Below are 56,911 nucleotides of genomic sequence, written 5' to 3'. Positions count from 1 at the left end.
GACGTAGTGAATTTAAATGGAGTATATATGAGCATGAGACAATTGGCAGAAGCCATAAAACCATATATTATAGAACAACGGCGTTTCTTACATGCCAATCCTGAATTAAGTAAAATGGAAGTAGAAACGACGAAACATATTGTTGAAGAGTTACAATCCCTTGGTGTAGAGGTTCAGACTTTTTCAGACATTACTGGTTGCGTAGGGACTATAAAAGGGGCTAGTGAAGGACCTACTATTATGCTACGCGCTGATATTGATGCATTGCCGATTCAAGAGAGTAATGAAGTAGCATACGCCTCAAAAAATGCGGGTGTTATGCATGCTTGTGGGCATGATTGTCATACGGCGATGTTGTTGGGGGCCGCTAATTTATTGATGGCACAAAAAGATAAAATAGCAGGTACTGTTAAACTATTATTTCAGATGGGAGAAGAAGTGGGGACTGAATCTCGTCGCTATGTAGAACGCGGTGTGTTGCAGGATGTAAATGCTATCTTTGGTATGCATATTTGGAGTTTGTTAGAGGCAGGTACTGTAAATATTGATGATGGCGAACGAATGGCTTGCAGTGATCGTTTCACTATTAAAGTAAAGAGCACATCTGCTGATATAGCATTGCCTGAACAGGGTGCAGATGGCATTCTAGCCGCGTCAGCTATTGTTGTGGCCTTACAGAGTTTAGTTACTCGGTATAAAACCGTAGAGGATACCTTAGTGGTTAGTGTGTGTCAAATGAATGGTGGTAACGCCGTTGATTCACTAGCAGATACAGTTGAATTAGTGGGGACAACGCGGGCTTTTAATCGAGAACTGCGTGAAAAACTTCCTACTTTAATAGAAAATATAGCGACACAGGCTGCTAGCATTTATGGCTGTGAAGTAGCTTGTGAGTATGTGTTTGGTCCGGCACCGCTTATTAATGAACATATACCGCTAAATGATTTAGCTCGCAAGGCCGCGGCTGCAGTTATGGGCGAAGAGGCTTTAGTTCCTATGATAAAGGAAATGGGCGCAGAAGACTTTTCCGTATATTTAGAACATGTACCAGGTGTATTTGCTTTCCTAGGGGCACGCAATAAAGAGAAAGGCATATGTTGTGTGCACCATGCATCAAATTTTGATGTAGATGAAGATGTATTGCCTAGTGGCAGTGCTTTATATGCCGAATTTGCATTACAATATTTGAAACAATAATATTCATCAAACACTGATTTATCTACAAAAAGAGCTGTAACAAAAGATGGCGTTTATCCGCCGCTTTGTTACAGCTCTTTTATATTTTTTTATCCAATTAACAGACCTACACTTACTAATACGTGATATATGGTTACGCTAATGGAGGTAAATTTCATGGCTTCATTCATTTTTACTACATCGGCGTAGCGCGCTAAGATAACCGAGCTTTTAAAAGCGGGGATCAAAGCAAGGGCGCCTAATAATGTAGCATAAGGCAGTTTGTCTAAAAGGGCCCATAGCAGTAGCCAAATAACACAGAATACAAACAAAGCTCGCAGTAGGCGAATGCCTTCATCTTTGCCGAGGAGAATGACTAAGGTACGACGTCCATGGGCTTTATCATTACTGAAATCTCGTAAATTATTAGTCATCATGATGTTCCCAATTAAAATAGTGGAAGGTATGGCAGGAATTAAGAAATCCCAAAACAAAGTGCCTGTCCAGGTATAGGCTGTGATATAGACAATAGCAAAGCCCATGGCAACACCAGAAGCTAATTCACCGTATGGTGTTCGAGAGATAGGTTTAGGTCCGCCTGAATAAAAGAGACTAATTAAGATACAGACAGTACCAGCGGGAATAAGCCACCAAGATACTTGGGCGGCTAATATGATGCCTAAGATAATGGGGGTGATGGTAAAAATATAGCCTAAGCGTTTAACTTGAAGCGGTGAAATGCCTTCTCGTACTATGGTTCCACTATTGCCAGCCGCTTGATTTAGATCAAGGCCTGATTTGAAATCAAAATATTCATTCCAAATATTAGCGGCGATTTGGGCACTCATGACACAAATTAAAATTAAAAGCGTATAGAATATACTCAAAGCCGTACTTTGTGCTTGGGGATGCATTGTGCTAGCAAAGGTAGCGCCCAAAATGACGGGGCTAAAAGCAGCCGTTAAGGTACGAGGTCGAGCTAGTCGATACAATTGTGAAAATGTCATCAATACTTACTCCTTTCGACGACAAAGGGGACCAATATGTAAAGAAGGGGGACAAGGGAGTTGTGCTAATAAGACACCTGTACACATAGCAATAAGTCCCCATATTTCTTGATAATTAAGGCGTTCACCTAAAATAAAATAGCCCATAACACCAGCAAATACGATTTCAAGGCTCATAATGAGGGAGGCTTGGGTTGCTGGTAATTGGCGTTGTCCTAAGAGTTGGCCTGTAAAGCCTAGACCAGCGGATAGAATGCCGCCCCAAGCAATAAAGAGCCACGAATTTTCAATAATTGTCCAAGAAAATGGCTCAGATAAAAGGGCGGCGATGCCTGAAAATAAAGCGCACCCAAAAAATTGCCCCATAGCTAGTTTAAAGGGATTATACTGTTTGGTGACTTTACTTAATACGACAATATGTAAGGCCCAGAAGAGGGTAGAGATTAAAATTATACCATCTCCATAGGAGGGGATAAAACTTTCTTTTAAACTTAATAAGGCGGCCCCAATGACTGAGCATAGTACGCCGGCTAAGGCGAGCAAGCTAATTTGTTGCCCTATAAAAAGGCCGATGGTAGGTACAATTACAATATAAAGCGCCGTAAGAAAGGCTGCTTTAGAGGCCGTAGTATAGGCGATAGCATATTGTTGTAAACTGGCGCCTAAGAATAGTAAAAAGCCCAATAATAAAGAAATCCATATAATAGAAACCTTAGCTTTTTGTGGCGGTGCACTTTGTTTCATAAAAATTAGTAAGGGACTAACAGTTAATACACCTAACAAAAAGCGTGTTGCATTATATGTATGTGGACCTACTAAATCAGAAGCTAAGCGCTGGGCTACAAATGTGGAGCCCCAAACAAAGGCAGTCAGTAATAAACATAAGCGAGCCTGTAACATAAAAAGAGGATTCCTTTCTATAAACATAGAATTATATAAGGATAGGCACTAACAATTGTAGCTTAAATAGTAGTGCTTGTAAATTATTACTATATTAGATTATGCAGAGATGAGGAATTTATCGTGATTAGTAAAGCGTTACTGACAGATTTATATCAATTCACCATGATGCAAGGCTTATTTAAAGAAAATTTACATCGTACACCTTGCGTATTTGACCGTTTTTATCGTAAAAATCCATTTAATGGTGCGTATACGGTAGTCGCTGGGTTAGAGCATGTCATTGATTATTTAAAACATCTATCGTTCAATGAAGAAGATATTGCGTATTTACGAAAAACAGGTTTGTTTGAAGACGATTTTTTAGAATATTTAAAAGAGTTTCGTTTTACTGGTACAGTATATGCTGCACCAGAAGGATCTATTGTATTTCCTGGAGAAGTGTTAGTTCGCATTGAAGCCCCTAAAGATGAAGCTATGCTTATCGAGACACCGCTATCCATGTATTTGAATCATGAGTCTTTAATTGCCACCAAAGCGCGCCGTATTCGTAGTGTTGCTGGTAATGATAGCTTAGCTGAATTTGGTATGCGTCGCGCGCAAGGCACAAATGCAGCCGTATATGGTGCGCGTGCCTCTATTATTGGTGGTTTTAATGGTACGAGTAATGTGTATTCGGCCGCTCAATATGGCATTAAGCCTGTAGGTACCATGGCTCATAGTTGGATTATGAGTTTTCCTGATGAATTGACGGCCTTTCGTTCGTATGCGGCTCAATACGAAAATATGTTAGTTTTATTAGTGGATACGTATGATACCTTACAACAAGGGGTACCTAATGCAATTCAAGTATTTAAAGAGGTTAAAGAACGCCGTGGCGGTACAATGCCTAAGGGGTATGGTATTCGCTTAGATAGTGGTGATTTATCATATCTATCCCAAGAAGCTTTTCAAATGTTAAAAGACGCAGGTTTTGAAGATGCCACTATTTTTGCGTCTAATGACTTAGATGAACATCGCATTGCTGATTTGAAAAGTCAACATAGTGCCATTACCTCGTGGGGCGTAGGGACAAAACTCATTACCGCTGATGGTACCTCTGCTTTAGGCGGTGTGTATAAATTGGCTGGGCAGTGGAATGAAGATGGTCAATTTATGCCAACTATGAAGTTTTCCGATAATATCGAAAAAGTGACCAATCCTGGTTGTAAAAAGGTATTACGTCTTATTAATCGGCGTAATCGCAAATTGATTGGCGATTTGATTTGTTTGATTGATGAAACGATAGATACAACGAAGCCATATACTTTTGAAAATCCTATGTATCCATGGAAATGTACTCATTTAGAAGCGAATAGTTTTGATGTAGTCGATTTATTAGTGCCGATTTTTGAAAAGGGCGAATTGGTTTATGATTTGCCAAGTTTACCTGATATTGTAAGTTATGCGAATGAGCAGATTAAATTATTATGGCCTGAATACTTGCGTTTAAATCGTCCGCCAGTAGTGAAAGTGAATATTAGCCATAAACTTCATGAGTTAAAACAAGAATTATTATTGCAAAAAGTAAAACGTAATCATCATGAGTAAATTACGTTTCAGGGAAAGTATGAAAATTTAAGTATTTATATAATTCATGAAAATTATACGTTTTAGTTATATACTAATTATATAGCAAATTTTAATTAGCCGCAAAGGAGTGTGTGAGATGCAACGAAAACATATATATGGGTTAGTAATGGCCGCTCTCTTAGGAAGTAGTATTGGCACGGTTGTGCAAGGGGCCGAAGTAAATACGGCTACGCTAGGAATGGTATATGCCGTAAGTGAAGCCTCACAAGCCTCGAAAGAGAAGGTTGATAAAACGATAGAACCAGCTAGTGAAACCGCTACAAATCAGGCTACGGCCTTGTCTATGAATAGTGGGATTCAGCCTGTATTGGTAAGTCCTGTATTTACTACTGTAGATAATAAGAGATTGAATACACCTCAGGGCGTGACTGTATTTGATTTAAAACGTATGATAACACCTCAAGGCATGATAGATGGAACGGCTTTTCTTTCAGCTAAGGAATTTAACGATGAATATGTAAATGATATTCGTGAATTAGCCAAAACTAAAGAAGTTAATGTGCCAGAATTAAAAAACTTCCAAGGTGAGATTTTCCGAGATTGGAATGCGTATCAATTACGTGGGGAAGATGAAAAAGGTGTTCATACGGCATATGTAGTTGATCTAGCTTTAGGTAAAGACTATATTCAAGGGGAACGAGCTGAATTACGATTAACGAAAGCTTTATGGGAGTTCCTTGAAAAAGAAGTCGATGGGTCGATGACTTCGAGTACAGCTGTACGTGGCAGTGGTGTTAACTTATTAGATTCTTTGCAATCTGCACAGCAAGCTACGGGTTTTGTTGGTGATGTATCTGATATTGCTACATTTGGCTCATCCAGTGATACTGACAAAATGCCTCATACCTGGCAGTTCATGAAAGAATTTAATAAGTCCGTATTGGCAGAAAACGAAGCGTGGTTAGCACCGTATCCAACTACGTATGAACCAAATAGTTTCCGCAAAGCAACTATTGAGGGCTATCAAGCAGTAAAAACTTCGCAAGATCCAGTGGCGTTTAATGCATTTTTCAATTTATATAAAAATAAATTCGTTAACGCTATGGTAGCCGATTTAGCAAATCATGAAAAAGAATTAGCTAAAGAGGCGCAGAGCAATGAACGAGCTAAAGAAAAATTAATCATGAGTGGTAAGATTCGGGAAGGTTTACAGAAATTCTTCGCCACCTCAGGCATCCATGCCGATACATTGGGCGATATAAAAACTGTTAATTCTCATATAGGAACGATGTTATATTCAGATAGTCGTATGGCCCTTACCTTTGATAGTTATGAAATCCCTGTAGGGAATATTAATTTGATTCGCTATGAAAAAGAAGGCCCTATATTTACCTTCTTAGTTACGAATGATGGGGATTTTAATTATTGGGAAAAACAATTAAAAGCAACCTATGGAATTCAATAAGGAGGATATAGTTATGAATTTTTGGAAACGAAGTGCACTAGTGGCCACGTTATTAGTAGCTAGCATACCTTTTTATGGACAAGCAGCTAGCCAAAATACAATGAGTACAACCTCACAAGCTGTAACAACCAGTTATATTAGTGATGGAGCTGTTGAAGTGCTAGGCCATAAAGGGGCTATTACAGTACCTAGAGATGTAACAATTCGCCGATTGTCAGATACCGTTCTTGTACCAGTTTTTGCTGAATTCATTGAAAAAGGATTACAAGAAGACATTGCTAGAGGGCCACAGTTACGAAGTTGGGAAGATAATAAGTTATTAATCGGTGAAGAGCGGGAAGCTAGTTTAAAAGCTTACGAACGGCAACAAAAACAATTACGTTATATGAATGACTATCGGCTTGGTGAAAAAGCTGATGTATATCAATGGCAATTAAAAGATAGTGATGGTCGTAAGACGGCTACCGTATTTGGATTAGTATTGACGCCAGAAACGACAAAGGGCTTATCTAATTTAGCACATAAGGAATTTATTGATAGTCAATTACCTGCTTTAAATGCACAATGGCTACAAAGTGATGGTAAATTATATAAAAAAGTGCAAGAATTAGCCATGAATAGTGGTGCATCTGCATTTGCTTATACTAAAGCAGAGTTGAAAGATCAAACTCCATGGGCTCGATTACCGCATAGTACCCATCCAGCCTACATGGCAAGCACTCGTTTCTTTGCTGGTGCTAATGGGCTAGAATTGCCATATTACTTGCAAGGTGCTGTCGTATTGACGGAACCAAATCCAGTGGCTTATGTATTAGTTACATCGGATGTAGAAAAGGAGGTCTTTGCACCTCGTTTTGTACAGTTCATTCAAGAGTTATAAGAGGGAGAATTTATGAAATTAAAAAATAAACGGCAATTCCTATTAGCACTTGCTATTGGTGTGGGAGTTTTGGCGAATACTAGTGCCGCTGCTTCTGCTGATACAACTGTTATTAATGGGCAGTCTCAAAATAAGCCAGTCTTAACTGGCAACTTTGAAACCATAAATGCTAGCTCGTTGGCGCCAGTTACAGCTATAGATACGAGAAGCCATGTTTGGCAGACTACGGATGGTAAGCAAATCGCTTTAGGAAATACGGTTAAAGTATTTGACTTAAAGAAAACGGTGGAAGCTAATATGGCAGATCCATCCTTGTATGGTAAAATTATAGATTTGTATAATGTTCAGTACGCACAGGTTATACGTAGCTTGGCGCAAAAGGATAATTTAGATGTGCCTATCTTGACTGAATATAATAAAAATACAATTAAAAATCTTAATCTGTATCAGTTTCAAGCACAGGATGCTGAGGCTCATCATGTGGCCTATGGAATTGAAGTTCAGTTAGAGCCTGATTCCATTGTGTATAGCGAAGAAGGCTATCAGTTGAGTCGTAAGGTGATTTTGCAGATGATAGAGGCTGCTGAAAAAGATAATAATAAGGAAGCTGTGCAAACTTTACAGGCTGAATTAAAACAATATGATGATTTTTACCAAAATAAACGAGTAGGTTATCATCCAAATGAATTATATCGTTGGTCTGAGATTCAAAATCGTGAAAAGATTGCCAATGGTAAAAATTTAGGTAGTTCAGATATCTATGCAATGCAGATAATGCAACAGTTTTCTCAAAGTTTTGCGAACCAACAAGCTGTGGGTGGTCTTGATATGCAAGGGGTAAAACCTGAACAAAAAGAGTTTATGACTCAAGTTCAAGCTTTACAAGAAGCCACTTTGAAAACTATGAAAATAGAAAACTTATCTGCTAATGCGGTGCCGCAAATTAAGGAAAATACGGCGTTAGGTAAACTTGTATTTAATCATCAGCGTTCTAATATAATCTATGATGGCTATCAAGTGCCAACAGCAGGCTTTTCTATGATTCGTTATGAAGCAACTGGGCCGATTATTACAATTGTAATGGCTAATGATGCGGATGGCGAATTTTGGCAACAACAATTTGAAAGAATCTTACAATTAAAATAGGGGGCTTATTAATGAAACAATGGAAAAAATGGGCACTAACAGCTACTTGCTTAGTTGGGGTAGTTAGTACGGTGCCAGCTGTTAATGCAGCTAGTTTGTCAGCGAATACTAATAGCAAAGTGGTAGCACAGAAAGTAATTGGAGGTACCGCTAATTTACCAAGTAATGTAACAGTAAGCCGCTTATCAAATAGTATTTTTATCCCAGGTTATATTGATTTAATAGAAAAAACAGCAACTAAAGAAACTGGGAAAGCAATTCAAAATAAGGATTTTAAATTAGGTGAAGCGGTTGATGCTTATCAGTGGCAGTTGAAAGATAAAAAATCTTTAAAAACGGCTAATGTATTTACTATGGAGTTAACACAAGAAAATACAAAGGGCTTTTCTGCTCTATTAAATCCAGCTTTCGTAAAAGAACAGTTGCCAATGATTAATACTATGTGGCTTCAAAGTGAACAACAGGTCAATAAGTTTTTACAAGGGACTTTGCAAAATGGCGCTGTTAATTCGCCAAGTATGAATATAACCGTTGATATGGAAAATCAAACACCTTGGACAGAATTAAAAGGTACACAGTATCCTACATATACAGCAGGTACCCGTTTATTCGTAAATGCGCAAGGCGTTGAGTTGCCATTTTATGTACAAGGGGCTATGATTTTAAAAGAGCCTAATCCAGTAGCCTATATAATGGTGACTTCTGATGTAGAACGTAAGGCATTTACGCCAGTGTTTGAGAACTATATTAAGAGCTTTAAATAGGTTAGACGGAAACTAGTTTTCTCGTATAAAGCCTTGTATTTACTGGGTTGAAAGATTATATTGCAAGCGTTATAAATCAAACCTGAATGAACAGTTATAAATCAAATTTAAGACGGTAATTAGACGGAAAAAGTTGAAAACTATGGCTAATTTCTAATGATTTGACAAAAAGAAAAACCTCTTATGATACTAGATGTTACCTAGTATTGTAAGAGGTTTGATTATTATTGGAATTAATCGAAAAATACGGTACATAGATGGCGGAGAAGGAGGGATTTGAACCCCCGCGCCGGTTTTGCCGACCTACCGCATTTCGAGTGCGGACCCTTCAGCCTCTTGGGTACTTCTCCGTTTTTTACGACGCTCTTTGAAAAAATCTTTCATTATTTGACTGCATTCATCAGCTAATACACCACTTAAAATATCTGGCTCATGATTTAATCCAGGATGTGTGAGTACATTAAATAAAGATTCTACAGCGCCTCCTTTGTAATCACTACTGCCATAGACAACACGGTCAATTCGACTGTTAATAATGGCACCAGCGCACATCGGACATGGCTCTATAGTAACATAAAGAGTGCAACCGGTCAACCGCCAACGATCAAGTATTTCACAGGCCTTACGAATGACTAAAATTTCAGCATGAGCCGTGGCATCATGATCTAATTCTCGGCGATTATGGTGTCGTGAAATAATTGTATCATCTTTTACAATGATGGCTCCTATAGGAATTTCGCCTAATTCATAGGCTTTACGGGCTTCAACAAGGGCCTCTTGCATATAGTCTTGATCTGTCATGATTACCTCCTTGCACTTACTGTATATACTATATAATAAAATCTCTCTTTTTGACTATATTAATTTTTTATTTATAGGTTGTGATTTTATATACACATGGATAGTTATTTATAGTGATTAAAAGTTATTTATAGGATTGAACATTACTTATAGGACTGAATATCACTTATAGTGACTTATTGTTATTTATAGTTAATATTTTAAGTTCATGAATTATAGATGAGTATTCATGAGAAAACTTCACATAACTCTCACGGTTTTCACATGTGGAGTTCATGTTATCCCTGTATTCTATACACATAGCAAGAAACTCTTACAAGAAATTGAGTTTTCACCTCGTATCGAAGCTCATCGTAAGAGATTGCTATAGAATTTCCCTTTTTTTATAGTATAGCAAAGGAGTCTTAGTATGAAAGAACCATCTCAAAGTTTACTGAGAAAGGTTGCTGTACTAGGTGTACTCGGTGGCATGCTTTGGGGCACATCACTGGCTGCTGAGCCGTCAGCGGTACAACCAGCAACCACACATCCTCAGGCAGTAGAAACAAGTGTTTCTATGAAAGGTCCACATGAAATGGGCTTAGACCGTAGGCCGTATACTATGCCGACCGCCTATGATGATATGGTACGGGCACGTTCGATGGCACATAATCAGGTAGAAGCTAATGCAGCTATTTTCTTGATGCCGCAGACTATGTATGGAGCATCTCGTAGCAATGCAGGTCATATGCCAGTTGATTATGACCGTAGAGCGCATCATAGCAAAGAGCGTCAGTATCAACCAGATAGGAGTCCACAAGAAGAGGGACATTCGCAGAAACCTTCCCATGCTTCTATTCCAGAAGCAACCTTTTAAGCTTCATTAGCTTTAAAGACTCTCTCTAAAACACACACTAAACACAAACGCACAAAAAAACACACACAAACACAAAAAAACACACACAAACACAAAAAACACACAAACACACAAACACAACACACAAACGAAGAAGCCTGTGAATTGATACTTTACAGGCTTTTTTGTTTTATGAAAGGAATTCGTTATGAAACGAAAATCAAGTGCTATATGGCAAAGGGCGGCTTTAATGACCATTGTAGGGACTACTGTATATGGAACTTCTTTTGCTCAGGAAGCAGTACTTCCTAAAGCTGCAATACCTCGCCTAGCATTACCAACCCAAGAAAGCCGGCTTGAAAGTGAAGTCGCTCATAAAGCAGTGGCAGATTCTATTCAGCTTACTTCAAAGCAGGCGATTAATCCTAATGCGGTATATGCAGATAAACGACTTGTTAATCCCTATACCCCTTATATGTGGCGTGAAGATAGTAAAGACGGAGCTAGATTACCTGTTAATTTTAGAACTACTCATGATCATTATAAATTAGGTATTGAGGATGTATCACCATCCAGAAAGGGCTTAGCATATACTCAAATGTCGGGTAGTGGGCAGCCTACAGAAGCTCAATTCAAGCAGTTAGCCAGCACTTTACGAACAAAAACAGATGGTCCTATTTATGTAGTTGATTTACGACAGGAAACACATGTATTCGTCAATGGAATTCCCATAAGCCATTATGGGAAGCGTAATTGGGGCAATGTAGGAGAAAAGCAGATTACTATTTTAGATAAGGAAAAAGAGTTGCTGGCTACTTTACCGCAGACAACCTTACAGCTAGCTACCTTAAATAAAGAAAAAGAAGCAATTAATGAACAGTCTATCATGGTAGAGTCTGTTAAGACTGAAGCGATGGTAGCTAAAGAGCAAGGGCTACATTATCTGCGGCTAGCTACTACAGATCATATTTGGCCTGATGAAATGAGTATTGATAAATTTATTGCGTTTTATAAGACCTTGCCTAAGAATAGTTGGCTTCATTTTCATTGTGAAGCTGGTAAAGGGCGAACGACTATTTTTATGGCTATGTATGATATTATGAAAAATCCGAATGTACCTTTAGAAGATATTTTAAGTCGTCAGCAGGTATTAGGTGGTAATAATGTAGCATATACCACTGATGAGGATACTTGGAAAGCTCCTTATTATGAAGAAAAAGCGTTGATGATTCGTAAGTTTTATCGTTATGTACAACAAAATCATCATACTAATTTTCAATTGACTTGGAGTGAGTGGTTGCATCCGACTGCCATTATATAGCGGTGTATAGGGTAAAACAAAAAAGCACTTCCTTTGGGAACTAATCATAGTTAGTTTTGGGGAAGTGCTTTTTATTAGTTTGAGCAATAGAAATCTATTATTCAGCGATAGCGATAACTTCTACTTCTACAGAAAAGTTAGCTGGTAATTCTTTAACAGATACACAGCTACGAGCTGGTTTGCTAGTAAAATAGTCTGCATAAATTGCATTGAATTTAGCAAAGTCATTAATGTCGGCTAAGAAACAAGTTGTTTTTATTACTTTGGAGAAGTCTGTGCCAGCTTCTTTTAAAATAGCCTCAATATTTTTCATAGCTTGTAATGTTTCCGCTTCTACGCCACCTTCAACTAATTTGCCTGTTGCAGGATTGATGCCACCTTGGCCAGAAATAAATACAAAGCCATTGGCTTTAATAGCTTGAGAGTAAGGGCCTAGTGCTTTAGGGGCGTTTTCAGTGAAAACTGGTTTCATAATAAAACTCCTTTCATAGACAAGTACGAACTTAAATTAGTATAATTTATTTATAAGACTATTATAAAATAAGTTGTCTCATAAGTACACCTATAAATGGACAAAATATAGTAAAATGTACAATTCCAATGTAAAGGAGATTCCTATGGCTGATATTTTATATTCACAAACGAAAGATTTTTCTGAAGTAGGCTCTATTACACTCTATAGTGATGGGACGTATTTAGTGGGTCTTACTATGCCATCACAACAATATACATTGCCAGCAGATACTTTGAAAATAGAAGAGGCATCCTTGCCTATTTTCGATGAAACTTTTGCTTGGTTAAGTGCGTATTTTAAAGGGCATATTCCAAAGGAATTGCCACCGATTCGTTTTATTGGTACTGACTTTCGTCGGTCTGTTTGGCAAGCATTGTGCCAGATTCCAGCAGGCTCTCTTATTACATATGGAGATTTAGCTAAAAAATTATATCCGCAAGATAATAATATGGGAATTAGAGCGCGCGCAATTGGTGGCGCAGTAGGGCATAATCCAATCCCAATTATTGTGCCTTGTCACCGTGTGATTGGTAGTAATCGCAATTTAACAGGCTATACTGGTGGTTTGGCAGTTAAAGTAAAACTTCTTGAATTAGAAGGGATTGATGTGAGTCAATTAAAGTGGCCAAAGCGGACGACAAAAAATACAGTATAAGTTGTGAAACGTTTTCTGGTACTATATGGTCTGGAAAGCGTTTTTTATTAATTCATTGAAATTTTAAGGGATATAAAAGAGGTATTTTTTATATCTGTATCGAATAATATAAATAAGCCTAAAACAATGGTGAAAGGAGGAGAGGCATGATCACATATTTGGTCATTGGTGGCGTAGTTCTACTTGGTATTGAATCAGTAGTACCAGGTATTGGTATATTTGGTTTATTAGGTGTTATTGCTTTATTGGGGGCCCTCTATTTATATCTAGGTGCTGGCATGCTCGCGGCTATGGTAGTCGCTGTAGTAGCAGTTATTGCCTTGATTGTAGGTGTTTGGCTTATAAAAAAAGCGCCTAATAGTCGCCTTGGTAAAGCGTTAACCTTGACATTAGAATCTACGAAAGAACGGGGCTATAGCGGTAATGAGGAACGCACCGATTTGCTTGGTAAAACGGGTATAGCTCAATCAGTATTACGTCCTGCAGGGCGGGTTTTATTTGATGATAAACCAGTTGATGTGGTGACGGATGGTGAATTTTATGAACCTGGTACAGAGGTAGTAGTTGTCGAAGTAACAGGTGGTCGTATTGTAGTTAGAAAAGTGTAATGAGGAGGAATTATGGAAGATTTATTGAGCTTTAGCTTTATTTTTGTTATTTTTGCTGCTGTTGTGGTAATCTCTTTATTTTTCCACTTTGTCCCTTTAGGGCTGTGGATTTCTGCGTTAGCCGCTGGGGTAAATGTTGGTATTTTTACTCTCATTGGGATGCGTTTACGTCGGGTATCGCCATCGAAAATTGTGCTACCATTAGTAAAGGCGAATAAGGCAGGCTTAACTGTCAATGTAAACCAGTTAGAAGCCCATTATTTAGCGGGTGGTGATGTTGACCGGGTAGTTGATGCTTTAATTGCTGCTGAACGAGCATCTATTCCGTTGACTTTTGAACGAGCTGCCGCCATTGACTTAGCTGGCCGTGATGTATTAGAAGCGGTACAGATGAGTGTAAATCCTAAAGTGATTGAAACGCCAACCATTTCAGCAGTTGCTAAAAATGGTATTGAGCTTAAAGTGCGTGCTCGCGTAACGGTACGTGCCAACATTGACCGTTTAGTGGGTGGTGCTGGTGAAGCCACTATTATCGCCCGTGTTGGTGAAGGTATCGTAACAACAGTAGGTTCTTCCGAAGAGCATACAGATGTATTGGAAAATCCAGATCATATTTCTCGAACTGTATTGAATAAAGGTCTTGATGCAGGGTCAGCGTTTGAAATCTTGTCCATTGATATTGCGGACGTAGATGTGGGACGTAATATTGGTGCTCAACTTATGACAGATCAAGCTGAAGCAGATAAAAATATTGCTCAGGCGAAGGCTGAAGAACGCCGTGCTATGGCGGTAGCTAAGGAACAAGAAATGAGAGCGTATACCCAAGAAATGCAGGCAAAGGTTGTGGAAGCTCAAGCAGAAGTACCACAAGCTTTATCACAGGCTTTGCGCGATGGTCATATGGGTGTTATGGATTACTATAATATGAATAATATTATGGCTGATACTAAGATGCGTGAAACCATTGCTGATGGTGAAACAGCAGAATTATCAACACAGCAAGATGGGCGTAAGAAGTAAGTAGCGGAGGCTAATTTATGGATTCATTAGGCTTTCTCTTGTTTTTATTAATATTAGGTTTTGGGATTTTTAATAATCGGAAGAAGCGACAAAAGCATCAACAAGATAATCAAAGTGAGTCTGATTCAGTAGATATGAATTCTACAGAACGAGAGCCTTATGATTGGTCGGAGCCGGGGCAACAGTCTCGGCCAGGACCAAAGGCTAAGCCGAAGACAGCATCTAAAGGAGAACTATCTTGGGAAGCTATGGAAGAGTACTATGGCATAAAGATGGAACGCAAGGATGAGACGCCGGCCGCTAATAATCAAAAAACAGTGTTAGAGACGAAACCGTCCTCCAACCAGGAGCGTCGTTCGGTAGATCGAAAATCTACAGTTGATGAATTGCGCGATATATTAATAACAACATCACAGGAAACAAAAAATCAAGAAAGTAAAGCACGTGAAAGGAATACTCGTGATACAAGCTTAGATAAAGTAATCACGGCAATTTCACAAGTTTCACAAGCTAAAACAGTACAATCGATGCCCCAGGGGACAGTCTGGGAACCAACGCAGTTAACAGGAACACGTAAACGTTCACAGGCATTACCACCAGGAGGTTTAAAAGCGGGGATTAAGTGGTCCCTGATTTTACAGGCGCCAAAGGCTAAGCAACAAGGTGCCTATCGACGTTAAATACACTGCAAGTTGGAAAGGAGTTTTCTCCTATGGCAGTACGAATTACCGAAATTTTAGAGTGTCGTCACCTTGGTCGCTCTATGAGAACGTATACATTAGCCATCCCAGACGGAATGACTTGGGCTGGTGGGGCTAATATGAAAATTGGGCTATTTGAGGGCTTGGACCCTACTATGGGTTCCCGTATTAAAGGTTGTGATTTAGCGACCCGACAAAAGGAGTCTACCACATTTACTACGGCATCATTTGACCCTAAATATACACGTATTGTGTCTATTTCGACACGACCACAGGATGGGGTAGTGGTATTTTCTACGCGCATTCCAGATAATCCATCTATTTTTAAAGCCGATTTGGCTACCTATGAAGTGGGCGATAGTTTATTTATATTAGAAGTCAATAATCATTTAGCAGTTCCGCCAGAAGGGCCTTTAGTTTTATTAACACAAGGTGTTGGCTTATCGAGTATGCATGCTTTTATACGAGATGTACTAGAAGCTGGCGGCGAAGGCCCCATTATTTGTGTCAATGTAGTTGAACCGACTGAAGAGCTGCGAGACCTCATGGTAGACGATGGGCGAGTATCTTATATTTTTAAGAGTAATCGCTATGCGTTTGAGCAAACAGTACGTAATATTCTAGATGAGACACAGTTATTTACTAATGGACGCTTTGTTGTGCTTGGCGGGCATGGTTTTATGAAACAATGGATTCATGAATTACGAATTTCTGGCATTGAAGATGAACGGATTTTTATTGATCGTTTAGATGTGCAACGCAGTATTTATTTTCCAGAGTTAAAAGCAGATTGATTGCATACATATATAAAACAACTAACTATATATAAGAATACTAAGTCCCCTGTACTGCATTCAGTATTGACGCAGTACAGGGGACGTGTTACGATTGGATTAGTTTTATGTCATCTTGATATAAGTATGTCAGTATAAAGATTGAGAGGGATACAGTATGGCATTTTTAACCGAAGAGGTGAAGGCACGCCTCATCAAAGATTTACCAACCTTTGCTAAAACTAGTGAACAATTTTTCAACAAAGAAATTTCTGTTAATGACTATAAGGGCTTATCCGGTCCTTTTGGAACTTATGCAGAACGTGGTGCTAATACAGCTATGTATCGGTTGCGTTTACCAGGGGGACGTATTACGCAACAACAATTAGCTTTTTTAGCAGATATGTTTACTCGCTTTGAATTACCACATCTTCATTTCACAACAGGCCAATCGATTCAAATTCATGGCTTGCAAGGACCACAAGTGATTGAAATGTTTAAAGAGTGTCATGCGCATGGCATTTATTCTCGTGGCGGTGGTGGTGACCATCCACGAAATATTGCAGCTAGCCCATTGCGTGGTGTTGTAGATGGTGAACCTTTTGACATAACACCATATGTACAGGTAGCAAGTGAGTATATTCTTACGCTAGTTCCTGATTTTAAAATGCCTCGTAAACTTAAAATCGCCTTTACTAATGGTCTTGAAAATACAACTCATGTTACCTTTAAGGATCTTGGGTTCTGGGCGCAGCCAGATGGTACGTTTACCGTATATGCTGGTGGTGGCTTAGGTGGCAATCCGCGTAAAGGTATTTTATTGGCAGAAAAAGTAGCTCCAGCCGATATTTTATACTATATTAAAGCTATGGTGCGCACCTTTATTGAAAATGCGGATTATAAAACGCGCAGTAAGAACCGCACTCGTTACATGGTAGCAGATATGGGTGAGGATAAATTCCGTGATGCTTTTAATAAGTTCTTAACTTTTGTTAAACGTACTGAGGATTTAAGTTTCACTTTACCAAATACAGCGATTACTAAAACAGGGACGGAGCGACTTACAGCTGAAGAACTTTCAGCTGCGAAAGGCCTCATTGGTGAACAAGTACAAGATGGCTTGTATTATGTATATTATCATCCCGTAGGAGGCCATGCACAGCCTGCAGTGGCTCGTGATGTATTCCAATATGTCGGTTCTTTAGAAGGTGCTGAAGCCCGCATGACTAGTGAAGAAGGGACATATTTTATTAATTTAACCGCTTCAGAAGCACGCAAAGTATATGATTTAATTAAGGATGATAGCTCTACGTCTGCTTTTGCTGCTAGTGTATGCTGTGTAGGGGCGGCTCGTTGCCAAGTTGGTTTCCAAAATTCCCAATCTGCGTATAAAGATATTCTAGCGCATTTAGCAGCAGAAGGAATTGATGATAGCCTATTGCCTAAAATTCATATTTCAGGTTGTCCATCTTCCTGTGGTACGCATCAAATTGGTACGCTTGGTCTTCATGGCTTTGTGAAACAAGTAGATGGCAAACCACAGCCAGCCTTTAATCTCTTTAAGGGGGGCAGTGATGAATTAGGTTTTGTTACCTTTGGTGAGCCTTTAGGGGCTATCACTATTGCTGATTTGCCAGCCTTCTTTGCAGAGTTAGCAACAGTATTAAATCAAGCAGGTCAACCTTACGATATTTGGATTAAAGATCATGCTGCTGAATTTGAAACATTGGCTAAGAAATATATATAATTAAGTTTATAAAATAAAAAAAGTAGGTACTAGTAATATTGCTAGTGCCTACTTTTTTAGTTATTATTTATTGTTTTATTTCTACTAAGAATTCTTTAATGCGTTTTAAAGCTTCTTTAATATTGGCTAAGGAATTGGCGTAAGCAACGCGGACGAAGCCCTCACCACAATCACCAAAGGCGTTACCTGGAACAATGGCAACATGTTTAGCATAAAGCAGTTTTTCACAGAATGTCTCTGAGTCAAAGCCTGTAGAGCGAATATCAGGGAATACGTAGAAGGCCCCTTCTGGCTCAAAGCAAGTTAAACCAAGTTCATTAAAGGTATTTACTAATAAGCGGCGACGAATATCGTATTGATCACGCATATATTCAATGTCTTTATCGCCATATTTAAGGGCCTCAATGGCTGCATATTGGGCGATTGAAGGGGCACTCATGATGCCGTATTGATGAAGTTTGGTCATTTGAGCAATAATTTCTTTTGGCCCTACCGCAATACCAAGGCGCCAACCTGTCATGGCGAAGGCTTTAGAGAAGCCATTGATTACAATTGTGCGCTCTTTCATACCAGGAATAGCCGCAATTGTTACATGAGGATTAGTACCATAGGTTAATTCGCTATAAAGCTCATCAGAAATGACAAATAAATTATGTTTTTCAATAACCTTAGCAATTTCCTCTAAATGCTCACGGCGCATAACGGCGCCAGTAGGGTTATTAGGGAATGGTAGCACTAGGATTTTAGTTCTTGGTGTTATATGTGCCTCTATGTCCTCAGCGGTCAGGCGGAAATTATTTTCAGCCTTTGTTTCTACTTGGATTGCTACGCCTTTAGCCACTTCTGTGAGTGGTGTGTAACATACAAAACTAGGCACAGGGATGAGCACTTCGTCGCCAGGATTGATTAAGCTGCGAAGGGCTAAATCAATTGCTTCTGAGCCACCAACACTGACTAAAATATCCGTAGCGGGCTCATAAGTAACGCCATATTTACGAGAGAACCAATGGCTGATTTCTTCGCGTAAATCGGCAAAACCACGATTTGGTGAATACCAAGTTTTGCCTTTTTCTAGGGACGCAATCCCCGCTTCACGAATATGCCAAGGGGTAGAAAAGTCGGGTTCCCCAATACTGAGTGATATAACATTATCAATTTCGTTAGCAATGTCAAAAAAACGGCGAATACCAGATGGTTTTACATTAGCTAGCTCATGATTTAAAAACTCATCATAATTAATCATAGAATACATTGCTCCTTATTTCTTTTTGTACCTCATCATGGTAGATTACATTGCGATCTTTGTAACGACTTAGAATGAAGTGAGTGCCTGTGCCACGCACCCCTTCAAGGGTGGAAAGACGACGGGCCACAAAAAGGGCAATATCACGCATGCTTTTGCCTTGGATAACTACGGTTAAATCATAACCACCAGACATGAGATAGACCCCTTCCACTTCTTCAAATTGCATAATGCGGTGAGCCAATTTATCAAAGCCTTGGTCAGGTTCTGGTGTTACTTGTAATTGGATGAGGGCTGTTGCTTTATTGGCATCAATAGCCTCCCAATCAACAACCGCTTGATAGCCCTTAATGATACCTTGGGCTTCTAAGGCGGCAATACGTTCAGATACCTCGGCTTCGGCTACACCTAGCATGGCGGCTAATTGGCCATGCGTTATACTTGCGTCCGCGGCCAAAAGGTCGAGTAGCTTTTTGTCAGTAGCAGTTACATTAGAATTACTCATAATTGATGTCTCCTTTCATCTATCGGAAGGGCGAAGCCATCCGAGGCAGGTCGGTTAAATCCGACAATTAATATACTGTCTATTTTACCACTCTTTGAAAACGAATAAAATAGTCTATTTGTTGATTGATGTGATTTGAGTATGAATTTCATGCTAATTTTGCATGAATGTTGAATTTATATTGTCGTTTATTTTATATTTCGTATGATTTGGTATTTTTATAGTTCAAAACGTAGGGTAACTACCGTTGTGAAAATAAATAAAATAGTTAAAGTAGCTGAAGCAGTTAAAGTGGCAAAGGTAGTTAAGGTAGATAAAATTAGTTAAAAGAAAAGCTCTCCGCTGGATACACCGTAGTGTAGCCAATAGAGAGCTTTTAATAGTTTCTATGTAAGTTTCTATCAATCGATTGTTCAAGGAATTACTATTTAGTGATTACTTTTAATTCTACAGGAATTTTGCTGTCTACTTGTTCACCTTTGATAACTTTAGAAGCAGTGTCAACGGCAATTTTACCCATTAATTCAGGTTGTTGTGCTACAGTAGCTGCTAAAGTACCATCTTCTACAGCTTTTTGAGCATCTTCCGTGCCATCAAAGCCTACGATGAAGATTTGTTTACCAGCTGATTTTGCCGCTTGAATAGCGCCTAGAGCCATTTCATCATTGTGGGCGAAAATAGCTTTTACATCAGGGTTAGCTTGAAGAATATTTGTAGAAACGTTTAAGCCTTTTGTGCGGTCAAAGTCAGCACTTTGTTTAGCTACTACGTCTAAAGATTTGTCAGCTACGTTGTGGAAGCCTTGGCCACGTTCACGAGTAGCAGAAGCACCAGGAATACCTTCGATTTCAGCTACTTTAGCGCCATTACCTAATTTATCAACGATTAACTGAGCAGCCATTTCGCCACCTTTAACATTATCAGAGGCAATATGAGCCACAACTTTACCTTTATCAGTAGAGCGGTCAACAGTAATTACAGGAATGTTTTTACCGTTAGCAGCTTCTACAGAAGTAGCAATAGCGGCAGAGTCTACTGGATTAACAATTAAAATGGATACGCCACTTTCTAATAAGTCAGCTACATCATTAGCCTGTTTAGCTGGATCGTTTTGTGCGTCTACAATTTTAACTTTAAGACCTAATTCTTTAGCCTGTTTTTCAACGCCATCTTTTAAAGAAACGAAGAATGGGTTGTTTAAGGTAGACACAGAGAAACCGATTGTACCTTGTTTTTTGTCGCCACCGCCACTATTAGAGCTAGAGCCACAACCAGCGATTAAGCCGATTACGAGAACCATAGCAACGATGATTGTTAATAATTTTTTCATTCTAACCTCCTACGCTTTTTTGCGGTCCCCAAGGACAGCAAGTAAGATTACAATACCTTTTACAATTTGTTGATAGAAACTGGAAACGTCGAGAATATTTAAGCCATTATTTAAAGTACCGATGATGAGGGCACCAATTAATGTGCCTACGATGTGTCCACGGCCACCAGCTAGGCTTGTGCCACCAAGTACTACGGCTGCGATAGCATCAAGTTCATAGCCCATACCAGCAGTTGGTTGCGCTGAATTAAGACGTGAGGTAATAATAGCGCCCGCAATAGCACTTAACATACCAGTTAAGGCATAGGCAAAGATTTTTACACGATTAATTTTAATCCCTGCAATATAACTAACTTTTTCACTACCACCTACAGCATAGGTTTGTCGACCTAAGGAAGTCTTTTGTAAAACAAACCATAGAATGAGGAAGGAAAGAAACATCGTGATAGCTGGAATTGGTAAACCTGCAATATCGCCTTGACCAAAAGCGTGGAACATAGGGTCTGTTGTAAGACCACTAATTGGATTACCATCGGTAAAAACAAGGGTAGCCCCACGGTAAATAGTCATGGTTGCTAAGGTGGCAATAAAAGGTGCTACTTTTCCATAGGCAATGACGATCCCGTTAATACCGCCTAAGATAATGCCGACCCCAGCAGCCGCTAAAATGGCTACTTCAGGATTCATACCGCCTACAATAAAGTTAGCCATAATAGCACTGGATAAGGCTAAGATGGAGCCTACCGATAAATCAATGCCCGCTGTTAGAATAACAAAGGTCATACCAAAGGCGATAATGGCATTGATTGAGACTTGACGCAATAAGTTACGTAAATTAGAAAAATCTAAAAAGCTGTCATTAAGACTAGCGATAATAATAAATAAGGCAATTAGGCCAATGAGGGGGCCTAATTTCTTAATAGTGTCTGTCATAGTTCGATTCATTATTGTCCTCCTGTAGCTAGGTTCATGATAGATTCTGGGGTAGCGTTAGTGCGGTCTAAAATGCCCGCTACAGCGCCTTCGTGAATAACCATGACCCGATCGCTCATACCTAATACTTCTGGTAGCTCTGAGGACACCATAATGATGGAGACCCCTTGGCTAGTTAATTCATTCATTAAGTCATAAATGTCGCGTTTGGCCCCAATGTCGATACCACGAGTTGGTTCATCCATGATGATAATCGATGGTGCTAGGCCAATCCATTTGGCAATAACGACTTTTTGCTGATTCCCACCAGAAAGGGAAGAGGCTGGTAAATGAACCGATTGTGTTTTAACGCCTAATTTTTTTGATAAGGTATCCGCAAACTCAAAGAGTTTACTCTTGTTTAATACATGCGTAGGGCAGACTTGTTTTAGATTTGGCAAGGTAATATTTGAACCAATGGAAAAATCTAAAATCAAACCTTCCCCTTTGCGGTCTTCTGTAATAAAGGCAATCCCTGCTTTAATAGCATCTTCTGGCTTTTTAAAATGAAGGGGTTTGCCATTCAAGATAATTTCGCCACCATCGTAGGAGTCAATACCAAAAATAGCCCGCATGATTTCTGTACGGCCAGCTCCCATGAGACCAGCTACACCTAGAATTTCGCCTTTATGTAAATCGAAGGAAATCGTGTGGCTAAAATCTTTAGGCTGTAGGCCATTGACGGTAAGGATGACTTCCTCTGGCATAGTGCTGCGGTCAGGATAGAATTCATCAATGGAGCGACCTACCATGTCGCGAACCACTTCATCTACATTCGTATCGGTAACCGCCTTTGTACTAATGGTGTGTCCATCACGCATAACGGTAATTACATCACATTCACTAAATACTTCTTCCATGCGGTGAGAAATGTAGACAATAGCAACACCCTGTTCTTTTAATTGACGCATCATACGGAAGAGGGTAGCTGTTTCACGCTCTGTTAAGGCTGCTGAAGGTTCGTCCATGATAACAACCTTAGCATTCAGCATTAATACTCGTAAAATTTCAGCCATTTGCTGTTGACCTACTGAACAAAGGCCTGCTTCTTTGGTAAGGGGCAATTCAATTTTCATTTCTTCGCATTTAGCTTTGGCTTCTTGGAGCATGGCTTGTTTATTAAGCATGCCCAGACCATTTGTTTTAGGCTGCATTAAATATAGATTTTCTAATAAGCTTAAATTAGGCCAAATGTTAAGTTCTTGATGGATAAAGGCAATGCCATGTTTTTCGGCTTCACGAGGACTCGTATAGGTAGTATTTACACCATCTATTGTGATTGTCCCTGCATCGGCTTTATGAAGGCCTGTGAGTATGTTCATCAGGGTGGATTTACCAGCCCCATTTTCACCCATGAGGGCATGAACTTCGCCGGCTTTTAAGGTAATGTTAACGTCTTTAAGCACTTGGTTAGTACCGAACGCTTTGGCAATGCCGGTCATTTTAATTTCCATTATAATCTCCTGCTGAATTGGTTTTCTACATACAATACATCTTGGTTAGCCGTATTGTTTGTAGGGATACTTATTTTTCTTCGTTAAAGATACAATCGGCTTGTAAAATTACATTGGCATAAGGTGTAGTTTCACCAGTGCGAATAATGCATTTACATTGTTTCGTTGCTATTTTAAAGTCTTCATGACTGGTTAGTTTCCAAGTATAGCGGTCTTCAGGGTATAATTCTTGAAGGACTGCATAATTTTTAGGATTTTGTGTTTTAATTGGCTCTGCCACATGAATAGCTTCTGCTTGCATATGCTCCTTTAATAGTCGCACAACTTGTTCAAAACTAGGTGTACCAAAGGCAAGGGCTAAGTCGATTTTTTGAACGCCCTCTGGAATAGGGAGACCGCAATCACCAATACAAATGGTATCGGTATGACCAAGATCAGCCAATACTTTGGCAATGTGACTATTTAAAATACCACCTTTTTGCATATTAGCCCCTTTCAGCCATAAAGGCTGCTACTTCATCAGCTGTAGGCATGCCTTCTTGGGCACCTAATTTAAGAATAGAGAGGGCGGCCGCAGCATTGCCATAATGAACTGCTTCTTCAATCGTTTTATTGTTGACAATAGCGGTAGCAAAGGCACCATTAAAGGTATCGCCAGCACCAGTAGTATCTACTGGTGTTACTTTGAAACTTCGCATACGACGAAGTTCACCATCTTGGGCATAGGCAACGCCTTCACTGCCAAGGGTAACGATGATTTTTCCTTCATTTGCAAGGATTACGTCCTCTGTATTGTTCGCGGGATAAAGGGAAGCTAATTCGTGTTCATTTGGTGTAATGTAAGTGGCATCAGTTAGCCACTGTGCTTCTAAATCAGCCGCTGGGGCTGGATTGAGAAGTACCTTAATCCCGTTTTTAGCGCATTTTTCGGTAATATAGCCGATTGTAGGTAAAGGGATTTCATTTTGAATCATTACTAAATCAGCTTTTTTTATAGCGTCCCACGCAGTGTCGACGACTTTTTTGGAAACCTGAGCATTGGCACCGGAGAGTACAATAATACTATTGTCACCTTCTGCTAATGTAATATGAGCTGTACCGCTATTTTCATTATCTAGAGTTATTAAATAGTCGGTATTAATCTTATAACGCTGTAAGTTATCCTTAATCATTTGGCCGTATGCATCATTGCCGACACAGCCAACCATAGTGACATTCGCACCGAGTTTAGCTGCAGCTACAGCTTGATTGGCTCCTTTGCCGCCTGGTGAAATGTTTAAGCCTGTCCCTAAAATTGTTTCGCCCGCAGCGGGACGTTTTGAGGCCAAAACGGTTATATCTATGTTACAGCTTCCGATAACTACGATATTATTCATGGAAACCTCCCTAATGTTTAATGTGCATTTCTTTAGTATACACCAGATTTCTTTAATTTAATAGATAGTTTAATTCTTAATTTAGTATATACTAATTATTAGTACTTGCCTACTGGCAAAACACAAATAGAGTTAAATTAGGCTAAAATAGAATAAAAACTGTTTTTTCGTTTTAAAATATGTAGAATTTTTGGTAAAATAAAGGATATATATTAAAATAATCGTTTTTAAAAGGAGGATTTGAATGGCAACGTTACCTAATTGTCCAAAATGTAGTGAAGCATATACGTATGAAGATGGTCACATGTATGTGTGCCCTATGTGTGCTCATGAATGGACGGCAGCTGATAGTGATGAGGATGCTACCGCTTTTGTTGTGCGTGATGCAAATGGCAATGTGCTACAAGATGGCGATTCCGTGACTATTATTAAAGATTTAAAAGTAAAAGGTGCTTCTGTGCTAAAACAGGGGACGCGAGTAAAGAATATACGCCTTGTAGACGGTGATCATAATATTGATTGTAAGATTGATGGTTTTGGAGCGATGGCTTTAAAATCTGAATTTGTTAAAAAGCTTTAATATAGTGCTTTAATATAATCTTATGAAAATAAAATACATATAAAATATAATAGTTTTATATGTAAGAAAAGCCTTACCAGTAGTTTTTATAATAACTGGTAAGGCTTTTTTGCATAGTCTTGGATATTTTATATACAGTATTATATAAAATACACAGTATATTTTATAGTAAACAAAAGTTTTATAAGTAAATCAGATTATAAGCTGAAGGTTTGAATTTCTGTAGCTTCAATGGACGCTACAATATCGTCAGCTAATTTTTCAAATAAAGGTAATTGTTGTGGATGTAGGGCACCGCGAATATCAAGTGGTGTACCTACGATTTCCATATCTTTAAATTCATTAGTGAAATATTCTACCATTCGCTTCATCGCTGCAGAGGCCCAAGAGTGATTGCCTACGATGGATACTTTATGATTGTGGAAGTTGAGTGCTTTCAATTCATATAATAAGTTTTCCATTGTAAGATACAAGGCTAAGTTATAGGTTGGCGCCATGCATACGAGGTGACTATATTTCCAAGCATCCGCAATAATATAGGATGGATTAGTTTTAGATACGTCATAGATTTTAATATCTGTAATACCACGCAATGACAATAATTTAGCTAATTGTTGCGCCATTTCAGCTGTATTACCATACATGGAACCAAAGGCAATGACTACGCCTTTCTTTTCAGCAGAATAGGTGCTCCAGTGCATGTATTTTTCAATCATATATTTAATGCTTTCAGGGGTACGCCAGATTGGGCCGTGTAGGGGCGCAATCATTTTAATGCCTAACGGAAGGGCTTTTTTTATTGCATTCTGCACTTGAACGCCATATTTGCCAACGATGTTGGTGTAGTAACGGCGCGCTTCATCTTCATAAACTCGTTCAAAGTCGAGCTGGTCAGCAAAGATATTACCATTGATAGTACCGAAGGTACCAAAGGCATCAGCAGAGAATAAAATCCCATTAGTGGCTTCAAAGGTACAAGTTACTTCTGGCCAGTGAACCATAGGCATAGTATATGAATGAAGGGTATGTTTACCTAATTCAATCGTATCGCCTTCTTTAACTTCATAGTAGTTATCTGGGCAAGGGCGACCATAAAATTGTTCAAATAAGCGGAAAGTGGTGCGATTACCAACGATTTTTACATTAGGGTAACGATCGATTAATTCGATTAAGGTTGAGCAATGGTCTGGCTCCATGTGGTTAACCACAACAAAGTCTAATTCACGGCCATTGAGCAAATGCTCCACATTATCAAAAAACTCTTGGCGAATGCTATCGTCAACAGAGTCTACAATACAAGTTTTTTCATCATCAATAAAATAGGAATTATAACTAACACCCATAGGAATTGGGAAGAGGTTTTCAAAACGTTCTGTATCCCAATCATTGCTACCAATCCAATAAATATTATCTGTTAATTTTTGTGCGCAATGCATGACCTTACATCCTTTCAACTTAAGAATAACAAGAGCTGGTTATGTCTCTAAACTTATTCACCAATTATTATGATACTAGTAATCATATAGATACGCAACCTATAGATATGAAAAAAACGACATTTGTCATGCCGTTTTTTTCTTTAAGTATGCATTTTTTGAAATAATACGTGCAATCTTTGAGATATTTTAGTGATATATCGTATTTGAAAGTTCGTAGTGTTTTTAGATTAATTAGTCTTTGAAGTAAGCAACACCAGAGGCAAAGACTGGCATACCTTGTTTGCCAGGAATGTTTTTCGCAATACCATAGCCTGTACGTTCAATGTGCCCCATTTTACCAAAAACGCGACCATCAGGACTGAATAGACCTTCAATAGCAGCTACAGACTGATTAGGGTTAAAACGAGCATCGTAAGACGCAATCCCTTCTAAATCTACATATTGCGTAGCAATTTGGCCACTACGGTTGAATTCTACCACTTGGGCTGGGGAGGCAATGAAACGACCTTCACCATGAGAAATTGGTACAGTATAAATTTCTCCAGCTTTAGTTAAACTCATCCATGGTGATTTAGTAGAAATAACTTTAGTACGAACCATGCTCGATAAGTGACGACCAATCGTATTATAGGTTAGTGTAGGACTATCTTCTGTCATAGGGGCAATATCACCATATGGTAGAAGACCTAATTTTATGAGTGCTTGGAAACCATTACAAATACCAAGGGCTAAGCCATCACGATTGTGTAATAAGTTGTGTAAGGACTCACTTAAATATGGATTGCGGAATAAGGTAGCCATGAATTTACCTGAGCCATCAGGTTCATCACCAGCGCTGAAACCACCAGGGAAGAATAGGATTTGAGCTTCATCCAATTTTTGTTTCATTACTTGAATAGATTCTTCTAACTCAGCCACTGTGCGATTGCGGATGATGACAATATCAGCGACCCCACCAGCATTTTCAAAGGCACGAGCTGAATCGTATTCACAGTTTGTGCCAGGGAATACAGGAATAACAATTCGTGGTTTGGCGATGCTTGGACTTTGTCGTGGTTTAGCGTGTTGATTATGAATATAGGCTACGGCTTCCCCTTGGCCGGATTTGGCGGTTAGAGGGAAGATAGGTGCTAATGTACTTTCATAGGCTTCTTCTAATTCATCTAAGTCAATTTCATAATTATCAATTGTAATTTGAGGCTCTTCTGTAATGGTACCTAGTAGTGTTACATGAGTGTGTTTAGCCCATTCATTGGCAGTTGCTTCATCCGTTTCAATAATCCAAGAGCCACTGTAAGGGGCAAATAACATAGGTTCAACATCACCGATTAGTTCAATACCTAAACGACTGCCTAAGGCCATTTTGGTAATAGCCGCAGCAATTCCACCAGCCTCTACGACATAAGCGGCTGCCACATGACCGGCTTTAGCTTGTTGTGTGATGCGGTCGGCTTGTGATTTAAAGATGTCCCAATCAGGCGTTGCATCCTCTTTGCGCGGTGCATTGACATGGAGTAGGACATGGCCTGCTTCTTTAAGATGTGGCGTAATAATATCATCCACATTAGCAGTAGTTACAGCGAAGGAAACAAGTGTTGGTGGCACTGTTAAGTTCATAAAGGTACCGGACATAGAATCTTTACCACCAATCGCACCAATGCCGAGTTGTTTTTGTGCATCATAGGCGCCAAGTAAGGCAGCTACAGGTTTACCCCACGTATTTTTATCTTGATTTAAGCGTTCAAAATACTCTTGTAAGGTTAAATAAATGGAGCTGCGTTTGCCACCAAGGGCTACAATCTTAGCTACGGAGAGTAAAATTGCTTGTTGTGCGCCATGGAATGGGCTCCATTCTGAAATATAAGGATCAAAACCATGGGTCATAAGGCTGGCAGTTGTGGTTTCGCCGTGTAATACAGGCAATTTGGCCGCCATCCCTTGCACTGGGGTTTTCTGATATAAACCACTAAATGGCATGAGCACTGTGCCGGCGCCAATAGTGCTGTCGAAACGTTCGCCAAGACCTTGCTGTGAAGTAACGGCTAAGTCTTTCATAGTAGCAAGCCAATGTTCTTTAATATCCTCAACAGAAGGCTCTTCGTAGAAGGTGCCTACAGGAGCTACTACATGGGCGGCTTGACTTTGTTTAGCACCGTTGGTGTTTAAGAAATCACGGGAAATATCTACGATATTAACGCCTTGCCAAGTCATGGTTAAGCGGTTGGAATCGGTAACATCGGCAACGATAGTAGCTTCTAAGTTTTCTTCATCACAATATTGGCGGAAAGCATCCCAATCATTGGCTGCAATAACGCAAGCCATTCGTTCTTGGGATTCAGAAATTGCCAGTTCAGTGCCATCGAGACCTTCATATTTTTTAGGCACTTTATCTAAATTGATAAGCAGGCCATCGGTTAACTCACCAATAGCTACCGATACGCCACCAGCACCAAAGTCATTACAACGTTTGATGAGTGTAGTTACTTCTGGACGACGGAATAGACGTTGAATTTTGCGTTCTGTTAGAGGATTACCTTTTTGTACTTCTGCGCCACAAGTAGTGAGGGAAGATAGGTCATGCTCTTTGGAAGAACCTGTAGCACCACCACAGCCATCACGGCCTGTTTTACCACCTAATAGTACGACAATATCGCCTGGCATAGGCGTTTCACGGCGTACATTGCTGCGTGGGGCAGCGCCAACTACAGCACCAATTTCCATGCGTTTAGCTACATAGCCAGGATGGTAGTATTCGCGAACTTCACCAGTAGCTAGGCCGATTTGATTACCATAGGAGCTATAGCCACGAGCGGCCCCTGTAGTTATTTGTGATTGTGGTAATTTTCCTTCCAACGTTTCACTAAGTGGCGTTAGAGGATTACCAGAGCCAGTTACACGCATTGCTTGGTATACATAAGCACGGCCACTTAATGGATCGCGAATACAGCCTCCTAAACAGGTAGCGGCACCGCCATAAGGTTCAATTTCTGTAGGATGGTTATGGGTTTCATTTTTGAAGAGTAATAGCCATTCTTCAGTTTTGCCATTTACCTCAACAGGTACTACGATAGTACAAGCATTGATTTCATCAGATTCATCAATTTCTTGTAAGCCTCCTTGATCGCGTAACTCTTTAACTGCCAAGGTAGCCATATCCATTAATGTACGGGCTTTTTCGCGGCTCGCATAGAGATGGCGACGGCCTGACATATAATTAGCAAAGGCGGCTTGAATAGGCACTGTTTCTGGTGAATTGTCGATAGTAATATCAGTTAGCTCTGTCATAAAGGTCGTATGACGGCAATGATCAGACCAATAGGTGTCTAATACGCGAATTTCAGTAATGGTAGGATTGCGTTTTTCCGTATTTGCAAAATAATCTTGAATGAGTTCGATGTCTGCGGCACTCATGGCAAGGCCTAACTCTTTACGCCAATTTTGTAATTCTTCAGGGCTGGCCGTGATGAAGCCTTCTAAGCTTGCCACTGGTTCGGCTGGCTGCACATCCAGTTGTAATGAAGTAGGTAATTCAAGAGAGGCTTCTCTTGAGTCTACAGGATTGATATAATATTGTTTTATACGAGTTATGTCTTTAGCACTTAAATCGCCTTCTAAGGCAAATACACGGGCTGTGCGCACCGTAGCACCTGATTTAAGCGTTAGCATAGCTAAACATTGTTCAGCTGAATCAGCTCGTTGATCATATTGGCCAGGTACGTATTCTGTGGCGATGATATGAGTCTGTTCTGTTTTGGGGAGGGTGTCAAATAGTTCATCCACCGGTGGCTCAGAGAAGATGAGTTGCTTAGCATTGGCTAAGTCGTCAGCTGATACCCCTTCAATGTCATAGCGTTCGTAAATAGTCACAGAATTAACGGGAATGCCCAGTTCTGTACGAATGGTGTGACACATAGATGTAGCTTCGTGCGCAAAGTTTTCACGTTTACGGACGAAAATGCGATGAATTGACATAATAAGCCTCCTCTTGTTAGTTGTCAATGAATACACTAGCTATTGTGTTGATTATGAAATATAGATATAATATACCTATATTGACAATTCTAGTATATACGGTTTAGACTTATTAGTAAAGAAAAACTTAATTAGAGGAGGTTAATAATTTCTTTGTTGTAATTAGTTTTACTAATTAATAAATAAGTGGTATAGGTTGCTAAGTGTTGGCAGTATTTATGGGGTATTGAGTGGTAGTTGTTGTAAAGGAGTTAAAGAGATTATATGAGCATTTCCACAGATTTGTATCGTACCTTTTTAGGGGTAGGCTTGCATTTGTCCTTTTCTAAAGCAGCTAAAGAGATAGGGGTTTCTCAATCTGCTATTAGCCAAAGTATTAAGCAGCTAGAAAAAGAATTAGACATTGTACTTTTTGAACGTACAACTAAATCTGTTTCGTTTACACCAGAAGGGAAAGAACTTTTCGATACAGTGGCTAAAGCATTTTCTATTTTGGACAATGGGGTGACACAGCTACAAGATCGTCTTACACATGAACAAGAAAGTGTAAAATTAGCAGCTACAGATACATTATGTCGTCATTTCTTATTGCCTTATTTTAAAAAATGGCAAGAACAAGAGCAAGGAACAGGCTTACAGATTACTAATCGTCCATCACCACTTTGTGTACAGATGGTAGAGAATCGAGAAGCGCAAATGGCGATTGTTAATGCCTATGACGGATTAGAAGCGAATCCACAATTAGAAGTTATCGAATTACAGACTATGCAAGATGTGTTTGTAGGCGGTCCTTTTTATAAAGGGATGGGCACTATTGACTTAAGTCGTTTATTGCAAGAGCCTTTATTGTTGTTAACACAAGGTGCTGCTAGTCGTGAATTCTTTGATAAATTGACAGGCAATGCTTGTAAGAAACCTTCTTTTGAGTTAGGTAGTCTTGATGTTCTTATGGACTTAGTTGAAATCAACATGGGCATATCGTTAGTGCCAGATATTTTGGTAAAACAAAAGTTAAAAGAAGGCCGTGTAGTTGAGATAAAAACAGATATTGTAGTGCCGCCACGTAAAATTGCTTTAGTGCGGTCTCGTTTATTGCCTATATCTCAAGGCGCAGCGAAATTTATTGACCTTCTCTTAAAGAAGTGATATTGTAATATAATCAGTATAGTATTAATACTTATTAATATATGTAAGTGTAAGTAACAGAAACGCAACAAGGAGACTCTCGTATGGAATTGTTAAAAGAACGCATTATGGAGGAAGGCATTGTTTTAAACAATCGCGTCTTAAAAGTGGACAGCTTTTTAAATCATCAAATTGATCCTAAATTGTTTGTCGCTATTGGTAAGGAAATTGCGGCGCGTTTTAAAGATAAGGGCATTCAACGTATTGTGACCATTGAGGCTTCTGGTATCGCAGTAGCATTGCAAGTGGCTATTGAAATGGATGTGCCACTTGTGTTTGCGCGCAAGAAAAAGTCTATTCTTATGACTGATGATGTATATCATTCGGTAGTATATTCCTATACTAAGGAAGAAAACTATGATGTAACTATTTCTAAAAAGTTCTTACCACAAGGCGAAAAAGTCCTTATTATTGATGATTTCTTAGCAAGTGGTGAAGCGGCTATGGGGCTTGTAAAATTAGTGGAAAGCGCAGGCGATTCAGTAGAAGGTATTGCCATTGTGATTGAAAAATCTTTCCAGCCTGGTCGTGAGCGTTTAGAACGCGCTGGTTACGATGTACAATCGCTCGTGCGCATTGCAAAATTCGAAGATGACCATTGCGTTTTCATTGATGACTAATAGATTGAAATGTGATTTTATATTTTGAATGTAATTTTACATTTTGAGAGATTAATAATTTAATGTATTTATAATTATAAGTAAAAGGGAGATGTGACAATGAACACTAAAGCAGAACAGTTCGATCAATTTCTAAAAGACCGTGAAGTAACAAACTGGTTCACAAAAGAAGAACATCAAGATGATGTTAATTCTGTAGTATATCGTGGTTACTTTGATGTAGCTGCTCAGCAGTTGCCATTGTTTGTTGTGTTAGATGATACTGTATTCAACTTAGTTCGTTTGGTAGTAACTACTGGTGCCGTGCCAGCAGAAAAGCAAGCTGAAGTAGTAGAATATCTTAACGAATTAAATGGTAAATTTAAAATTTTCAAATACTACTTAGGTGAAGAAGATAATGTAGTATACATGGATATTAGCTTGCCAGCTTCTAAAGAAACATTCGATCCAAATTTATTAGTTGGTCTTTTATTAGAAGTATTAGAGCCACATATTAAAGAATACTATCCAAGCATTCTTGGCAAAGTATTAGGGGCTGAAGAACCAGCAACTAAAGAAAAAGGTAAAAAAGAAAAGAAAGAAAAAGTAAACTAATCATTAGCTGCGTATAGTATGTAATGTTATTTACTATTACTTAATAGGTGTCCCTACGGCAGAAGAGGTGTAGCATGGCAAAACCTAAGAATGAAAAAAGCGGTGTTTTTGAAACGTTCTTAGTTGAGGAAAACATAACTTGCTTTGATAAGCGTGAGATTCAAGACGAAGAAAGTACGGTTGTATATCGCTCTTATATTCAAACCGAGATTGGCGATATGCCTATCTTTGTGTTGCTCGATGCTACGATTTATAGCGTTGTTCGTGTAGTGGTAGGTGGCAATGTAGTGACATCGGAAAACTATCAAGCCATTGTGGACTTTATTAATCGTGAAAACAGTATTTATAAAAACTTCAAATATTATGTAGAGCATGACGATAATAGCTTATATTTAGACTGTGTATATATGTGTTCGAATTCTGCATTTGAACCACAATTGTTGTATGTATTGATGAATCAAATCGTGCAATATATGCCAAGTGCTGTACCAGCGCTTAAAGAAGCTATGGGGATTTCGCAATTGCCAGATCCCTTTCTTGCGCATGCTCATGAGCATCATGAATCGTAACAAAAGGCTCCCTATGTATTTGGGGAGCCTTTTTATTAATGTTCGGAATATAGCGAACATTAATAAAAATAAATAAATGAATATTCGAATATTATATTGACTAATAAGTTGCTGTTTGTTAGAATTTAGGTAGTAATTATTATCGTTATATAAGGCAATTTTGTCAGTTAATTTAGGAGGGACTCACATGAAAGTTGGCATCGTAATGGGTAGTGACTCTGACTTAGGAGTTATGAAAAAAGCCGCAGACGTATTGAAGGAGTTTGGCATTGACTATGAGATGGTTATTGCGTCGGCCCATCGTACGCCAGAAGAAGTGAAAAAATTTGTAACCCGTTTAGAGGCTGAAGGCGCGATTGCTTTCGTTGCTGGTGCTGGGGCTGCGGCTCATTTACCAGGGGTTATTGCTAGTTTTACTGTATTGCCTGTTATTGGAGTACCTTTGAATGCAACAGCGTTAAAAGGGATTGATGCATTGTTAGCTATTGTGCAAATGCCATCTGGGATGCCGGTAGCAACTATGGCTGTTGATGGGGCCAAGAATGCGGCTTTGTTTGCTGTGCAAATTGGGGCGGCTCATGATGCTACTTTAAAAGCACAATATCAAGCTTATCGTGATGATATGGCAAAAACTGTTATTGCAAAGAATGAAAAATTACAAGCTGAATTAAACAAATAAAATTGAATCAATAATTTATGTGCAATTGTTTAAATAGGGTGTATACGAATAGGAGGCCACACTATGAATATGTTATATGAAGGTAAAGCGAAACAAGTATTTGAAACAGAAAATGCAAACGAATATTTAGTTCATTATAAAGATGACGCTACTGCTTTTAATGGTGAGAAAAAAGGGACAATCCATGATAAAGGGGTTTTAAATAATAAAATTTCCTCCTTCTTTTTTGAATTATTGGCTAAAGAAGGTGTGCCAAATCATTTTATTAAACGTCTTAATGATCGTGATCAATTAGTTAAAAAATTAGAAATTTTACCACTAGAAGTTATTGTGCGTAATATTATTGCTGGTTCTTTGTCTAAACGCTTAGGTATTGAAGAAGGCACTCCTTGCAAACGTCCTATCCTAGAATTCTGCTACAAAAATGATGATTTAGGAGATCCATTCATCAACGAAGATCAGATTTTAGCGTTAGGCTGGGCTACAGAAGAACAGGTAGCTCTTGTTCGTAAATATGCAATGCAAGTTAACGAAGTTCTTAAAAAATTCTTAGCTGAAAAGAAAGTAACTTTAGTTGACTTCAAATTAGAGTTTGGTCTTCACAATGGGGAAGTATTATTAGGTGATGAAATTTCTCCAGATACTTGCCGTTTCTGGGACAGCGAAACAAATGAAAAACTTGACAAAGACCGTTTCCGTCGTGACCTTGGCAATGTAGAAGATGCCTACAAAGAAATGTTATTCCGCCTAACTGGCGAACGTGCGTAATAGGAGATAAACATGCATTACGACTCTGTATTTGACAAGTGGCATGAAGAGTGTGGCGTATTTGGTATTTATGATCGCCATTTAAATGTAGGAAATTTTACTTATTGGGGGTTATTTGCTTTACAGCATCGCGGCCAAGAAAGCGCCGGTATTGCTATTAGCGATGGTAATAATATTGAAGTAACCAAAGGAATGGGCCTTATTACAGAGGCGATAAAGCAGTTACCTGATGTGCCAGGTGGTTTTATTACATCAGGTCATGTGCGTTATTCCACGACAGGCTCTAATAATCCTAAAAATATTCAGCCTTTGGTAATTCATTACCAAGGGGGCGATATGGCTGTTGCCCATAATGGGAATTTGACAAATGCGTTAGATTTGCGTCATGAGTTAGAAGATAGTGGCTCAATTTTTCAGACCTCTATGGACTCTGAAGTTATTGTTAACTTGATTGCGCGCTCCAAAGCAGAAAATACGGAAGAGCGAATTGTGGAAGCTGTACGTCGTATTGAAGGCGCTTTTTCATTGGTTATTAGCACGAATGATAAATTGATTGGGGTTCGTGATGCTAATGGTTTCCGTCCACTTTGTTTAGGTAAAACAGAACATGGCTATGTTTTGTCGTCTGAAACATGCGCACTTGATGCTATTAAGGCTGAATTTGTTCGCCATATTGATCCAGGTGAAATGGTTATTATTGATGACAGTGGTGTGCGAAGCCGTTTATTTGTAGAGTCAGAAGCGAAAATCAATAAAGCCCTTTGTGTATTTGAATATATTTATTTTGCTCGTTCTGATAGTGAAATTGACGGTCAAAGTGTCTATCAGGCACGGTTAAATATGGGCCGCGAATTAGCACGAGAAACAAAATATGATGCTGACTTAGTTATGTCTATTCCTGACTCTGGTACAACAGCTGCCTTGGGTTACGCGCGAGAATCTGGTATTCCATTTGGAGAAGGTTTAATTAAGAACCGCTACATGGGTCGTACATTTATTAAACCAGATCAAGCACAACGCGAATTGGCAGTGCGCATGAAACTTAATGCTGTATCTGATGTGGTGCGGGGCAAACGAATTGTTTTAATCGATGATTCGATTGTGCGCGGTACTACGAGTGGCATTATTGTGCGTATGCTTAAAGAGGCGGGTGCTAAAGAAATTTATATGTGTGTAAGCTCGCCAGCTATTGAATATCCGTGCCATTATGGGATTGATACTTCGGTGCGCAAAGAGTTAATTGCAGCAACTCATACAGTCGATGAAATTAGAGAGTATATCCAAGCGGATAAACTTCATTATTTAAGCCGTGAAGGCTTGTGTCGTGCCGTAAGCGGTGTACCTGAAGCAGAACTTTGCTTCGCATGTTTTAATGGCGATTATGCCGTAACAGTTCCTGAAGACCAAGACGAGGGAGGAAAATATGTGCTCGAATAAAGGTGGCGTAACATATCGTGATGCTGGTGTTGATATTGATGCAGGTAATAAAGCCGTCGATTTAATGAAAGCAGCGGTAAGACGCACGTATACATCTGGTGTAGTCGGTGATATTGGAGGCTTTGGCGGCTTGTTCTCCTTAGCTGGTTTTGATATGAAAGAGCCTATGCTTGTATCCGGTACGGATGGGGTAGGTACAAAATTGCGTCTAGCCATTATGATGGACAAACATGATACTATTGGTCAGGACTGTGTGGCCATGAGTGTAAATGATATTTTGGTACAAGGGGCAACGCCTTTGTTTTTCCTTGACTATATTGCGGTTGGTAAATTAGTGCCTGAACAAGTAGCAACTATAGTTCGTGGTGTAGCAGAAGCTTGTGAAGAATCAGGTTGTGCGTTACTAGGTGGAGAAACGGCTGAAATGGCTGGGTTCTATGGTGATGGCGATTATGATGTAGCTGGTTTTGCTGTAGGTATTGTTGATCGTCCTCGTTTATTGACTGGTGATACGATTAAAGCTGGTGATATTTTATTAGGTTTACCATCTACGGGCGTTCATTCTAACGGTTTTTCATTAGTGCGTAAAATTGTATTTGACGTACAAAATATGAACTTGACTGATGAAGTGCCAGAATTTGGTAAAACTTTAGGTGAAGAATTATTAACGCCTACCCGTTTATATCCAAAAGCAGTATTACCGCTAACTCGCAAAGGTCTGTTAAAAGGTATGGTGCATGTTACTGGTGGTGGTTTCTATGACAATATTCCACGTATTTTGCCAGAAGGTACAACAGCTCGCGTAAATGCTGATGCATGGCCTAAATTACCTGTTTTTGAAAAACTACAAGAATGGGGTCAGGTGGCTACTAAAGAAATGTACCGTACTTTTAATATGGGGATTGGTATGATTTTAGTAGTAGCGCCAGAAGATTTGGGGGCTGTAAAAGCACAATTAGCTAAAGTAAATGAAGCGGTTTATGAAATTGGCCGCATTGAAGCTGCTGGAGAAGAACGCGTAATTATGGAAGGACGTGAATTCGTTGACTAAGCGAATTGCTATCTTTGCTAGTGGGCGTGGTTCTAATGCAGCTGCTTTATATGAAGCGATTCAGGCAGGTGAAATTAAGGCGCAAGTGGTGGTTGTGTTAAGCGACCATCACGATGCTCCTGTATTAGCACGGGCTGCAGAGTGGGGTGTTCCGGCTGTAGTGGTTGAGCGTAAAGATTATGCTAATAAAGAGTCCTTTGAGGAGGCTATGTTAGCTGCCATTGCACTTTATAAACCAGACGCCATTGTATTGGCGGGGTATATGCGTTTATTAGGCCCTACGTTTATTAAACCGTATGAATATAAGATATTAAATATTCATCCAGCCTTATTGCCGTCTTTTCCGGGCCTTCATGCGCAAGGGCAGGCTGTGGCTGCGGGGGTTAAAGTGAGTGGTTGTACGGTTCACTTTGTAGATACGGGCATGGACTCAGGGCCTATTATTATGCAAACTGTAGTGCCGGTGTATGCAGAGGATACAGAGGATACGTTAGCAGCTCGCATATTGCCAGAAGAACATAAAACATATAAAAAAGCATTAGCCCTCTTTTGTGAGGACAAATTAACGATTAAGAATCATATTGTGCACATAGAGGACTAGCCTTTGGGCAGTCCTTTTGTGCCTTTTTAAGCAACAGCGTCAGTTGTAGGAGGATTTGTATGATTAAAAATGCACTTATTAGTGTATCCGATAAAACAGGAATTGTGGAATTTGCCAAATCATTGGCTTCATTAGGGGTTACGATTTATTCTACAGGGGGAACGTTCCGTACATTAGCGGAAGCAGGTGTAACAGTTCATCAAGTTGATGAATTAACTAAATTCCCTGAAATGATGGATGGTCGCGTTAAGACTTTACATCCTATGGTGCATGGCGGTATTTTGGCAGTTCGTGATAATGCAGAGCACGTAAAGGCTATGGAAGATCATAGTATTCAGCCTCTAGATTTAGTAGTGGTTAACTTGTATCCATTCCGTGAAACTATTGCTAAACCTAATGTGGCCTTAGACGAAGCGATTGAAAATATTGACATTGGTGGTCCAACTATGGTTCGTTCGGCCGCTAAAAATAACGCATATGTAGGCATTGTAGTTAATCCAGAACGATATGATGAAGTGATTGCTCGCTTACAAGCTGATGGCGATTTAGGGCGTGACTTCCGCTTTGCCTTAGCGAAGGAGGCCTTTGCTCATACAGCGGCGTATGATACAGCCATTGCTAATTATTTTAGTGAACAATTGGAACAGACACCATTCCCACCGGAATATTTACAAGCTTATGAAAAAGTAACGGACCTTCGTTACGGTGAAAATCCACATCAAAAAGCTGCATTTTATAAAGAAATTGGGGCAGCTACTGGTATGGGGGCTATGAAACAGCTTCACGGCAAAGAATTATCATACAATAACATTGTGGATATGGAAGCCGCTTGGAATATGGTATGGGAATTTACAGAGCCAGCGGCTTGTATCATTAAACATACAAATCCATGTGGTGCTGCTACCGGGGCGACGTTAACGGACGCATATGTAAAAGCCTATGAAGCTGATGCGGTGTCCGCTTTTGGTGGGATTGTAGCGCTTAATCGTGAAGTGGATGAAGCAACTGCGAATGAAATGAGTAAATTATTTTTAGAAGTTATTATGGCACCTAAATTCTCTGCCAAAGCATTGACTATTTTAACAGCTAAGAAAAATATACGTCTTATTGAATTAGAAAAACCAGCGGCAGATCAAGTTGTGGTTAAAAAAGTATCGGGTGGCTTATTAGTGCAAACTGAAGATGATTTGCAAGAAGATGAAACTTCCTACACGGTGGTAACGAAAGTGCAGCCAACTGAGGCTGAATGGGACGCTTTACGCTTTGCGTGGAAATTAGTTAAACATGTGAAATCTAATGCCATTTTGATTGCTAAAGATAATCAGACATTAGGTGTTGGCGCTGGTCAGATGAATCGTGTAGGGGCGGCTAAAATTGCGCTTGAAGAAGCTGGTGATAAGGCTAAGGGTGCTGTGTTAGCATCGGATGCATTCTTCCCATTTGGCGACACTGTAGCGACAGCGGCAGAACATGGCATTACAGCCATTATTCAACCAGGCGGTTCTATTCGTGATGAAGAATCCATTGCTAAAGCTGATGAAGCAGGTATTGCGATGGTATTCACGCATGTACGTCATTTTAAACACTAATTGACCCAAGGAGGATATATGAAAGTTTGCGTAATTGGATCGGGTGGTCGTGAACATACTTTAGCTTGGAAATTGGCGCAAAGTGCATCGGTGGATACAGTATATGCCTTGCCTGGTAGCAAAGCTATGGCTGATATTGCTACTTGTGTGGCTTTAGATTGGCAAAATTTTGATGATGTGGTGGCGTTTTTGCAAAAAGAACATATTGAGTTAGTGGTGATTGGCCCAGAAGCACCATTAGTGGCTGGCTTAGCTGATGCAGTGCGAGCAGCGGGGATAGCTGTATTTGGCCCATCTAAAGCTGCTGCTCAGTTGGAAGGTTCTAAAGTATTTGCCAAAGATTTGATGAAAAAATACCATATTCCTACGGCGGCTTATGGTGTGTTTTCTGATGTAGAAGCAGCGAATGCTTTTATTGATGAAACAGGGGCGCCTATTGTGATTAAAGCTGATGGTTTGGCGGCTGGTAAAGGTGTGGTTGTCGCTATGACTATAGAGGAAGCTAAGGCCGCTGTAGAGGATATGCTGTCTGCGAATCGTTTTGGCGATGCTGGTCATACAGTGGTAATTGAAGAGTTTATGGCTGGCGAAGAAGCCTCTTTATTGGCGTTTGTAGATGGTACAACGGTAGTTCCTATGATTTCTTCTCAGGACCATAAGCGTATTTTTGATGGTGATCAAGGCCCTAATACCGGTGGTATGGGGACCTATGCGCCGGCACCAGTTATGACAGAAGCACTTCTAAAAGAAGCGTATGATAAAATTTTAGTGCCTATGGTAGGGGCGATGAAAGCAGAAGGTATGCCGTATGTAGGCTGCTTATATGCAGGCTTAATGATTACCGAAGCAGGACCTAAAGTAGTCGAATTTAACGCTCGTTTTGGAGATCCTGAAACGCAGGTTGTATTGCCTTTATTAGCAGGCGATTTAGGGGAGATTATGTTGGCTTGTGCTAAGGGTTGTTTGACCGCTGATATGGTTAAGTGGCAGGAAGGTAGTGCTGCTTGTGTTATCCTTGCTTCTAAAGGGTATCCTGAAACCTCTCATTCTGGTGATGTCATTGCAGGTGATTTAAGCTTTACTGATAATACTTTAGTATTCCATTCAGGTACGAAGTATGTAGATACTCATTTTGAAACGGCTGGGGGCCGTGTTTTAGGTATTGTAGGCTTAGGGGCAGATTTACGAGAAGCCCTTGATGTCGCGTATCGTCGTGTCGAACTTGTTCGCTTTGACGGCTGTCAGTATCGAAAAGACATTGGACAGAAAGCATTTGCTCATTTAGTTTAAAATTCAGCGATTTGTGAAGTATTAAATCAAAATATTTACGCTTTTTGAAAAATAGGTGTATAATAGAGATAGAATTTGTCTATTTTGAGTAGTATATGATAGGCCAATGAAGCGGGGCGTGATAGTATGGCGTTATATAAAAATCTTAAACGAGTTCGTATGAGGACTGGCAAAAGTCAGTTAGAAGTAGCTAGTAGCGTGGGTATTAGTAATGCTGCGTTGTCTAATTATGAGACTGGCTATCGTGAGCCTGATTTAGAAACGTTAAAGCAATTAGCCGTATATTATGGTGTGTCCTTAGATGAATTGGCTGAGGTTAAACCTAGTTTGCCTCCAGTCTACGACTTATGGGCTGTTATCAAGAACAAGGAAGTGGCCTTTAATGGTAAACACTATGCCTTGAAGCCTTCACAACGACAGCAATTGCGTAAACAGTTGGCCATGTTTTTTGAAAAATACGAGCCCGTAGTCGAAAAACAAAAGAAGTAAGGAACCGTAAATAACAGAACAGTAAAGGATAGGTATATCATAACTGTATGCTTATCGGCGGATTAGTAATGAGTACATAAATGTAAGTAGTAAGTTGTGTAATGTTATGTATGAATTAAAATAGGCGAAATACTAAAAAGGAGCTATTTCTTGATGCAGTGTGCATTCTGAAATAGCTCCTTTTTGGTTATGGGTTATAGGGTAATCGTTGTGCCTGGGTCAACAACTAGACCTTTTTGTTGATGCTTAGCTTCAAGCTGTTTTACATACTCATGAGGGTCTTTGTCGATAACTGGCCAGGTTTTATAATGGATAGGAATAGTTACTTTGGCTTTAATTAAGGAGGCTGCTAATAAGGCATCTTCTACACCCATAGTGAAATTGTCGCCAATTGGTAAAAGGGCATAATCAATGTCACCAAAGCGATTTAAGTATTGCATATCACTAAAGAAGGCTGTATCGCCAGCGAAGTAAATAGTTTTGCCGTAAAAGTTGAAGATAACACCGGCTGCATGACCGCCAGGAATACCTGCGCCGTGGAAGGCGGGTGTGAGGCGTACCGAACCGAATTCAAAGTCAAATTTGCCGCCTAAATGCATAGCATGCGCTTTTAGACCTGCTTCTTCTGCTTTGTGAGCTACTTCTGCTGTAGAGATGAGTAGTGCATCGTTAGCTTTGCCGATTACATCAGCATCGCCATAGTGGTCGCCGTGGCCATGACTAACAAAAATATATTGACATTTAATATCTTCAGGTTTAGCAATCTCCCAAGTATTTCCATTAAAAAAAGGATCGCAAACAATAGAAACTTCACCATTGCTTAGTAAAAATGTAGAATGACCATAGTAGGTTAATGATACTGCCATAAGAGACGCCTCCTTGTGATTAAAATATTAGACTACTTATATATTACATGATACCATAGAATGAGATTGAATTATATGAAATTGGATGGTTAGTAAACAAAAATAATCTATATTAACTTAAAATACAATAAAGAGGTCAATTATGGAATTAACACATTTTGATGAAGCTGGTAATGCTCGCATGGTAGATGTAAGTGATAAAGCGGTTACAACTCGGGTTGCTGTGGCAGAGGGATTTATTACTGTGAATGAAGAAATTTATAGTCGCATAGCAGCTGGTACTATGAAAAAAGGCGATGTACTGGCTGTAGCACAATTGGCGGCTATTATGGGGGCAAAGCAAACGGCTAGCCTTATTCCATTATGCCACCCTTTAAGTTTAAGTAAGGTAGCAGTCTTGTGTGAACTAGATGAGGCCAAGCAAGCAGTGCGTATTGAAGCTACGGTTAAGACTACAGGGCAGACTGGGGTAGAAATGGAAGCGCTGACAGCGGTCCAAGTAGGCCTTTTAACAGTATATGATATGTGCAAGGCCATTGATAAAAGTATGGTCATGGGACCTGTATATTTGGTAGAAAAATCTGGTGGTAAAAGTGGTCATTTTAAAAATGATAAACAAGCTTTGTGCAAGTCCTTGTAAAAATGGCATAGCGGTATTGAGAAAAGACTTGAAGGGTTTACTATAATTGGTTAAAATAAGATGTTAGACTAATTAGTACAAAAGAAGGATGATGTATGGAAATTGTATTAGTAGAACCAGAAATTCCTGGTAATACAGGAAATATTGCTAGACTATGTGCGGCTAATCATATGACGCTTCATTTAGTAAAACCCTTGGGTTTCAAATTAGAAGATAAATATTTAAAACGAGCAGGTCTTGATTATTGGCATCTAGTGGATGTACAAATCCATGAAAATTTACAAGAAGTATATGAGAAATATCCTGATCGTCGTTATTTTTACGCTACGACTAAAGCGAAACATACATATGCAGAAGTTCAGTATGAAATTGGCGATATGTTAGTGTTTGGTAAAGAAACTAAAGGCCTACCAGAAGAGTTGTTAGCTGCTAATTATGAACAGACGATTCGCATACCTATGATTGAAAAGGCTCGATCCTTAAACTTATCCAATTCAGTGGCTATCATTGCGTATGAAGCAATGCGGCAATTGAATTTTCCTGATTTAAAAAATTTAGGCCATTTAACAATGAAAGGTGGTAATTAACATTATGAATTATGACAAAGCGTATGAATTACAGAAATCGATGCGTGAAAGCGAAGAGTACAAAGCCTTAATGGAGGCGCAAGCTGCGGTAGAAAGTGACGCTACTGCTAAGGGTTTAATTGAACAGTTCTTGATGCAACAAATGCAGTGGGAATATGCTAAAATGGCAGAAGCACCAGAAGCCGAAGAAATTGGTAAAAAATTAGAAGAATTAATGCCTATGATTCAAGCAAATTCTGGGGCACAAGCTTATTTACAAGCTCATGTGCGTTGGACACAAGTATCCAATGACATTTATCGTATCATTAGTGAACCTATTACAGAAGGAATGAAAATTCTTGAAAAAGCTAAACAATAATCTACAAGCGCTTTACACAGATTTGCAACATATTGTACCGGCAACGGCTGTGCGCTGTGGAGAACCATTGTGTGAGCATACAACCTTTAAAATTGGTGGCCCTGCTGATATCTTTGTTATGCCTCAAACTATGAGTCAGTTAAGTCAAGTGTTAGCGGCGATTTATCGGGCTGATGTGCCATTAACTATTTTAGGAAGTGGCTCTAATGTGCTTGTTTTAGATGGTGGTATTCGTGGCGTAGTATTATCGCTTAGCGATATGAAGGAAACTATGGTAGCAATTGATAGTACATTAACTGTTAGTGCTGGCTATATGTTAAAAGATGCTTCGCAGTTTGCTTATGCAGCAGGGTTGACCGGTTTAGAATTTGCCATTGGCATTCCAGGCACTTTGGGTGGCGCTGTATTCATGAATGCAGGCGCTTATGGCGGTGAAATGTGTCAAGTGGTGACTAAAGTGCGTGCTGTTGATATGACAGGCCATGTTACTGAATATACGGCTGAGGAACTAGCGTTTGCCTATCGTCATAGCCGTTTTCATGAAAGCCATGAAATTATAGGTGAAGTGGATATTGCATTAAAAGCAGGCGATAAAGATGCCATTTTAGCTATGATGGAAGATTTAACACAACGCCGTGAAAGCAAACAACCTTTAGAATATGCTAGTGCTGGTTCTACTTTTAAGCGACCACCAGGCTATTTTGCGGGTACCTTGATTGAACAGACTGGTTTAAAAGGTTTGGCTGTCGGCGATGCAGAAGTTTCGCAAAAGCATGCAGGCTTTGTCATTAATAAGGGGAGAGCCTCGGCTAAAGATGTGTTGGATTTGATTCACAATGTGCAATCTCGTGTAGCAGAAGCGCATGGCGTTAAGCTAGAAACAGAAGTGCGTATTATAGGTGAAGAATAGAATTTACCTATAGTAGCCCAATTTTCTATATGTTTTGGGCTAATATTTTATTATAGTAATTGATTTGATCATTAGCTAGGTTAGAAACATATGTGATTATACTTAAAATATGCGAAATAGTGGTTGACAGTCTATAGTTAAATCACGTATAATATTTCGGTAAGCATTTGTATCTTATTCCATTAGCCCCGGAAAGAGAGCAGGATGCTTTTTGGTAAAGTAGTCGTTATGAGGAGGAATTAGCAGCATGAAAACTACATATATGGCCAATCCGAACACTGTTGAACGGAAATGGTATGTTGTTGACGCTGAAGGTAAAACTTTAGGACGCCTTGCTGCCGAAGTAGCTAAAGTTCTTCGGGGCAAAAATAAACCGACTTTCACACCACACGTTGACACTGGTGACCACGTTATCGTAATCAACGCTGAGAAAGTTCGTTTCACAGGTAAAAAATTAACTCAGAAAACATATTTCCGCCATTCTGGTTACCCAGGTGGTTCCCGTTTCGTTACTCTTGGTAACATGTTGGAAAAACATCCAGAACGCGTTGTGGAAATGGCAGTTCGCGGGATGCTTCCTAAGAACAAGCTAGGCGCTCAAATTTATCGCAAATTGAACGTATATGCTGGTCCTGAACATCCACATGCAGCTCAGAAACCTGAAGTTTTGGAATTTGATATTCGGTAATTACCGGGAGGAGGAACATTTACATGGCAGTAGCTCAGTACTACGGTACAGGTCGTAGAAAATCTTCCGTTGCCAGAGTTCGTCTGGTACCGGGCACAGGTAAAATTGTAATCAATAAACGTGATCTTAGCGATTACTTTGGTCGTAAGACTTTGGAATTAATCGTAAAACAACCGCTTAACCTTACTGGTACGGTTGAACAATATGATGTTATCGCTGACGTTGCTGGTGGTGGCCCATCTGGTCAAGCTGGTGCAATTCGTCACGGTATCTCCCGTGCTTTATTAGGTGTTGACGGTGAACTTCGTCAATCTCTTAAAAAAGCTGGTTTCTTAACTCGTGACCCACGTATGAAAGAACGTAAAAAATACGGTCTTAAAAAAGCTCGTAAGGCGTCTCAGTTCTCGAAACGTTAATATTACAAATGGCAACCCTACAAACCTCAGGTTTGTGGGGTTTCTTTTTACCTATCTTCTTTGAATTTAGGCTAGTCTGGAAGGCGTAGCCTACAGGTAGTCTATAAAAAGGTTATAAGTAGGCTATAAATTACTAGAAAAAAGAGACTATGATATAATAGAAAATAATTAAAATTAACTAAGGATACACATAGGGGAGGTTTTACTATGAAGGCCAACGAATTAGTAGCTTTACAAAATTTGACACAGGCACAACGTGACTATGTATTATTAAAAATGACCAGTCAAAAAGATACAGGCATGGCTTATTTATGGTGGTTTATTTTTGGGGTGCATTATTTTTATCTTAGAAAACCAATTATTAACTTGTTGTATTGGGTGACAGCTAGTGGCTTTGGTATTTGGGCTATTATTGACTTGTTCCGTATCCCTGGAATGGTGCGCCGTTTTAATGAAAAAATGCTAAAAGAAGCTATTTTGGAAGCTCAAAACTTATATCCTAATGACAGCGAGTAAATAGGCACGTATCTCCTTAAAATCTTATTGATTTTATATCGATATAATTCTATAATAGAGTTGTAAGTGTGATATTTTATTATATTACTGTTGTTTTTAGAAAAGAGGAGATTGTATGAAAAAACGTGCATTATTATTAGCAGCTGTAGCAGCTTGCGTAACATCCGCAGCCTTTGCTACACCACAAACTCAATGGCAAGAAGGCCAATGGCAAGTTGATTTAGGTGCTTGGAATGTTGAAGCCAGTGCTGATTCTGACAAGATTTTTGATGAATCTGTTAACGGGGATGTGACAACCAATGATAAATGGAATCTTCAAGGTGGTCTTACGTATGGTTTAAATGATCGTTGGGCGGTTCAATATAATTACTACGGCTTAGAAACTAAGGGCAATAATAGTACAGATGGGATACATACTGATGGGAGTAGTCAAGAAGTAAATGCTCTTTATTCTATCAATAAGAATTTTGCAGCCTATGCTGGTTGGAATCGTATTGATAATAAATTAGAATGGGAAGGCGAAAGTGGTTCTAAGAAGAATAATGTAGCTCAAATCGGTATTATTGGTAAAGCGCCATTGACTGATAAATTAGATGTTTATGGTAAAGCAGCTATTGGTACTAAAAATACTACTATTTGGGAAGCTGGTTTAGGTTATAGCATTACTGATGACTTAGATGTAAGTGCAGGTTATCGTTATGTAAATACTAAACTTGTAGATGATGCTAATATTAGCTATAAAGGCTTTATTGCAGGTCTTTCTTACCGTTTTGGTGGTGACTCTTATGAAGCTGAAGAACCAACACCAGCACCTGTTTATACACCACAGCCACAACCTCAAGCAGTACCTGTAGTACAACAAGCACCAGCTCGTAATGACTACTATTTAGAAAGTGTTCATTTTGGCTTTGATGAAGATCAACCACTTGGTACAGAACAATCTAAATTAGATCATTTTGTACAAGTTGCAAAAGCTAACCCAACACATACATACAAATTAGTAGGTAATACAGATGCTAAGGGTTCTAATGACTATAACAATGCACTATCTCAACGTCGTGTAGACAATGTAGCAGCGTATGCTCAGAGTCAAGGTGTACCAGCATCTCAGTTAGTGCTTAACTACAAAGGTGAAAACAATCCAGTATCCACTAATGATACTGACCAAGGGCGCGCTGACAACCGTCGTGTAGATATTTGGGAAAATAAATAATACCTATTTACGAGTTATTTTACAAAATGAATATTTTGTGATAAAATGTTAAATTGTCTCGGTAAACAATATTGTATGGCAACATACAATTGAAGAGGATTCCTCCGTAAGGGGGAGTCCTCTTTTACTTTGGCAAAAGAATGAATAGTATTGATAGGTAAATGAATATATAGAAAGGATGACATAGGAATGAATAAAATCACAGTGTTACTGATTGCATTTATGGCAGCTATTGGGCCGCTTAGTACAGATATTTATTTGCCTGGCTTACCTAATATTGCTGTAGATTTAGGCACTAATGCTTCAGGGGGACAGTTAAGTTTAACTGCTTGCTTTTTAGGCTTAGCTATTGGACAAATTATTATTGGCCCTTGGAGTGATGGGGTAGGACGACGTAAACCTGCGATTTTATCTTTTTTAGGTTTTGCTATTACGTCTTTTCTATGCAGTACTGCCACTTCCTTACCTATGTTCTTATTGTGGCGTTTTGTACAAGGCCTAGCTGGTGCAGGCTGTATTGTATTGGCTCGTTCTATTGCTTCAGATCGTTTCTCTGGTAATGAATTGACTCGTTTTATTGCATTACTCGTTTTAATATCTTCTGTAGTGCCTATTGCAGGCCCTATTATTGGTGGTTTCATATTGGAACATTTTAAATGGCCTTATATTTTTATGTTGCTTACAGTAGCCGGTGTGATTGGGAGTATTGGTGTATTATGGCAATTGCCAGAAACACTACCTTTGGAACAGCGGATTGAAGGTGGTTTAAAAACGTCCATACATAATATGTCTACATTATGGCAAAATAAAGCGTATAGAGGATATTTGTTAGTGCAAGGTTTTACGGCGATGGGGCTATTCGGTTACATTGGGGCGGCACCTTTTATTATGGAAGAGATTTATGGTTTATCACCAAGTGAATTTAGCTTATTTTTCGGCTTGGGCTCAGCTAGTTTTGCTTTGGCAGCTCAAATCAGTGGACGCATTAGTAAAGCATTTGGGGAGCATCAAATTTTAAAAATTGGTATAGGTTTGGGTGGTTTAATAGGCTGTGGTTTGTTAATAGCTTCTTTTATACAGCCTGAAACACCGTATTTAGTAGGCGGGCTATTGTTAGGCTTAATCTTTAGTTGTGGCATTAACTTGCCATTAAGCTTTTCTTGTGGCATGAATTCCCATATAGGAATAGCGGGTAGTGCTTCAGGTTTGCTTGGAGTTATGGCATTTTTAGCAGGTGCTATAGCTTCACCACTTGTTGGTCTTGGTGGGGGTCATTCTATGTGGCCTTTGACCGTGCTAGTCATGATTGTTCATGGGTTAGCTATAGTGGCTATGAAACAAGTTACTTTAGACATACAGTAATGAAAAATAAGAAGTATCTTTATAGAGATATAGTTTAGTTAACGACGCATATATAACAATATTGTTATATATGCGTCGTTTATTGATATTATACTTAATGCACGCTCCTTGTTATACTACAGAGGAGAGGTGATTGTTAATGAATAAATTAGTTATAGTGTTAGTTGCTTTTATGGCCGCGATAGGGCCTTTAAGTACAGATATTTATTTGCCGGGGTTACCGGAAATTGCAAGAGATTTAGGAACGACAGCATCAGGTGGACAACTTAGTTTGACTGCCTGTTTTATTGGTTTAGCCCTAGGGCAGGTTTTAATTGGCCCTTGGAGTGATGAAATTGGACGCCGTAAACCAGTAATGGTATCCTTTGTAGGCTTTGCTATTGCATCTTTTTTATGTGGTACAGCTACTTCTTTACCTATGTTTTTATTGTGGCGGTTCGTACAAGGGGTCGCCGGAGCAGGCTGTATTGTATTGAGTCGTTCTATTGCCTGTGACACGCATACTGGTAATGAATTGACTCGTTTCATATCCTTATTAGTATTGATTACATCTATTGTACCTATTGCAGGCCCTGTTATTGGCGGTCTTGTTTTGGAGTATTGGAGTTGGGAAGCGATTTTCTTAGTATTAACCGCCTGTGGTTTTATTGGGGCTGTATGGGTTATGGCGAGCTTACCTGAAACTTTGCCAGTAGAAAAACGTTTAAAAGGTGGTTTAAAAGAGTCCTTACAAAGTATGGGACAATTGTGGAAGAATAAAAATTATCGTGGCTACTTATTAGTACAAGGCTTTGCTTCTATGGGGCTATTTGGTTATATTGGGGCATCGCCTTTTATAATGGAAGGTATTTATGAGTTTACGCCTACACAATTCAGTATTTTCTTTGGTATTGGTTCCGCTAGTTTAGCAGTGGGGGCTCAAATATTTGGTCGCTTAAGTAAAAGTTTAGGTGAACGTCCTGTCTTATGGCTAGGTAATGTAGGTGGCTTGGTAACAGGTTTGCTCATAGTGGCGATTGCTTTGGTGCAACCGCAAGATCCTTGGTACGTTATGATTGCTTTGGTGTTACTTATCTTTAGTTGTGGTGCTACTTTGCCACTTAGTTTCTCCTGTGCTATGAATGCGCATAAAGGGGTAGCTGGGAGCGCATCTGGTTGGTTAGGCGTCGTTTCTTTCTTAGCGGGTGCTATTGCTTCACCTTTAGTAGGTCTTGGTGGTGGTCATTCTATGTGGCCACTTGCAATCTTGGTTGTAGTCGAGCATATAGGCTCTCTTATTTGTATGCAGTTTTTAACTAAAGAAGAGTAATAGCTTGTTTTATTTAGTAATTTAGAATCGTAGTAGTAACTTAGATATTTAATAGTAATATAGTATAGACGATAAAAAGAGACTATAGTTCAGAAATCAACTATAGTCTCTTTTATACTTCGTGGAGGTGTATCCATTTTGTAATATCTTCTATTTTCATTTTATCTGTAACAACATCTAATATTAATGTTTCTAATTCTAGATCCGTATATTGTAATTCGACGTTATTTAGCGCTAAATATAGTAGCATTGCTTGTAATGCAGTTCTTTTATTTCCATCTACAAATGGATGATTTTTCGCTAAACCATGACATAATTTTGCTGCTTTAAGATATATTGTGGGATATAAATCATTATTGCAGAATGTTTGAAAAGGCGCATTTACTGCAGAGTCTAGTAAATCTATATCTCTCACGCCTGCTTCCATTTTGTATATATTAGATAATTGTTCATGAATCATTAAAATATTATCTAATAGAATTTGTATTTCATGATATTCCATATTATTTATTTTCTAAGGCTCTATAAACTGTGTCATTACGTTTAATAAGTTCTAAAGAAATGGTCTCCATTTTTTTTCGCAAATCTGGATTCGTTTGAGTTGTTATATATTTAGACTGTCGTTCAAGGTGCTTTGCCATATTATTATTTTGTTTCATTTTAATTCCTCCTTATGATTAGTATATACCATTATATAGATAACTACAATAATAATAAATAGGATTATTGTTAAGAGTCTATTTATTTGATTTGTATTTTTTATAAATATATCATATCTATTTATTAGAAATTTATCAAAAAATATATTCATACTTTATTGACAGGATTTATCTTGCGGTGTAAAATGAATGCACATGCATATAAGTTTTGTATGTTTTTATTTTTTACAATATATTCCTATATAAAAAGAGGGAATTAAAAAGTATAATGAGGAGAGAGCATGATTAAAGACAAATCTATTGAAGAAGCTAGAGCAGAGATTCATTTTACCCGTAAAATGAATGCATGTCCTATTGATTTTTCGCCATTTCAGTCTAGTAATCCACGGGCGATTGGCGAACAAAAAGAGTATGAAGGCCGTGATGCCTCCAACTTCAACCGCCGCCAAAAATATGCAGACCCTGAAGAGCCACAATTTACAACACCTTTTGGTGATGGTGAAGGGGAATTGCCCGTTGAAGAAGGTCGCTATCGTTTAATTTGGTCCCGTCATTGTCCTTGGGCCAATCGTGTATCTATCGCTATTGATTATTTAGGGTTAGATAAAGTTATTTCTAAAGGTGTAGTTGATCCACTTCGTCCAGCTGGCGTTATTGGGGATTGGTTCTTTACCCTTGATGAAGGGGATGTAGATCCAGTTCTTAAAATCCATTCCTTAGGTGAGGCCTATCGTAAAGGGGACCCAAATTATGACCAACGCTCCACTGTGCCTGCTATTGTAGATGTAAAAACAGGCGCTGTGGTTAACAACGACTATCATGTGTTGACGACAGATATTGCTATGGCATTTAAGAAATTTGCGAATCCATCAGTGTCTGATATTTACCCTGAAGAATTACGTGAGGATATTGATGCCCTTAATGAAGTTATCTATGCTGATGTTAACTTAGCGGTTAATTTGGCAGCTATGGTAAACAATCAGAAAGATTATGAATTCTACTTTAATCGTATTTTTGATCGTTTAGATTGGCTTGAAGAACGTCTTGGTCGCATGCGTTATTTAATGGGAGATACCATTACTGACCCAGATATTCGCTTATTTGTAACCTTGCAGCGTTTTGACCTAGTATTCTATCAGAAATACTTTGTAAATAAAAAACGCTTGGTAGATTATCCAAATCTTTGGAATTATGCGAAAGATTTATATTCCATTCCAGCGTTTGGCAATAATACAGACTTCGATTCCATGCGTAAACGTTTCTACTATGTAGACCATACACCAATTGAAGACTTACCTCGGTTGGTACCAATGGGGCCAGATGATTCTATTTGGGCTGAACCAAATGACCGTGCTGAAAAATTTGCTAAATAAGAGGCTTTTATGAAAGGGATGGATGAAAATACAGCTACGCTGGTGGAATTAATCCAACAAACCGATATAACGGCACGCCCTGATTTACTAGCTTTAGCAAAAGTAGCTTTTATCGATTATATAGCATCTACCTTAGCGGCTCGTAATGAGCCTAAGGTAGTGGCTATGGCACAAGAAGTGGCAACACGCCAATTGGCAGAAGGTAATCAGAAGTTGCTAGGTCAACCATATGAAACGGCGCCAGAATATACAGCCTTTTTTAATGGATTTTGTTCCCATTATTTAGACTATGATGATGCACAAGCTAATATTGCCGGTCATTTTAGTACAGTCTTATTTTCTGTATTATTAGCGGTAGCTAAGCCGACAGATACGGTGCTTGATGTGCTGACCGCCTATGTGGTAGGAGCGGAAGTTGAAGGCTTGTTAGGAGCCTATTTGAATCCTCAGCATAAGTTGGCTGGTTGGCACTCTACAGGCACTATTGGTCCTATAGGGGGTGCAGCAGCTTTAGCTAAATTGGCTCGTCTTTCGGACTCTGAAACTGCACAATTACTGTCGTTAGCTGGTACACAATCAGCTGGCATGGGCTTTGAAGCTGGTTCTGATACAAAGCCACTTCATGCTGGTTTTGCAGCGCGTAATGCAGTATTTGCTTTTTGGCTATTACAAAATACTAGCTTAACAGCTAATCAGAACGTCTTTAATAATGCTACTGGCTGGCAACTTTTGGCAAGGTAGAACTTACGCCGTCTGATTTACAGGCGAAGTGGTTAAATCCAGGTCAGCTTAAAGAGCCCGGCTTATGGATGAAATTACATCCCTATTGTTCTGCCGCCATTTGTGGCGTTTCAGCTTGCGAAAAAATTCGTCAGGAACAGTTGCTACCGCATGGTTATGGCTGGGCAGATATTGCAGAGGTGACGTTTCATTTTCCGCCTAATGCTGATACAGCCCTTCGCTATAGGGTACCACAAAGTGGTCAGGAAGGGCGATTCTCTATGGAATTTGTGGGCTGGCAAATGTTGGCCTTAGGTCAGATTGATGATGATTTGTTTAAAGAACCTTCGGTGCCTGCGGCTTTTTTAGAAGCAAGTGAAGCGGGTATATTTAAGAGAGTTTATGATTTACCCGCTGTGGCTAAGGATGTACGTGTTATCAAAGTGACGGTTCGTTTACAAGATGGCACTATATATAATTATACAGAAGATAGACCATTAGGTTCACCAGTAGCGCCTTTTACGCCAGATATTTTAGGCACAAAATTAGAGAATGCTACGTATTTGGCCTTTAGTAAGGCTTTTCTAAAGAGTGTTGTAAATTGGCCTGATGGTACCATGGCAGATGTTTTAGAGTTATTATAAGTAGCTGTAAATCAGTTATAGATTTGTTATAACTCTGTTGAAAATCTGTTGTAAGTCTGTTATAAATCAGTTATCTGTTATAAATAAAATATTTGTTACGAATTAATTAACTGTTATGAATTAATTATTTGTTATAAATGAAAAATTAGTATGTTGTGAAAAGAGATGAGGGACTCCCATGAATTTTAAAAAATATTGGAAACAGGCAGCCTTGCTAGGCACTTTGGTACTTGCATTAGGTGTCGTAGCCGGTTGTGGCAGTGATGACAGTGCTGATAAAGCAAGTGCATCAAATCCAGATGCTAAAGTCGTAAATGTTGCCACCCGTGGCACGTCTAAGCCATTTTCTTATACCAATGATGATGGCATTTTAACTGGCTATGATGTAGAAATTTTAAAAGAAGTAGAACGCCGTGATCCTAGCATTAAGTTTAATTTCAAACCAATGGCTGTAGACGCTGCTTTTGTTGCCATGGATGCAGGTCAAGTAGATATGATTGCAAATCAAATGCGTAATAATCCACAACGGGCAGCAAAATACATTTATACGAAAGAAATTAACAACTACACAGTTCGTAAATTAGTTGTTAAAAAGGGCCGTACCGATATTCATTCCTTAAAGGATTTAGAAGGCAAAACTGTAGCGGCCACAACAAATTCTGAGTTTGTTGATTTATTGAAACAATACAATGAAACAGCTGCAACACCAATTAATGTTATTTATACAGATAAAGGTACTGTAGAAACATTAAACTTAGTAGCTACAGGCCGTGCTGATGCTGGCGGTGAGTATGAATACATGGTAACGACAGCTCAAAAAGATCGTAATTTACCAGTTGAATCTGTAGGTGAAACATTGACTGATGTGCCGACGTATTTCTTGCTTCGTAAAGACCCTGAAATGCAAAAAGTAGCCGATAAAATTGATGCACAAGTTAAAGCTATGCGTGAAGATGGTACGCTCAAAAAATTATCGGAGCAGTATTTAGGCGGCGATTACACAGTAGAGCCTGCTAAGCAATAATTGTTAATGGAGGCAGAATTATGGGACAGTATTTTGACGTAGCCTATATGGTTAAGTCCTTTCCAATCCTATTAACATCGCTCAATATAACCTTAACAATTACCATTGTGGCAACTATTTTAGGTATCCTTTTAGGCTGTTTAATTGCAATTGCCCGAGTAAACCGAGTGCCTGTTTTAAAACAGGCACTTACTGTTTATGTTTCCTTTATGCGAGGCACGCCATTTTTAGTGCAACTATTTTTGATTTATTTTGGTGTACCTGAAATTTTAAGTCATATGGGAATTAGTACGCGCAATGTACCTGGTTTATTATTTGTTATTGTTGTATTTACGTTACATATAGGGGCATATAGCTCAGAAATTTTACGCAGTAGTATACAAGCGGTAGCCCAAGGTGAAAAAGAAGCGGCTATGAGCCTAGGCATGACAAGTTTTCAGAGTTATCGCCGTGTCATTTTACCGCAAGCCTTTACTATGGCTATTCCGCCTCTCATTAATAGCGTTATTGGCATGATGAAAGGGACTTCTCTTATTTTTAATGTAGGGGTTGTCGATATTATGCGCCGCGCCGATTTAATGGGGGCCAATTCACAACGCAGTTTGGAATTATTTGTAGATGTAGCTATTATTTATGGGTTGTTAGTTTTAATTATTTCATTAATTGGGCGGTTCTTAGAGCGTCGTTATACCATTAGTGAACGAGTAGCACGCCACACAACAGCGCGCGCCGCAGCAAGTAAGGGGTGAGGCACATGGAATCAACCAGTATTATTAGTTTTCAATATATAAGTGGTACTTTCTGGTATGTATTTGGTTATGTAAAAGTGACCTTGTGGCTTACTTTTGCCAGTGTTGGCTTAGGGATTGCTTTAGGGTTAATTAGTTCAGTAGCCCAACTTAATCGGATTCCTATTATTAGCCAATTAGCGGATATATTTGTTGTAGTATGTCGAAGTTTGCCTAATATGGTATTACTATATTTAGTGTATTATGGCTTGCCGATTTTATTTCTTGCGTTAGAAGATCAGACGGGCGTGCATATACCCTATGAAAAAGTACCAGCCACATTAGTAGCAGTAGTCGGTTTGACCTTACATACAGGTGCCTACTTGAGTGAAATATTCCGGGCGGCTATCCAATCTGTTCCTAAGGGGCAAGTAGAAGCGGCTTTGGCGATTGGCATGACCTGGACACAGGCCTTTCGCCGTGTAGTATTACCACAAGCGGCTGTATTTGCATTACCATTATTTGCTAATCAGTTCTTAAATACCATGAAAAGTACCAGCATTGTCTTTGTTATTACCGTTGTAGAATTACTCGGTGCGGCTAAGCTTTATGTAGAAGATAATTCGGCCTATTTTGAGGCCTATATTGTAGTAGCACTTATTTATTGGGGGCTAGGGATTGTATTTGAATTTATCTTTGAACGTTTAGAACATATGATGAGTAAGTACAAACGGGGCAATGCAGTATAATTAATTGAGATTAGAGGATTTTATGATAGAGATACAAAATGTAAGAAAATCTTTTGGGGATCGGGAGATACTAAAAGGAATTGACTTAACTGTACCTACAGGGTCTGTTACAGTTATTTTAGGGCCTTCGGGGAGTGGTAAGACAACGTTTTTGCGAACTCTTAATTTTTTAGAAAAAGCTGATGCGGGCACGATGACCCTAAATGATATGACTGTGGATTTACACAGTGCTTCGAAGAAAGAAATATTAAATATTCGTCGTAATACCTCTATGGTATTCCAGATGTATAATTTATTTTCTAACATGACAGCTCTTGAAAATGTAATGGAAGGGCTTGTGACGGTTAAAAATATGAAAAAATCAGAAGCCCGTGCTAAGGCTGAACAATGTTTAGAAGCGGTGGGCATGAAAGGCTTTGAAGACTATTATCCAGTGCAGTTATCTGGTGGACAACAACAGCGGGTAGGCATTGCCCGGGCGATTGCAATGGATCCAGCGGTAATCTTATTTGATGAGCCGA

Annotated in this window: 60 protein-coding genes and 1 tRNA gene (1 of these 61 running past the window's edge); 44 read left to right on the top strand and 17 right to left on the bottom strand. The window is 39.2% G+C overall.

Annotated features, from left to right (window positions below):
- Positions 1-27 precede the first annotated feature (27 nt).
- The gene (locus tag NFR27_RS06120; RefSeq protein WP_251442786.1) at positions 28-1,197 is read left to right on the top strand and encodes a M20 metallopeptidase family protein; all 1,170 of its coding nucleotides are present in this window, start codon (positions 28-30) and stop codon (positions 1,195-1,197) included.
- 89 nt (positions 1,198-1,286) lie between these two features.
- On the opposite strand, the gene NFR27_RS06115 is transcribed toward NFR27_RS06120, so the two are convergent.
- Entirely contained in the window at positions 1,287-2,183 is an 897-nt protein-coding gene (locus NFR27_RS06115; RefSeq protein ID WP_251442783.1) for a prenyltransferase, read from the bottom strand.
- 6 nt (positions 2,184-2,189) lie between these two features.
- Positions 2,190-3,083 carry a DMT family transporter gene (locus tag NFR27_RS06110; RefSeq protein ID WP_251442780.1) on the bottom strand — a complete coding sequence of 298 codons (894 nt, stop codon included), beginning with the start codon at positions 3,081-3,083 and terminating at the stop codon, positions 2,190-2,192.
- A gap of 123 nt (positions 3,084-3,206) precedes the next feature.
- Between NFR27_RS06110 and NFR27_RS06105 the strand changes: the two genes are divergently transcribed.
- The 5 genes from NFR27_RS06105 to NFR27_RS06085 all read left to right on the top strand — a co-directional run bounded on the left by NFR27_RS06105 (position 3,207) and on the right by NFR27_RS06085 (position 8,910).
- The gene (locus NFR27_RS06105; RefSeq protein WP_251442777.1) at positions 3,207-4,673 is read left to right on the top strand and encodes a nicotinate phosphoribosyltransferase; all 1,467 of its coding nucleotides are present in this window, start codon (positions 3,207-3,209) and stop codon (positions 4,671-4,673) included.
- Between the two features lie 118 nt (positions 4,674-4,791).
- On the top strand, positions 4,792-6,120 hold the full coding sequence (locus NFR27_RS06100) for a hypothetical protein (RefSeq protein ID WP_251442774.1): 1,329 nt from the start codon (positions 4,792-4,794) through the stop codon (positions 6,118-6,120).
- Positions 6,121-6,133: 13 nt separating this feature from the next.
- Entirely contained in the window at positions 6,134-7,000 is an 867-nt protein-coding gene (locus NFR27_RS06095; RefSeq protein ID WP_251442771.1) for a hypothetical protein, read from the top strand.
- 12 nt (positions 7,001-7,012) lie between these two features.
- Entirely contained in the window at positions 7,013-8,146 is a 1,134-nt protein-coding gene (locus NFR27_RS06090; RefSeq protein WP_251442769.1) for a hypothetical protein, read from the top strand.
- 11 nt (positions 8,147-8,157) lie between these two features.
- Positions 8,158-8,910 (top strand): hypothetical protein, encoded by a 753-nt coding sequence (locus NFR27_RS06085; protein WP_251442766.1) that lies wholly within the window; start codon positions 8,158-8,160, stop codon positions 8,908-8,910.
- 258 nt (positions 8,911-9,168) lie between these two features.
- Here the strand turns inward: NFR27_RS06085 and NFR27_RS06080 are convergent.
- Both NFR27_RS06080 and tadA read right to left on the bottom strand, forming a co-directional pair.
- Positions 9,169-9,260: transfer RNA gene (locus NFR27_RS06080), tRNA-Ser, on the bottom strand.
- Positions 9,214-9,711: a tRNA adenosine(34) deaminase TadA gene (tadA, locus tag NFR27_RS06075; protein ID WP_251443273.1), complete on the bottom strand. Its 498-nt coding sequence runs from the start codon at positions 9,709-9,711 to the stop codon at positions 9,214-9,216. Before tadA ends, NFR27_RS06080 begins: the two co-directional genes overlap by 47 nt.
- 409 nt (positions 9,712-10,120) lie before the next feature.
- Between tadA and NFR27_RS06070 the strand changes: the two genes are divergently transcribed.
- A complete protein-coding gene (locus NFR27_RS06070; protein WP_251442763.1) occupies positions 10,121-10,567 on the top strand; it encodes a hypothetical protein in 447 nt (148 codons plus the stop codon).
- A gap of 187 nt (positions 10,568-10,754) precedes the next feature.
- Complete coding sequence (locus NFR27_RS06065; protein ID WP_251442761.1) at positions 10,755-11,867, top strand: protein-tyrosine phosphatase family protein; 1,113 nt, start codon at positions 10,755-10,757, stop codon at positions 11,865-11,867.
- 97 nt (positions 11,868-11,964) lie between these two features.
- Here the strand turns inward: NFR27_RS06065 and NFR27_RS06060 are convergent, their stop codons facing one another.
- Entirely contained in the window at positions 11,965-12,339 is a 375-nt protein-coding gene (locus tag NFR27_RS06060) for a RidA family protein (protein ID WP_251442758.1), read from the bottom strand.
- 145 nt (positions 12,340-12,484) lie between these two features.
- Between NFR27_RS06060 and NFR27_RS06055 the strand changes: the two genes are divergently transcribed.
- From NFR27_RS06055 to NFR27_RS06030, 6 genes are all read left to right on the top strand, one after another.
- Positions 12,485-13,036 (top strand): methylated-DNA--[protein]-cysteine S-methyltransferase, encoded by a 552-nt coding sequence (locus tag NFR27_RS06055; protein WP_251442755.1) that lies wholly within the window; start codon positions 12,485-12,487, stop codon positions 13,034-13,036.
- Positions 13,037-13,182: 146 nt separating this feature from the next.
- A complete protein-coding gene (locus NFR27_RS06050; protein ID WP_251442752.1) occupies positions 13,183-13,644 on the top strand; it encodes an NfeD family protein in 462 nt (153 codons plus the stop codon).
- Between the two features lie 12 nt (positions 13,645-13,656).
- Positions 13,657-14,664: a flotillin-like protein FloA gene (gene floA, locus NFR27_RS06045; RefSeq protein WP_251442749.1), complete on the top strand. Its 1,008-nt coding sequence runs from the start codon at positions 13,657-13,659 to the stop codon at positions 14,662-14,664.
- A 17-nt stretch (positions 14,665-14,681) separates the two neighbouring features.
- Positions 14,682-15,344, top strand: a complete 663-nt coding sequence (locus tag NFR27_RS06040; protein WP_251442747.1) for a hypothetical protein — start codon at positions 14,682-14,684, stop codon at positions 15,342-15,344.
- A gap of 32 nt (positions 15,345-15,376) precedes the next feature.
- The gene (locus tag NFR27_RS06035; protein ID WP_251442744.1) at positions 15,377-16,159 is read left to right on the top strand and encodes a ferredoxin reductase domain-containing protein; all 783 of its coding nucleotides are present in this window, start codon (positions 15,377-15,379) and stop codon (positions 16,157-16,159) included.
- 157 nt (positions 16,160-16,316) lie between these two features.
- Positions 16,317-17,885 (top strand): nitrite/sulfite reductase, encoded by a 1,569-nt coding sequence (locus NFR27_RS06030; protein ID WP_251442741.1) that lies wholly within the window; start codon positions 16,317-16,319, stop codon positions 17,883-17,885.
- A gap of 67 nt (positions 17,886-17,952) precedes the next feature.
- On the opposite strand, the gene NFR27_RS06025 is transcribed toward NFR27_RS06030, so the two are convergent.
- From NFR27_RS06025 to rbsK, 7 genes are all read right to left on the bottom strand, one after another.
- The gene (locus NFR27_RS06025; RefSeq protein WP_251442739.1) at positions 17,953-19,128 is read right to left on the bottom strand and encodes an aminotransferase class I/II-fold pyridoxal phosphate-dependent enzyme; all 1,176 of its coding nucleotides are present in this window, start codon (positions 19,126-19,128) and stop codon (positions 17,953-17,955) included.
- Complete coding sequence (locus NFR27_RS06020; RefSeq protein ID WP_251442737.1) at positions 19,121-19,633, bottom strand: Lrp/AsnC family transcriptional regulator; 513 nt, start codon at positions 19,631-19,633, stop codon at positions 19,121-19,123. The genes NFR27_RS06025 and NFR27_RS06020 overlap by 8 nt, the downstream gene beginning before the upstream one ends.
- Before the next feature lie 424 nt (positions 19,634-20,057).
- Positions 20,058-20,963 carry a ribose ABC transporter substrate-binding protein RbsB gene (rbsB, locus tag NFR27_RS06015; RefSeq protein ID WP_251442734.1) on the bottom strand — a complete coding sequence of 302 codons (906 nt, stop codon included), beginning with the start codon at positions 20,961-20,963 and terminating at the stop codon, positions 20,058-20,060.
- A gap of 9 nt (positions 20,964-20,972) precedes the next feature.
- Positions 20,973-21,908: an ABC transporter permease subunit gene (locus NFR27_RS06010; protein WP_251442731.1), complete on the bottom strand. Its 936-nt coding sequence runs from the start codon at positions 21,906-21,908 to the stop codon at positions 20,973-20,975.
- Positions 21,908-23,389, bottom strand: a complete 1,482-nt coding sequence (locus NFR27_RS06005) for a sugar ABC transporter ATP-binding protein (protein WP_251442728.1) — start codon at positions 23,387-23,389, stop codon at positions 21,908-21,910. The genes NFR27_RS06010 and NFR27_RS06005 overlap by 1 nt, the downstream gene beginning before the upstream one ends.
- A gap of 70 nt (positions 23,390-23,459) precedes the next feature.
- Positions 23,460-23,873: a D-ribose pyranase gene (gene rbsD / locus NFR27_RS06000; protein WP_251442725.1), complete on the bottom strand. Its 414-nt coding sequence runs from the start codon at positions 23,871-23,873 to the stop codon at positions 23,460-23,462.
- 1 nt (position 23,874) lies between these two features.
- Positions 23,875-24,765, bottom strand: coding sequence for a ribokinase (gene rbsK, locus NFR27_RS05995; protein ID WP_251442709.1), 891 nt, complete (start codon positions 24,763-24,765; stop codon positions 23,875-23,877).
- A gap of 244 nt (positions 24,766-25,009) precedes the next feature.
- On the opposite strand from rbsK, the gene NFR27_RS05990 reads away from it, so the two are divergent.
- Entirely contained in the window at positions 25,010-25,345 is a 336-nt protein-coding gene (locus NFR27_RS05990) for a zinc ribbon domain-containing protein YjdM (RefSeq protein ID WP_251442706.1), read from the top strand.
- Between the two features lie 197 nt (positions 25,346-25,542).
- On the opposite strand, the gene NFR27_RS05985 is transcribed toward NFR27_RS05990, so the two are convergent.
- Together NFR27_RS05985 and NFR27_RS05980 are read right to left on the bottom strand one after the other, a co-directional pair.
- Positions 25,543-26,781, bottom strand: coding sequence for an FprA family A-type flavoprotein (locus NFR27_RS05985; RefSeq protein ID WP_251442695.1), 1,239 nt, complete (start codon positions 26,779-26,781; stop codon positions 25,543-25,545).
- Positions 26,782-27,015: 234 nt separating this feature from the next.
- Positions 27,016-30,756, bottom strand: coding sequence for a phosphoribosylformylglycinamidine synthase (locus NFR27_RS05980; protein WP_251442692.1), 3,741 nt, complete (start codon positions 30,754-30,756; stop codon positions 27,016-27,018).
- Positions 30,757-31,020: 264 nt separating this feature from the next.
- Between NFR27_RS05980 and NFR27_RS05975 the strand changes: the two genes are divergently transcribed.
- The 12 genes from NFR27_RS05975 (at position 31,021) to NFR27_RS05920 (ending at position 41,628) form a co-directional block, all read left to right on the top strand.
- The gene (locus NFR27_RS05975; protein WP_251442689.1) at positions 31,021-31,902 is read left to right on the top strand and encodes a LysR family transcriptional regulator; all 882 of its coding nucleotides are present in this window, start codon (positions 31,021-31,023) and stop codon (positions 31,900-31,902) included.
- A gap of 83 nt (positions 31,903-31,985) precedes the next feature.
- Positions 31,986-32,561, top strand: coding sequence for a xanthine phosphoribosyltransferase (locus NFR27_RS05970; RefSeq protein ID WP_251442687.1), 576 nt, complete (start codon positions 31,986-31,988; stop codon positions 32,559-32,561).
- 99 nt (positions 32,562-32,660) lie between these two features.
- Positions 32,661-33,155, top strand: a complete 495-nt coding sequence (locus NFR27_RS05965; RefSeq protein WP_251442684.1) for a type III secretion system chaperone family protein — start codon at positions 32,661-32,663, stop codon at positions 33,153-33,155.
- A gap of 74 nt (positions 33,156-33,229) precedes the next feature.
- Positions 33,230-33,724, top strand: a complete 495-nt coding sequence (locus tag NFR27_RS05960; RefSeq protein ID WP_251454716.1) for a hypothetical protein — start codon at positions 33,230-33,232, stop codon at positions 33,722-33,724.
- Between the two features lie 187 nt (positions 33,725-33,911).
- Positions 33,912-34,403, top strand: coding sequence for a 5-(carboxyamino)imidazole ribonucleotide mutase (gene purE, locus NFR27_RS05955; RefSeq protein ID WP_251442677.1), 492 nt, complete (start codon positions 33,912-33,914; stop codon positions 34,401-34,403).
- A gap of 63 nt (positions 34,404-34,466) precedes the next feature.
- Positions 34,467-35,171, top strand: coding sequence for a phosphoribosylaminoimidazolesuccinocarboxamide synthase (gene purC / locus NFR27_RS05950; RefSeq protein ID WP_251442674.1), 705 nt, complete (start codon positions 34,467-34,469; stop codon positions 35,169-35,171).
- Between the two features lie 12 nt (positions 35,172-35,183).
- Positions 35,184-36,608 carry an amidophosphoribosyltransferase gene (purF, locus tag NFR27_RS05945; RefSeq protein WP_251442671.1) on the top strand — a complete coding sequence of 475 codons (1,425 nt, stop codon included), beginning with the start codon at positions 35,184-35,186 and terminating at the stop codon, positions 36,606-36,608.
- Positions 36,595-37,659, top strand: a complete 1,065-nt coding sequence (gene purM / locus NFR27_RS05940) for a phosphoribosylformylglycinamidine cyclo-ligase (RefSeq protein ID WP_251442668.1) — start codon at positions 36,595-36,597, stop codon at positions 37,657-37,659. The genes purF and purM overlap by 14 nt, the downstream gene beginning before the upstream one ends.
- Positions 37,643-38,260, top strand: coding sequence for a phosphoribosylglycinamide formyltransferase (gene purN, locus NFR27_RS05935; protein WP_251442665.1), 618 nt, complete (start codon positions 37,643-37,645; stop codon positions 38,258-38,260). The genes purM and purN overlap by 17 nt, the downstream gene beginning before the upstream one ends.
- A 59-nt stretch (positions 38,261-38,319) precedes the next feature.
- Entirely contained in the window at positions 38,320-39,849 is a 1,530-nt protein-coding gene (gene purH, locus NFR27_RS05930; protein ID WP_251442662.1) for a bifunctional phosphoribosylaminoimidazolecarboxamide formyltransferase/IMP cyclohydrolase, read from the top strand.
- 18 nt (positions 39,850-39,867) lie between these two features.
- A complete protein-coding gene (purD, locus tag NFR27_RS05925) occupies positions 39,868-41,139 on the top strand; it encodes a phosphoribosylamine--glycine ligase (RefSeq protein ID WP_251442659.1) in 1,272 nt (423 codons plus the stop codon).
- Between the two features lie 126 nt (positions 41,140-41,265).
- Positions 41,266-41,628 (top strand): helix-turn-helix domain-containing protein, encoded by a 363-nt coding sequence (locus tag NFR27_RS05920; protein ID WP_251442656.1) that lies wholly within the window; start codon positions 41,266-41,268, stop codon positions 41,626-41,628.
- A gap of 194 nt (positions 41,629-41,822) precedes the next feature.
- Here NFR27_RS05920 and NFR27_RS05915 read toward each other — a convergent pair whose 3' ends face one another.
- Positions 41,823-42,494: a metal-dependent hydrolase gene (locus NFR27_RS05915; protein ID WP_251442653.1), complete on the bottom strand. Its 672-nt coding sequence runs from the start codon at positions 42,492-42,494 to the stop codon at positions 41,823-41,825.
- 142 nt (positions 42,495-42,636) lie between these two features.
- On the opposite strand from NFR27_RS05915, the gene moaC reads away from it, so the two are divergent.
- The 10 genes from moaC (at position 42,637) to NFR27_RS05865 (ending at position 50,493) form a co-directional block, all read left to right on the top strand.
- Positions 42,637-43,134: a cyclic pyranopterin monophosphate synthase MoaC gene (gene moaC / locus NFR27_RS05910; protein WP_277612538.1), complete on the top strand. Its 498-nt coding sequence runs from the start codon at positions 42,637-42,639 to the stop codon at positions 43,132-43,134.
- A 95-nt stretch (positions 43,135-43,229) separates the two neighbouring features.
- On the top strand, positions 43,230-43,721 hold the full coding sequence (gene trmL, locus NFR27_RS05905; RefSeq protein ID WP_251442638.1) for a tRNA (uridine(34)/cytosine(34)/5-carboxymethylaminomethyluridine(34)-2'-O)-methyltransferase TrmL: 492 nt from the start codon (positions 43,230-43,232) through the stop codon (positions 43,719-43,721).
- A 4-nt stretch (positions 43,722-43,725) separates the two neighbouring features.
- Entirely contained in the window at positions 43,726-44,079 is a 354-nt protein-coding gene (locus tag NFR27_RS05900) for a YlbF/YmcA family competence regulator (RefSeq protein WP_251442635.1), read from the top strand.
- Positions 44,060-44,989 carry a UDP-N-acetylmuramate dehydrogenase gene (murB, locus tag NFR27_RS05895; RefSeq protein ID WP_251442632.1) on the top strand — a complete coding sequence of 310 codons (930 nt, stop codon included), beginning with the start codon at positions 44,060-44,062 and terminating at the stop codon, positions 44,987-44,989. The genes NFR27_RS05900 and murB overlap by 20 nt, the downstream gene beginning before the upstream one ends.
- Positions 44,990-45,236: 247 nt before the next feature.
- Positions 45,237-45,677, top strand: coding sequence for a 50S ribosomal protein L13 (gene rplM / locus NFR27_RS05890; RefSeq protein ID WP_251442629.1), 441 nt, complete (start codon positions 45,237-45,239; stop codon positions 45,675-45,677).
- A gap of 23 nt (positions 45,678-45,700) precedes the next feature.
- Positions 45,701-46,093: a 30S ribosomal protein S9 gene (rpsI, locus tag NFR27_RS05885; protein ID WP_162099030.1), complete on the top strand. Its 393-nt coding sequence runs from the start codon at positions 45,701-45,703 to the stop codon at positions 46,091-46,093.
- 207 nt (positions 46,094-46,300) lie between these two features.
- Positions 46,301-46,609, top strand: coding sequence for a TM2 domain-containing protein (locus NFR27_RS05880; protein ID WP_251442626.1), 309 nt, complete (start codon positions 46,301-46,303; stop codon positions 46,607-46,609).
- A 115-nt stretch (positions 46,610-46,724) separates the two neighbouring features.
- Positions 46,725-47,822, top strand: a complete 1,098-nt coding sequence (locus NFR27_RS05875; RefSeq protein ID WP_251442623.1) for an outer membrane beta-barrel protein — start codon at positions 46,725-46,727, stop codon at positions 47,820-47,822.
- Positions 47,823-48,011: 189 nt separating this feature from the next.
- A complete protein-coding gene (locus NFR27_RS05870) occupies positions 48,012-49,184 on the top strand; it encodes a multidrug effflux MFS transporter (protein WP_251442620.1) in 1,173 nt (390 codons plus the stop codon).
- Positions 49,185-49,323: 139 nt separating this feature from the next.
- A complete protein-coding gene (locus NFR27_RS05865; protein WP_251442617.1) occupies positions 49,324-50,493 on the top strand; it encodes a multidrug effflux MFS transporter in 1,170 nt (389 codons plus the stop codon).
- Positions 50,494-50,605: 112 nt separating this feature from the next.
- On the opposite strand, the gene NFR27_RS05860 is transcribed toward NFR27_RS05865, so the two are convergent.
- Both NFR27_RS05860 and NFR27_RS05855 read right to left on the bottom strand, forming a co-directional pair.
- Complete coding sequence (locus NFR27_RS05860) at positions 50,606-50,995, bottom strand: type II toxin-antitoxin system death-on-curing family toxin (protein WP_251454714.1); 390 nt, start codon at positions 50,993-50,995, stop codon at positions 50,606-50,608.
- Position 50,996: 1 nt separating this feature from the next.
- Complete coding sequence (locus tag NFR27_RS05855) at positions 50,997-51,152, bottom strand: hypothetical protein (RefSeq protein WP_251442611.1); 156 nt, start codon at positions 51,150-51,152, stop codon at positions 50,997-50,999.
- A gap of 281 nt (positions 51,153-51,433) precedes the next feature.
- Between NFR27_RS05855 and NFR27_RS05850 the strand changes: the two genes are divergently transcribed.
- The 7 genes from NFR27_RS05850 to NFR27_RS05820 all read left to right on the top strand — a co-directional run.
- The gene (locus NFR27_RS05850; RefSeq protein WP_251442608.1) at positions 51,434-52,525 is read left to right on the top strand and encodes a glutathione S-transferase C-terminal domain-containing protein; all 1,092 of its coding nucleotides are present in this window, start codon (positions 51,434-51,436) and stop codon (positions 52,523-52,525) included.
- Between the two features lie 9 nt (positions 52,526-52,534).
- On the top strand, positions 52,535-53,266 hold the full coding sequence (locus NFR27_RS05845) for an MmgE/PrpD family protein (RefSeq protein ID WP_251442605.1): 732 nt from the start codon (positions 52,535-52,537) through the stop codon (positions 53,264-53,266).
- Positions 53,267-53,334: 68 nt separating this feature from the next.
- Positions 53,335-53,889: an MmgE/PrpD family protein gene (locus NFR27_RS05840; RefSeq protein WP_251442604.1), complete on the top strand. Its 555-nt coding sequence runs from the start codon at positions 53,335-53,337 to the stop codon at positions 53,887-53,889.
- A gap of 178 nt (positions 53,890-54,067) precedes the next feature.
- The gene (locus NFR27_RS05835) at positions 54,068-54,913 is read left to right on the top strand and encodes a transporter substrate-binding domain-containing protein (RefSeq protein ID WP_251442600.1); all 846 of its coding nucleotides are present in this window, start codon (positions 54,068-54,070) and stop codon (positions 54,911-54,913) included.
- 20 nt (positions 54,914-54,933) lie between these two features.
- Positions 54,934-55,662 (top strand): amino acid ABC transporter permease, encoded by a 729-nt coding sequence (locus NFR27_RS05830; RefSeq protein ID WP_251442597.1) that lies wholly within the window; start codon positions 54,934-54,936, stop codon positions 55,660-55,662.
- A gap of 5 nt (positions 55,663-55,667) precedes the next feature.
- Entirely contained in the window at positions 55,668-56,390 is a 723-nt protein-coding gene (locus NFR27_RS05825; protein ID WP_251442594.1) for an amino acid ABC transporter permease, read from the top strand.
- 22 nt (positions 56,391-56,412) lie between these two features.
- Positions 56,413-56,911: the 5' portion of an amino acid ABC transporter ATP-binding protein gene (locus NFR27_RS05820; RefSeq protein ID WP_251442591.1), read on the top strand. 260 nt of this gene lie beyond the right edge of the window; only the first 499 of its 759 coding nucleotides appear in the window; it begins with the start codon at positions 56,413-56,415; its stop codon lies off the right edge, out of view.

Source organism: Veillonella intestinalis, assembly GCF_943192895.1.
Lineage (GTDB): Bacteria > Bacillota > Negativicutes > Veillonellales > Veillonellaceae > Veillonella_A > Veillonella_A intestinalis.
The sequence above is the reverse complement of the archived record's forward strand: the minus strand, read 5'-3'. Positions and strand labels throughout refer to the sequence as shown.

Coding starts and splice junctions, on each gene's coding strand:
- NFR27_RS05870 (WP_251442620.1), top strand. CDS start 48,012: ATGAATAAAATCACAGTGTTACTGATTGCATTTATGGCAGCTATTGGG.
- NFR27_RS06040 (WP_251442747.1), top strand. CDS start 14,682: ATGGATTCATTAGGCTTTCTCTTGTTTTTATTAATATTAGGTTTTGGG.
- NFR27_RS06020 (WP_251442737.1), bottom strand. CDS start 19,633: ATGAGTAATTCTAATGTAACTGCTACTGACAAAAAGCTACTCGACCTT.
- NFR27_RS05865 (WP_251442617.1), top strand. CDS start 49,324: ATGAATAAATTAGTTATAGTGTTAGTTGCTTTTATGGCCGCGATAGGG.
- floA (WP_251442749.1), top strand. CDS start 13,657: ATGGAAGATTTATTGAGCTTTAGCTTTATTTTTGTTATTTTTGCTGCT.
- purD (WP_251442659.1), top strand. CDS start 39,868: ATGAAAGTTTGCGTAATTGGATCGGGTGGTCGTGAACATACTTTAGCT.
- NFR27_RS06050 (WP_251442752.1), top strand. CDS start 13,183: ATGATCACATATTTGGTCATTGGTGGCGTAGTTCTACTTGGTATTGAA.
- rpsI (WP_162099030.1), top strand. CDS start 45,701: ATGGCAGTAGCTCAGTACTACGGTACAGGTCGTAGAAAATCTTCCGTT.
- NFR27_RS05900 (WP_251442635.1), top strand. CDS start 43,726: ATGAATTATGACAAAGCGTATGAATTACAGAAATCGATGCGTGAAAGC.
- NFR27_RS05835 (WP_251442600.1), top strand. CDS start 54,068: ATGAATTTTAAAAAATATTGGAAACAGGCAGCCTTGCTAGGCACTTTG.
- NFR27_RS06070 (WP_251442763.1), top strand. CDS start 10,121: ATGAAAGAACCATCTCAAAGTTTACTGAGAAAGGTTGCTGTACTAGGT.
- NFR27_RS06090 (WP_251442769.1), top strand. CDS start 7,013: ATGAAATTAAAAAATAAACGGCAATTCCTATTAGCACTTGCTATTGGT.
- NFR27_RS06085 (WP_251442766.1), top strand. CDS start 8,158: ATGAAACAATGGAAAAAATGGGCACTAACAGCTACTTGCTTAGTTGGG.
- NFR27_RS05970 (WP_251442687.1), top strand. CDS start 31,986: ATGGAATTGTTAAAAGAACGCATTATGGAGGAAGGCATTGTTTTAAAC.
- purM (WP_251442668.1), top strand. CDS start 36,595: ATGTGCTCGAATAAAGGTGGCGTAACATATCGTGATGCTGGTGTTGAT.
- NFR27_RS06115 (WP_251442783.1), bottom strand. CDS start 2,183: ATGACATTTTCACAATTGTATCGACTAGCTCGACCTCGTACCTTAACG.
- rbsB (WP_251442734.1), bottom strand. CDS start 20,963: ATGAAAAAATTATTAACAATCATCGTTGCTATGGTTCTCGTAATCGGC.
- NFR27_RS05840 (WP_251442604.1), top strand. CDS start 53,335: ATGAAATTACATCCCTATTGTTCTGCCGCCATTTGTGGCGTTTCAGCT.
- NFR27_RS05830 (WP_251442597.1), top strand. CDS start 54,934: ATGGGACAGTATTTTGACGTAGCCTATATGGTTAAGTCCTTTCCAATC.
- NFR27_RS05875 (WP_251442623.1), top strand. CDS start 46,725: ATGAAAAAACGTGCATTATTATTAGCAGCTGTAGCAGCTTGCGTAACA.
- NFR27_RS05845 (WP_251442605.1), top strand. CDS start 52,535: ATGAAAGGGATGGATGAAAATACAGCTACGCTGGTGGAATTAATCCAA.
- NFR27_RS05960 (WP_251454716.1), top strand. CDS start 33,230: ATGGCAAAACCTAAGAATGAAAAAAGCGGTGTTTTTGAAACGTTCTTA.
- NFR27_RS06065 (WP_251442761.1), top strand. CDS start 10,755: ATGAAACGAAAATCAAGTGCTATATGGCAAAGGGCGGCTTTAATGACC.
- NFR27_RS06025 (WP_251442739.1), bottom strand. CDS start 19,128: ATGATTAATTATGATGAGTTTTTAAATCATGAGCTAGCTAATGTAAAA.
- NFR27_RS06010 (WP_251442731.1), bottom strand. CDS start 21,908: ATGAATCGAACTATGACAGACACTATTAAGAAATTAGGCCCCCTCATT.
- NFR27_RS06095 (WP_251442771.1), top strand. CDS start 6,134: ATGAATTTTTGGAAACGAAGTGCACTAGTGGCCACGTTATTAGTAGCT.
- NFR27_RS06100 (WP_251442774.1), top strand. CDS start 4,792: ATGCAACGAAAACATATATATGGGTTAGTAATGGCCGCTCTCTTAGGA.
- NFR27_RS05990 (WP_251442706.1), top strand. CDS start 25,010: ATGGCAACGTTACCTAATTGTCCAAAATGTAGTGAAGCATATACGTAT.
- NFR27_RS05915 (WP_251442653.1), bottom strand. CDS start 42,494: ATGGCAGTATCATTAACCTACTATGGTCATTCTACATTTTTACTAAGC.
- rbsD (WP_251442725.1), bottom strand. CDS start 23,873: ATGCAAAAAGGTGGTATTTTAAATAGTCACATTGCCAAAGTATTGGCT.
- NFR27_RS05825 (WP_251442594.1), top strand. CDS start 55,668: ATGGAATCAACCAGTATTATTAGTTTTCAATATATAAGTGGTACTTTC.
- purH (WP_251442662.1), top strand. CDS start 38,320: ATGATTAAAAATGCACTTATTAGTGTATCCGATAAAACAGGAATTGTG.
- purC (WP_251442674.1), top strand. CDS start 34,467: ATGAATATGTTATATGAAGGTAAAGCGAAACAAGTATTTGAAACAGAA.
- NFR27_RS05980 (WP_251442692.1), bottom strand. CDS start 30,756: ATGTCAATTCATCGCATTTTCGTCCGTAAACGTGAAAACTTTGCGCAC.
- NFR27_RS05855 (WP_251442611.1), bottom strand. CDS start 51,152: ATGAAACAAAATAATAATATGGCAAAGCACCTTGAACGACAGTCTAAA.
- NFR27_RS06120 (WP_251442786.1), top strand. CDS start 28: ATGAGCATGAGACAATTGGCAGAAGCCATAAAACCATATATTATAGAA.
- NFR27_RS05920 (WP_251442656.1), top strand. CDS start 41,266: ATGGCGTTATATAAAAATCTTAAACGAGTTCGTATGAGGACTGGCAAA.
- NFR27_RS05965 (WP_251442684.1), top strand. CDS start 32,661: ATGAACACTAAAGCAGAACAGTTCGATCAATTTCTAAAAGACCGTGAA.
- NFR27_RS06030 (WP_251442741.1), top strand. CDS start 16,317: ATGGCATTTTTAACCGAAGAGGTGAAGGCACGCCTCATCAAAGATTTA.
- NFR27_RS05880 (WP_251442626.1), top strand. CDS start 46,301: ATGAAGGCCAACGAATTAGTAGCTTTACAAAATTTGACACAGGCACAA.
- NFR27_RS06055 (WP_251442755.1), top strand. CDS start 12,485: ATGGCTGATATTTTATATTCACAAACGAAAGATTTTTCTGAAGTAGGC.
- purE (WP_251442677.1), top strand. CDS start 33,912: ATGAAAGTTGGCATCGTAATGGGTAGTGACTCTGACTTAGGAGTTATG.
- purF (WP_251442671.1), top strand. CDS start 35,184: ATGCATTACGACTCTGTATTTGACAAGTGGCATGAAGAGTGTGGCGTA.
- rbsK (WP_251442709.1), bottom strand. CDS start 24,765: ATGAATAATATCGTAGTTATCGGAAGCTGTAACATAGATATAACCGTT.
- NFR27_RS05860 (WP_251454714.1), bottom strand. CDS start 50,995: ATGGAATATCATGAAATACAAATTCTATTAGATAATATTTTAATGATT.
- rplM (WP_251442629.1), top strand. CDS start 45,237: ATGAAAACTACATATATGGCCAATCCGAACACTGTTGAACGGAAATGG.
- NFR27_RS05975 (WP_251442689.1), top strand. CDS start 31,021: ATGAGCATTTCCACAGATTTGTATCGTACCTTTTTAGGGGTAGGCTTG.
- NFR27_RS06035 (WP_251442744.1), top strand. CDS start 15,377: ATGGCAGTACGAATTACCGAAATTTTAGAGTGTCGTCACCTTGGTCGC.
- trmL (WP_251442638.1), top strand. CDS start 43,230: ATGGAAATTGTATTAGTAGAACCAGAAATTCCTGGTAATACAGGAAAT.
- NFR27_RS06110 (WP_251442780.1), bottom strand. CDS start 3,083: ATGTTACAGGCTCGCTTATGTTTATTACTGACTGCCTTTGTTTGGGGC.
- NFR27_RS05850 (WP_251442608.1), top strand. CDS start 51,434: ATGATTAAAGACAAATCTATTGAAGAAGCTAGAGCAGAGATTCATTTT.
- tadA (WP_251443273.1), bottom strand. CDS start 9,711: ATGACAGATCAAGACTATATGCAAGAGGCCCTTGTTGAAGCCCGTAAA.
- moaC (WP_277612538.1), top strand. CDS start 42,637: ATGGAATTAACACATTTTGATGAAGCTGGTAATGCTCGCATGGTAGAT.
- NFR27_RS05985 (WP_251442695.1), bottom strand. CDS start 26,781: ATGCATTGCGCACAAAAATTAACAGATAATATTTATTGGATTGGTAGC.
- NFR27_RS06005 (WP_251442728.1), bottom strand. CDS start 23,389: ATGGAAATTAAAATGACCGGCATTGCCAAAGCGTTCGGTACTAACCAA.
- NFR27_RS06060 (WP_251442758.1), bottom strand. CDS start 12,339: ATGAAACCAGTTTTCACTGAAAACGCCCCTAAAGCACTAGGCCCTTAC.